A 57,671-nucleotide genomic window follows, 5' to 3' on the forward strand; every position below is an offset into this window, starting at 1 on the left:
CTTCTTTTTACACTAATGTGTTTTATAAGCATTAGTGCCCAAACAACTATAATTCCAAATCCAAACGATTCCAGAGTAATAACAACTGGTATGCCGTTTACCTTAATTGCTCCCGATGCACGTGCTGCAGGTATGGGGGACATGGGGGTGGCAACTTCGGTAGATGCATTTTCTCAACAATGGAACTCGTCTAAATATGTGTTTTCAGAAACAAAATCGGGACTTTCATTAAGTTACACACCTTATTTGAAGAAATTAGTAAACGATATGGGAATAGCCTATTTAACTTATTTTAATCGTTTGGATGAGCGTAGTGCTTTTGCGGCTAGTTTTAAGTATTTTGGGTTAGGGGAGATTGAATTTGTGAATAATGAATTTGATCAGCCGGTTATTCAAAAACCCAACGAATTGGCTTTTGATGTGTCTTATGCGTTACGTTTAAGCGATCAGTATGCTATGTCGGTTGCGATGCGTTATTTATTATCTGATTTAAGATTGAATTATGATAATAATGATGCCAGTGCGGCAAGTTCGTTCGGTGTTGATATTTCTGGGTATTATCAAAGTGAAGAAGAAGTTTACGCTGATTTCAATGGACGTTGGAGAGCGGGATGGGCGATTCAAAATATCGGACCAAAATTTAAGTATGATGATGGCGGGGCAGACAACTTTCAGCCAACAAACTTACGTTTAGGTGGTGGTTTCGATTTTATTTTCGATCAGTATAACAAGTTAGGAGTGACTTTAGAAGTTGCTAAATTATTGGTGCCAACGCCTCCAGTTTTAGGAGATGTTTACAATTACACTGACAATAATGGTAACGGAATGTACGATGAAGGTATTGATGATAGAGAGGATACACCAATAGAAGAGAATGTTATTTATAAAGGAAAATCACAAGATGTTAATTTCTTATCAGGAATTTTCCAGTCCTTTGGAGATGCTCCGGGTGGTTTTAGTGAGGAATTAAAGGAGTTTACTTGGGCGTTAGGTGCCGAGTATATGTATCAGGATTCTTTTGCTTTAAGAGCGGGGTATTTCAACGAAAGTGAAGAAAAAGGAGCGAGAAAGTTTATGGCTTTAGGTGCAGGTTTCAAAGCTAACGTGGTGAATATCGATTTATCATATTTGTTTTCAACAGCAAAAGTTCAAAGTCCTTTAGAAGGTACTTTACGTTTCTCTCTTACATTTAATATTGGTTCAGGAGAGTATATGGAATATTAAGACAGTAATAAGATTTTTAATAAAGAAAAACTATTGCATAACGCAATAGTTTTTTTGTTTGCGATAGTTTACTAACTTTATAGAGACAGGTTTTCGTTTAAGCCTATTGGAAGATGAAATAAAACTTATGAAGGAAATTAAAATTGAAACGGTACTACAGGTTTATGACACGGTTGATGAACTACCTAGAGATGTACAAGATTTAATGCTGAAGGCTGTTGAATCAAGAAGAAACGCCTATGCACCGTATTCGAAGTTTAATGTCGGAGCTGCGTTATTACTTGATAATGGTGTCATTGTTTCAGGAAGTAATCAGGAGAATGCATCGTATCCTTCAGGGCTTTGTGCAGAACGAACTGCCATTTATTATGCAGGTGCTAATTATCCGGAGACAGCTTTGCTTAAAATGGCTATATCGGCAACATCTCAAAACAAACCTACATTGAGTCCAATTCCACCCTGCGGGGCTTGCAGGCAGGCTATTGCTGAGTATGAAGTCAAACAAAACAAACCCATAGAAATTTACTTTATGGGCGAAACCGGTAAAGTCGCAATGTCTAAATCGCTTGAAAATTTATTGCCTTTTATTTTTGATAAATCAGCACTTTAATATTCTAAAAAGTGTAAATAATCTGTTTGGTTAAACGTTTGAAATTTTAAAAAACATAGCATTTTTTGTAAAATCTTGAAAAAATGACAAAGTTGAGGATCAAGCGTTTTTTTTTTGACATTTTTTTTACTTTAATTAGTTTCTGTTTTTGCAATAGCTGTCAATGTATTACTTTTGTATCTCGCTTAAGTAAAACCTAGAAATTAGTCGATGCAAAAAATCACAAAAGAGGTTTACCTCAAATGGTATGAAGACATGTTGTTTTGGAGAAAGTTTGAAGACAAACTAGCTGCAGTTTACATACAACAAAAAGTAAGAGGATTTCTTCACTTATACAATGGTCAAGAAGCAGTGTTAGCAGGAGCTTTACACGCCATGGACTTGACAAAAGATAAAATGATTACTGCTTATAGAAATCACGTGCAACCAATTGGTATGGGGGTAGACCCAAAGCGTGTTATGGCAGAGTTATATGGTAAAGGAACCGGAACATCTCAAGGTTTAGGAGGTTCTATGCACATATTTTCTAAAGAACACCGTTTTTATGGTGGTCATGGTATCGTAGGGGGGCAAATTCCATTAGGAGCAGGTATCGCTTTTGGAGATAAGTATCACGGAAGTGACGCTGTAACTCTTTGTTGTTTTGGTGATGGTGCTGCTCGTCAGGGATCACTTCACGAAACCTTCAACTTAGCTATGCTTTGGAACCTACCGGTAGTATTCGTTTGTGAAAACAATGGATATGCTATGGGGACTTCTGTTGAGCGTACAGCTAACCACACAGACGTATGGAAATTAGGTTTAGGTTACGAAATGCCAAGCGCACCAGTTGATGGGATGAATCCAGTAAAAGTAGCCGAAGCATTTGATGAGGCTATTCAACGTGCACGTAAAGGTGGTGGACCAACATTCTTAGAGCTTAAAACCTATCGTTACAGAGGACACTCGATGAGTGATGCTCAGCATTACAGAACTAAGGAAGAAGTAGAAGAGTACAAGAAAATTGACCCAATTACTCAGGTTTTAGATGTTATCCTTGCTGAAGGATACGCTACCGAAGAAGAAATCAAGGTTATTGATAAGCGTGTTAAAGAGCGTGTTTCAGAATGTGAGAAATTCGCAGAAGAGTCTCCATGGCCAGAAAAGAACGTAATGTACGACGTAGTTTACGAACAAGAAGATTATCCATTTATTCAACATAAATTATAAGATATGGCTATAGTAGTAAATATGCCGCGTTTAAGCGATACAATGGAAGAAGGAACTGTCGCAACTTGGTTAAAGAAAGTTGGAGACAAGGTTGAGGAAGGTGATATTTTAGCTGAAATTGAAACAGATAAAGCCACTATGGAATTTGAATCTTTTAATGAAGGTACATTACTTCATATTGGGGTTCAAGAAGGTGAAACTACCAAAGTAGACGAGCTTTTAGCAATTATAGGAGAAGAAGGTGAAGATATTTCTGCGCTTTTAAGTGGTGGTGGTTCTGCTCCAGCAAAACAAGAGGCTCCAGCTGCTCCTACTGAAGTTAAAGAAGAAGCTACTGAAGCTGTTGCTTTGCCAGAAGGTGTTATCGTGGTAACCATGCCACGTTTAAGTGATACAATGGAAGAAGGAACCGTAGCCACTTGGTTAAAGAAAGTAGGTGATGAGGTTTCTGAAGGTGATATTTTAGCTGAAATTGAAACAGATAAGGCGACTATGGAGTTCGAATCGTTTCAGTCAGGTACATTATTACATATAGGGTTACAAGAAGGTGAATCAGCGAAAGTAGATTCATTATTAGCTATTATCGGCCCTGCAGGAACTGATGTTTCTGGTGTTGCTGCTAATTTTACAACGGCTGCGCCTGCAGCAAAGGAGGAAGAGGCTCCCAAAGCTGAAGTTAAAACAGAAGCGCCTAAAGCTGCTCCGGCACCGACTCCTGTAGCAGAGAAACCTGCTAAAAGAGCAGCGACTCCTGTTACCGAAAATGGACGTGTGTTTGTATCTCCATTAGCGAAAAAGATAGCTGAAGAAAAAGGTATCAACCTTACAAAAATACAAGGTACTGGTGAAAACGGACGTATTGTAAAATATGACGTAGAGAATTACGAACCGGCTCAGGGTGCTGCTGCTGTTGGTAAGTTTGTGCCAGCAGGTCAGGAAGATTTTGAAGATGTGCCTAACTCGCAAATGCGTAAAGCAATCGCTAAGGCATTAACAAATTCTAAATTCTCTGCACCACATTATTACCTAAGTGTAGAATTCGATATGGAAAATGCTATGGCGTTCCGTACCCAATTTAACACCATTCCAGATACTAAAATATCATTCAACGATATGGTTGTTAAAGCTTGTGCTTTAGCATTAAAACAACATCCTCAGGTAAACTCTCAGTGGTTTGCAGATAAGATGCGTTTAAATAACCATGTTCATATTGGTGTTGCAGTAGCTGTGCCAGACGGATTAGTTGTACCAGTAGTAAAATTTGCTAACGAGCAAACCTTACCGCAAATTGGTGCTGCGGTTAAAGAATTAGCAGGAAAAGCTAGAAACAAAAAATTAACGCCAGCCGAAATGGAAGGTAGTACGTTTACAGTTTCTAACTTAGGTATGTTTGGTATTGATACGTTTACATCAATCATCAACCAACCAAACTCGGCAATTCTTTCTGTAGGTAATATTGTTGAAAAGCCAGTAGTTAAAAATGGTCAGATAGTTGTTGGGCACACTATGAAATTATCATTAGCGTGTGATCACAGAACTATCGATGGTGCAACAGGTGCTCAATTCCTTCAAACATTAAAAGGTTATATTGAGAACCCTGTGACAATGTTAGTGTAATCCTTATTCTGAATAATTTAATTCGGGATTTAGTTATATAATATTTTAAAAAAAAAGCCTAATTCAAATTGAATTAGGCTTTTTAATTTTAATGAATCTATTGTGAAGGTTGTTCTGAAGTTACAGGATCGATAATGGTTGAAACAGTACTAATCATGTTAGCTGGGAAACCGCCCTGTTTCGCATGTTCTTGAACCAGTTCTTTATTCGGCGCGATGTATACACAGTAAATTTTGTTTTCGGTAACATAGCTTTGAACCCAGTTTATTTCCGGTCCCAGATTTTGAAGTACCTTGCAAGAGGTTTGTGAAATGGATTTTAAGTCTTCTGCAGAAAGTTTACCTGCTCCAGGTATTTCTCTTTCTATTACATATTTTGGCATAATTTAAAATGGTTTAATAGTTTTATTTTGCAATAATCATCCCTTTAAGCGACCATAAAATAGCGAGTACGTCTTTTTTAGTGTCGTCGTCAATGTTATGTTCATTCAAGGATTCAAAAATATCATCAATGGCATACATATACTCGGCAGGACTTATATTCATGCCCTTATGAGCCGTTTCCATGTCTCTGCCTTCATAAATGGCAGGTCCGCCACTTCCTGAATTGAAAAAATTGATGCTGTGCTGCACAACCGTCTCAAAATATTCAGGGCGTTCTTTGTAGGGTAGAAAACGCGCATTAATATTCGGGTTTTCCATATGAATATTAATGGCTCGTCTTACTATAGAAGTAATACCTGTATCTTCTCCCAATCTTTCGTAAAGTGATTTTGACATAATGTTTGTGTATTGGTTATTATTTAAAAGTAGAACACAATTCACGACAGTGTAGGGACAATTGAGTCAAATTGAGGTAGATTTAGGTCTGCTTACAAATTGAAATATAATCAATTGGTGTACCCGGAAGTACTTGGATCTATTACAGTAGCGACTTTGGCTACTGAATTAACAGGAAAACCACCTTTTTCGGCATGTTCCTTAACTAAATCTTCGTTTTGAGCAAGATAAACACAATACATTTTATCTCCTGTAACATAGCTATGAAGCCATTTGATTTTTGGCCCCATTTGTTTAAGTACACCACACGAGGTTTGTGAGGCTGTTTTAAGATCTTTCTCAGACCATGACTCTAAGTTAGGGATTTCTCGTTCAATAACATACATACTTTGACTTTTTAATGTCGTTTTCTCGCGTAAAGCATCCGGAATTGATTTTTCCTGCGCAAATAATTGTAGTGAAGTAAGGGTCAGGGCTAAGACTAAAACTAATTTGAAAGGTTTCATAATGTTTGGTTTTAGGTTCAACAAAATTGGTTACACCTTAAAATTAGAAACAGATTACCAAACTTAGTTACACAAATAATTCAAAAGATATAAATTTTAAATCATTGATTTTTAATATATTGACGGCTTTTGGGCTTGATTGTATTTTGATGGTAGGGTATGGTATTTGGCTTTGAAACATTTGGAGAAGTAGGCCAGACTGTTAAATCCTGTTTCGAAAGCTATTTCAGAAATATTACCGTGTTGATTGTTCATAAGTTTTAAAGCGCGATTTAAACGATAATCTCTTATAAAAGTGTTAGGTGATTTATTGGTTAAGCCTTTAATTTTTCTGTAGAGCTGTGATTTGCTGTAACCTAAATTTTCACTGAAAGTATCGAGGTTGAATTCTGGATTCTGCCAGGAAATTTCAACTTCATCCATTAAATGAATAAGAAATTTTTCTTGGGCCGGATTTAAAACTCGAATATATTTATGTTTAGAAATTGGCAGATGTTGTTCACTTTCATACAATGTTTTCACTTCATAAGAAACAACGATTTCGCCATGAATAATATCACACATGCGATTGATTAAAGAAATGGTTTCCTCAAAAATTTGAGATTTGTTAGTTACAGGTTCTCCCGATGCGATACCAACTTTTAAGGTTTTAAAAAACTCGTTAAGTTTGGGTTTTATCTCTAATTCAATCTTTACAGCACTAGAAATGGCATTAGTTACAGATTTAAACGAGACTAAATAACTGGAATTATCCTTTTTTACAATGTTCCCATTTTGTGCTTTTAAAAGATTGATAATCGCTTCATCTATTTCTTTAGTTTTAAGTGTAATATTGACAAGATTATCTTGGGAATTAGTTATGTTAATAAACATTAATACTCGGTAAGCAGAATCGTTAATAATATTTAGGGGAGTGTTTCTGGTTTTTTCCGGATCAGTAATTCGCCCTAGAAAAGATTCTACAATATTGGATTCTACTTCGATAATAGTGTTCGGTACATCGCCGTGCGCGTGTTTGTGCATACGCGTGATAGCTTCCTTATTGGGAGCTTCAATCAAGCAGAAAGCATTTTTACGTTTACTGTCAAACCAATAAGTGAACCCACGACAACCATACTCGTGTTCAATTTTTAAGTCTTCTTGATGTATCTCTGCCAATAGTTCTGCAGAAACGCTTTCCGATACATCGTGGCGATCCATAAATATAGGCATGATTTAAAATTTTTATTCAAATTAATGATTTTTAATGGTTTATACAATTATAATCGACTTGATGCACGATTAGGAATTAATACGATTTTAATTTTACTACGGTATCGAACTTTTTTATCTTTAGGCTCAAATTACACGGAATGCAAAAAAATATTATTATTACCGGAACGAGTAGAGGAATTGGGTTTGAGTTGGTAAAATTATTTGCTAAAGCTGGTCATCGCGTATTGGCGCTTTCGCGGAATGAAATGCCAATAGCTAGTTTAAATTTAGAAAATGTAACGGCTTTTTCTTTTGATTTAAGCGATGCTGAAGATTATAAACAGGTGGGAAATTTTATAAATACCCATTGGCAACAGGTAGATGTGTTAATTAATAACGCTGGAATGTTGGTTAATAAACCGTTTTCAGAGATTACTATGGATGATTTCGAAGCGGTTTATAAAACGAATGTGTTTGGTGTTGCCGAATTAACCAAAGTGGTTTTACCCTTTATGAAAGCTGGTAGTCATGTCGTAACCATAAGCTCTATGGGTGGTGTTCAAGGTAGTATGAAATTCCCAGGGTTAGCAGCCTATAGTTCCAGTAAAGCTGCTGTTATAACATTAACAGAATTATTAGCTGAAGAGTATAAGGAATCTGGGATTTCATTTAACGTTTTAGCCTTAGGAGCTGTGCAAACCGAAATGTTGGAAGAAGCTTTTCCAGGGTATCAGGCCTCAACATCGGCTTTAGAAATGGCTGAATATATTTTCAGTTTTTCATTAACAGGACAGAAGTATTATAACGGTAAACTACTGCAGGTATCAAATTCTACACCTTAAAAATTCCTATGAAAAAATACAAGTGCATTATTTTTGATTGCGATGGCGTTTTGGTAGATACCGAAGTAATAAGCAATCAGTTACTGGTCGATATGGCCAATGAGTATGGAGCGAACATCGATTTAGATTATGCTATGAAGTACTTTAAAGGCAGTCATTTTGGGCATTGTCTTAATCTTATAAAAACATTGGTGCCTAAACCAGTTCCAGAGTCTTTTGAAAAAGATTACAGAACAGAATTAGACCGACAATTTAGAGAATCAGTTGAGCCTATAAAAGGAATTAAAAAAGTTATTAACCAATTAGATATTCCGTTTTGTGTCGCTTCCAGTGGAACGATTGAAAAAATTCGTTTGAATTTAGGTTTGGTCGGACTGTTGAAGGAGTTTGAAGGGAAAATATTCAGTTGTTATACCATTGGAAAATGGAAGCCAGAGCCCGATGTGTTTTTGTTAGCAGCCAAAACAATGGGGTTCAAACCTGAAGATTGTTTAGTGATTGAAGATAGTAAGTTAGGTGTTCAAGGCGCTAAAAATGGTGGTTTCGATGTTTATGGTTATACAGAACATGATTATTATAAAGATCTGGAAGGTTTGGCAACCAAGACATTTGGTAGTATGGATGAATTACTCGAAATGATTTAATTTCTAATAAAAAGAGGTTTAAAATAAAACCCTTATTTTTGTCTATATGCATGAAAAGCTTCAAGATTATATTCCGATTAATGCTATATCACAAGTTAAAAGTTTTTTAGATCACGATAATTTAGTCGTCAAAGTCAAAAAAGAGCGTAAAACGCGCCATGGTGATTACATAGGATTATCAAACGGAAAGCATCAAATTACAGTCAATTCCAATTTAAATGAATATCGATTTTTAATCACGCTTATTCATGAGATTGCTCATTTTGAAGCTTATCGAACTTACGGAAGAGTAATTAAGCCGCATGGTGTAGAATGGAAACGCACTTTTCAGCATCTAATGCTTCCATTTTTAAATCCGAGTGTTTTTCCAGAGTCACTTTTGCCTTTGTTGGCAAGGCATTTTAAAAATCCGAAGGCATCAAGTGATACCGATGTTAATTTAGCATTAGCATTAAAACAGTTCGATGCACCTAATGACAAAACCTATATATTTGAAGTGCCTTTGGGAAGTGATTTTAAATTATATAACGGTCGTGTTTTTAAAATGGCAGGAAAGCGAATCAAGCGCTTCGAATGCGTTGAGGTTAAAACAGGTAGAATGTATTTGTTTAATCCAAATGCCGAAGTAGAATTAGTAACTAATAATTAGTTTAAAGTTAAAGAATTGCTGAAAGCACATCAACTTTAAGCAAAAAACGACATAAATGAATAAAAATTATTATGCCATTTTAATGGCAGGAGGTGTCGGGTCGAGGTTTTGGCCTGTAAGTACAGAAGAATTTCCGAAGCAGTTTCACGATATGCTTGGAACAGGCGATACTCTTATTCAAAAAACATTTCAACGCCTATCAAGATTAATTCCTAAAGAGAATATTTTCATTTTAACCAACGAGCGCTATAACGATTTGGTGTTGGAACAGTTACCAGAAGTTAATCAACGTCAGGTGGTTTTAGAACCAGCCATGCGAAACACGGCACCTTGTATTTTATACGCGTCGTTAAAGATTCAAAAGGAAAATCCGGATGCGGTGATGATAGTTGCGCCAAGTGACCACTGGATTGAAGATGAAGTTGCTTTTACTAAAAACGTAGAGCAGGCCTTTAGCTATTGTGAAAAGCATGATGCCTTGATGACTTTGGGTATTCAGCCAACGTTTCCGAATACGGGTTATGGATATATTGAATTTGATAAATCGTCAAATGAGGTTATTAAATCGGTAAACCAATTTAGAGAAAAACCAGATTACGAAACAGCAAAAGGCTTTATTGAACAAGGAAATTTCTTGTGGAATGCAGGAATTTTTATGTGGAGCGTAAAGAGTGTTGTCGAAGCGTTTAAAAATAATCAGCCAGGCTTATATGCGCATTTCGAAAAAGGAATTGAAGCTTATAATACCGACGCAGAAAATGCTTTTATTTCCGAGAATTATCCGTTAGCAGAAAATATTTCAGTGGATTATGCGGTAATGGAAACCTCTAAAAATGTATTTGTTATTGCTGCTGAATTTGACTGGAATGATTTAGGAACCTGGGGTAGTTTATACGATAAGTTAGGAAAGGATTCCGATAATAATGCCGTTGTAAATGCGAGAACGCTAACCGAAGATGCTTCAGGGAATATGATTCGAACTAAAAGCAATAAAATTGTTGTTCTTGATGGTTTAGAAGATTATATTATTGTTGATAAAGAAGATGTCTTGTTAATATATCCGAAAGCAAAAGAGCAAGACATTAAGCAAGTGCTGAAAAAGGTGAAGGATACCTTTGGAGAGCAGTACGGATAGCATAAAAAAACACTAGATTTTAATGGTTTGGTTTTTAATTGAAAAGATTAAAACTGAACCATTTATTTTTTATCTTAGTATACAACAAGTAATCTCACACCAATGGAAGAAAATAAGTTCAATTTTGCTGAAGAAGAGAAAAAAAAGGAACAGATTGTTGATGAAACAAAAGAAGCGGTTAAAAAGGATGCTCAGGGGCTACTTTTAAGCATTAAGCGTTTTTTTAGTGAATTGCTCGATTTTCGTGACGATACTGACCGCGAAGCAACCATTCAGGCAATAAAGAATGATATTCCTTTTAAAGGTGCTACTGCTTGGATTTTGGTGTGTTCCATCTTCGTAGCCTCTATCGGACTGAATGCAAATTCTACTGCGGTTGTTATCGGTGCCATGTTAATATCTCCGCTAATGGGGCCAATTTTAGGTATTGGGTTATCGGTGTCTATAAACGATATTGATACACTTAGAAAATCCTTAGTCAATTTTGGAGTAATGATTGTTCTAAGTGTTATTACTGCCTTTTTGTTTTTCTGGTTTTTTCCGTTAAGTGAAGAATCTTCGGAATTATTAGCACGTACTCAGCCCGATATCCGAGATGTGCTTATTGCTTTTTTTGGTGGTTCGGCTTTAATTATTGCCAGAACAAAAAAAGGAACCATAGCTTCAGTAATTTTTGGTGTGGCTATTGCTACAGCCTTAATGCCGCCACTATGTACCGTAGGTTACGGGTTATCTGTGGCTTTCGAACAAGATTTTGCTAAGGGAGGCCGTTATGCTTTGGGAGCACTTTATCTATTCATTATCAATACCATTTTTATTGCTTTAGCAACCTTTTTAGTACTTAAAGTATTAAAATTCCCGATGCTGAAATATGCGAATTCGGCCAGACGCAGACGCATTAGCCGATTTGCGATGACTTTGGCTATTGTTGTTATGATTCCGGCTTTATGGACGTTTGTTAACGTATTAAAACAAAGTCGATTTGAAGTAGATGCTAGTAATTTTGTAAAAAGAGAACTGACTTCATTACCGCATTCCGAGTACATAAAAAAGAATGCATCTTATAAGTTTTCTGAAGACAAAAAAGTGCCTTCAACAATAGAATTAAATACATTTGGTTTAGACGAAGTTCCTGAATCTACTATCGCTTTACTTCAGGATAGAATGCTAAAATATGACGCCTTAAAAAGTGCTGTTTTAATCTTTAATCAGAATAAGAACAAAAATCTGGACAATTTAAAATACATGGAACAAATTCGTTACAGAGATTCTATTGATTTGTTATCTCAATCTCAGAAGATTGTATTCCTTGAAAGTAAACTGAAGAGTTTGGAGAAATTAGAACGCCTTCAAATTCCTTTTGATGACTTAACCAAAGAAGTGAAGATTCTTTACGAAGGCATTAATAAATTATCGTATTCAAGTGTTATTACGTCTAACTTTAATAAAACGGATACCCTATCGGTTATTACGGCGAAGTGGGATACTAAGAAAATAAATGAAAAAGACATTGCCAGCCAGCAAGAGAAACTTGAAAAATGGTTGAGACAAAAGTATAAATTGGATAGCCTTGTGGTAACCCGACAGTAAATTGGAATGTTGGCTATTACTATTTAAGGTTTACTGATTTTCCTCAAGATACATGCGTCTTACTTTTTTGAATAAGTTTGATGAGTAAACGAAGTCAGTTACTGATGCATTGTCGGTTTTAAAGATGGTGTCTTTCGAGCCTTCCCATTCTTTATAACCATTTTTAAGGAAAACAATTTTTTGTCCAATTTCCATAACCGAGTTCATATCATGCGAATTGATAACCGTAATAATTTGATACTCTTCAGTAATTTCCTGAATTAAATTATCGATAACGATAGATGTTTTCGGGTCTAAACCAGAATTAGGTTCGTCACAAAATAAATACTTCGGGTTATTTACAATTGCACGGGCAATAGCCACACGTTTTTGCATACCCCCTGAAGCTTCACTAGGCATTTTATGGTGCGCATTTTCAAGGTTTACACGTTTCAAAACAAAGTTTACACGGTCTTCCATTTCGCTTTTACTTTGCTTTGTAAACATTTTTAAAGGAAACATAACATTTTGAGCGATAGTCATACTATCAAACAATGCACTGCCTTGAAATACCATACCTATTTCGGAGCGTAAATTACGTTTTTCATTTTCAGATAACTTAGAAAATACTTTTCCATCATAAGCTATAGAACCCTGCTCGTAATTGAAAAGGCCAAGTAAACATTTTAAAAACACCGTTTTACCAGAACCACTTTGCCCGATGATAAGATTGGTTTTACCTTTTTCAAAGTTTGTTGTTATTCCTTTGAGAATTTCCGTTCCTCCAAACGATTTATGCAAATCTTTAACTTCAATCATTAACTTAATAGCATTTGGGTTAGTAGATAGTTTAATAAAATAATAACCACACTGGTCCAAACAAACGATGTGGTACTGGCTTTACCTACTTCAAGAGCCCCGCCTTTCATATAGTAACCATAAAATGAAGGCATTGTTGCTAAAACAAAAGCAAAAACAAAGGTTTTTACAAAGGCATAAGTAACGTGAAATGGAGTGAAATCGGTTTGAATACCCAAGATGTAATCTTCAAATGAGGTAAAACCCCCTAAAACACCTGCAGCTATTCCCCCTAAAATACCTAAAAACATACCAATTGCAATAACAAAAGGATAAAGCATTAAGGCAACTGTTTTAGGGAGGATAAGGTAGTTTAAAGAGTTGATTCCCATAACTTCTAAAGCATCTATTTGTTCGGTAACACGCATGGTTCCTATACTTGATGTTATGAACGATCCTACTTTTCCGGCCATAATAATGGAGGTGAACGTAGGGGCAAATTCTAGTATAATTGATTGTCTAGTAGCAAAACCAACCAAGTATTTAGGAATTAAAGGATTGTCTATATTTAAAGCTGTTTGAATGGTAATAACCCCACCAACAAAAAATGAGATAAAGGCAACAATACCTATCGAGCCTATAACTAAATCATCAATATCTTTAAGTATTAATGTTTTCATTACCGACCACTTTGTTGGTTTGCGAAACATATTAACAATCATCAAGGAGTATGCGCCAATATTATGTAGATAAGTCATATGAAAAATTAATAGTGCTAAAGTAAAAAAAAGTAACAGGTAATTAACGTTAAATTTAAATTATGATTTCATATAATAAGTATTTTTGGCATCTTTATAAAAAATTTTAGCATGAAAAAAATTTCCACTCTTTTATCAGTAGCAATATTTGCTTTAGCGTGTAAAGCGCAGGAGCAACCTCGGGTGTCGCAAACTAAAGAAGCATCGTCTTATTATTTTAATCATAAACCTAAATTAGTCGTAGGTATTATAGTAGATCAAATGCGTTATGATTATTTAACGCGCTTTTATACAAAGTATGGTGAAGGTGGATTTAAACGTATGATGAATGAAGGGTTTAACTGTAAAAACAATCACTTTAATTACGTGCCAACCAAAACAGCGCCAGGTCATGCTTCGGTATTTTCTGGAACTACGCCAAAATATCATGGTATTATAGCTAATGATTGGTATGACAAAGATTTGAAAAAATCAGTGTATTGTGCTGGAGATGAAAGTGTGAATCCTGTGGGAACAACTAGTAATGCAGGTAAAATGTCACCGCACCGTATGACCACCACAACGTTTGCAGATGAAAATAGATTATTCACGCAAATGCGTGGAAAATCTATAGGGATTTCTGTAAAAGATCGTGGAGCGATTTTGCCTGCTGGGCATTCAGCAAATGCAGCATATTGGTTCTATGGAAAAGATCAGGGTGATTTTATTACCAGTACATATTACATGAATACTTTACCTCAATGGGTTCAGGATTTTAACGATTCAGATGTTGCCGACTCGTATTTAAAACCTTGGGAAACTTATTACGATATTGAAACGTATACCGAAAGTGGAACCGATTTAAATGATTTTGAAGAAGGTTTTAAAGGAAAGGAAACAGCAACATTTCCATATGATTTAGGCAGTTTAAAAGACAAAAATGGAGGATTCGATATTATAAAAGGAACGGCTTACGGAAATAGTATAGTCGCCGATTTTGCTATTGCGGCTTTAACGGGAGAACAATTAGGACAAGATGAACATACCGATGTGTTAACGGTTAGTTTTTCAAGTACCGATTATGTTGGCCATAATTTCGGTGTAAATTCAAAGGAAATTGAAGATACTTATATTCGTTTAGATATAGATTTAGAGCGTTTCTTTAAAGCTTTAGATGAAAAAGTAGGTAAAGGAAATTACACCGTGTTTTTAACTGCCGATCACGCTGCTGTTGATGTGCCAGCATATTTGCAGAGTGTAAAAATTCCTGCGGGTTACGTAAAAGCCAAAGAAGAAAGAGTGCAAATGGAGACCTTTTTACAGAAAAAATACGGAGCAAATTTTATAGAGAATATCAGTAACAATCAGGTGTTTTTAAATCGTACTAAAATTGCAGAAATGAACTTAGAGTTAGAAGATGTTCAGGGCGCTTTAGTGAACGAAATCATTAGTTACGAGAATATTTATAAAGCGTTTTCGGCAACAACAATGAGTACAACGTCTTTTCCTATAGGTCTCGAGGCTTTACTACAAAAAGGTTATAACCAAAAGCGTTCCGGAGATGTTATTTTTGAATACAATGCCGCCTATATTTCTTATGGAAGAAAAGGATCTACGCATGGATCTGGATTTGATTACGATACACATGTGCCGTTATTATTCTTCGGAAAAGGTATTAAGCACGGACAGACTTTTGAAAAAACAGAAATTACCGATATTGCTCCAACGGTATCAGCGCTTTTAGATATTAGTTTCCCGAATGGAGCCATTATTGGTCAACCTTTAGAATTTGTTTTAGAGTAATTTGAGAAATAAAAAAATATATACACTATTAGCCGTTGTACTTGTTTTAGGGGTTTATGGTTACGAACACTTTTTAAAAGTTGAAGAGAAGACCGAAAGAGTTGAGCAAGGTAAAGCAGAAAAGTCTGAAACTAACGAATATTTTCTGCCAACAAGTACAACGGGGCAAATAGTGCATCACGAAGGTTATTCGTTAAGTTATAATGAAGCTTTTGAACAAGCCGAATGGGTGGCTTACGAATTAAAAAAGTCGCATTTATCGCAAACTAATTTTAAGCGCCCTTATTTTGAAATAGATGAAGCTGTAAAAAGCGGAGCAGCACATTGGCGTAATTATAAAAACTCAGGGTACGATAAAGGACATTTATGCCCGGCAGGTGATAGACGTTATAGTCAGGCAGCTCACGATGAAACGTTTTTAACCAGTAATATTAGTCCGCAGGAACATCAGTTTAATGCAGGTATTTGGAACACCCTGGAACAGAAAGTGCGTTACTGGGCCAGAAAATACGATGGCGTTTTTGTGGTTACCGGGGGCGTACTTCAACAAGGTTTAAAAACTATTGGAAGTGAACACGTAGCTGTGCCAAATCAGTTTTACAAAGTGTTAATCGATATGAATTCTGGACAACCTAAAATGATTGCGTTTTTAATGCCTCATAAAGATTCTAACAGACCTTTATACGATTTTGTGGTTTCGGTAGATTCTATTGAAAAACTAACCAAAATCGATTTCTTTCCGGAGTTAGATGATGCTATTGAAAATAAATTGGAAGCCTCAAGTAGTTATAAAGATTGGAGTTTTTAAGGCTGAAGAGGTTCAGTTTGCTGTCCCAGAATATAAGTCGCTCGTCCAGAGCTGATACAGCAGCCTTTATGTTGATGGGAATCATCAGTTGAGTTATTAGGAGCAACACAGTTTTGTTGACCTTCATTTTTGCCAACTTCAATAATCGCTGGGGTAGAATCCTCTTTTGTAATAAAGAAGATGCCAATGCTGCAAAGTAGTAAAAACACCAGTATTTTCATTGTGTTAGAAGAGGCTTTAAATACGGATTCAAATTACATATTTTTTGAAGAATAACCAAAGAATTTAATTCGAACTGAATTTATTCAGCATGCCTTTCCAACGTAAATTGCGAATAAACTGACCTTCTTCAACGGAAACTAATGGTTCTATCTTATTTCTTTTGGCTTTAAAATAACCCGCCATATAATCTTTGAATAAAGAAACACTTTTCTTTTTATAAGCTAATTTTAACGCCGAAATTAAGGTAATGGTAAAACCGTAACGCATTTTGTACATGGCTTCACCTTGTAAGTATTTCGAGGCTTTATTGTAGCTGATTCCGGTAGGTTTTAAATGTTTAACATGTAGTGATTCGTCGGTTAAAATAGACCAACCATAATATTTAGCCAAAAGTTCATCAACCGTATCCCAACCCATTGAAGGTTTTAATTTGCCGATTTGTAAAAAACAATCTTTAGTATAAGCTTTTAAAGCCCCACGAATATGGTCTTTGTTGGTTAAGTTTTCTAAAACCCAATCGCTATTTTTTTCAATATAACAGAATCCGGCTGCCATACCCAGTTTTGGGTTGTTTTTAAAATGATTGGCAATTTGTTCTAAATAGTTTTCGGGAAAAATCAGGTCGGCATCGAACTTACAAATGATGTCGTAATCATCATCTAAAACCTCATAACCTTTATAAAAAGCACTGATGATTTTAGAACCTGGTAAATGTTTGTCTGAGGATTTTGAATTTACTAGCTGAATCCAATTGTGTTTTGAAATATAAGATTCAACGATAGTCTGGGTATTGTCGGTAGAATTATCATTAACAATTACAAGACGTTTTGGTAGTAAGGTTTGTTTCGTTAACGATTCTAACGTAAGACCAATAGAATCTTCTTCGTTATGAGCCGGTATGATGATGTAGAAATTCAAAATTGAAGTTTTAAGTTTCAAAGTTAAACTCTTTCAGCGTAAACAATATAATATCGAGGGGTAAACCAGCGTAAAATTGGACGGATACCTAATTTTTTAGTTGGATTTGTCCATTTTTTACGGTCTAAAATTTTCCAACCGGCTTTTTCCAGTAACCAGTCGAATTGCCAGTCTTCAAATTCATGGTAATGTCTGTCCAGCATATCGGTTTTACTTCTATATGCTGAAGAAAACCATAATTTAAGCGGAACGCTAGCCACTAATTTATCCGTTTGAATAGATTTTAAAACCGTAAACGGGGATAAGAGATGCTCGAAAATTTCGAAAGCGGTCACGACATCTGCAGAAGAATTTTGAATGGTTGAGGTATCGATATCTAAATCTTCACCTTTAGTGTTTTCAACAGTGTAACCTTGTTGTAACATAATTTCAGAAAACGGATTAACAACCCCTAAATCTAGAATAGTTTCAGAGGGTGATACATGTTTTCTTAGAAATTCAAGTGTATGTTTAAAGCGTTTGTTAGGAAATGTGTTTTCGTACATTTGGGCATTTTCGCTTTAGCGGCGATATTAATATTTGTAAACAATAGCATTAATGTGCATTCCTGCACCAACACTTGCAAATATAATAACATCACCTTTGTTAAGGCTATGGTTTTCCAATTTATTATTCTTAACCAAATCGAAAAGTGTAGGAACCGTAGCCACTGAACTATTACCTAAAGTTTGTATACTCATAGGCATAATATGTTCCGGAATTTCGGTACGATATAATCGATAAAAGCGTTTTAAAATCGCCTCATCCATTTTTTCATTGGCTTGATGGATAAAAATTTTCTTAACGTCTTTAATGTCGACACCACTGGCATCTAGACAGCTTTGCATAGCTTTAGGAACATTAGTCAGGGCGAATTCGTAAATTTTACGACCATCCATTTTAATGTAACGGGTGTCTTTATCTAAGGCTTGATTGTTTGAATTTCCAAAGTAGAGGAAGTAGGCCTCATCATAAGTGAAGCTTGCTGTTTCATGGGCTAAAATACCACCTTCGTCATTGGTTGCTTCAATAATTGTTGCTCCGGCACCATCAGAAAAAATCATGGAATCTCGATCGTGTTTATCCACAACACGCGATAAGGTTTCCGATCCGATCACCAAACAGCGTTTCGCCATACCGGCTTTTATGAACGCTTGCGCTTGAATAACACCTTCTATCCAACCAGGACATCCAAAAAGAATATCGTAAGCGATGCATTTTGGGTTTTTAATTCGTAAACTATGTTTAATACGGGCAGCCAGAGAAGGTAGTACATCACTTTGTATGGTGCTGTGTTTTACATCACCAAAGTTGTGAGCTACTATGATATAATCTAAAGTTTCAGGGTCTATCTTTGCATCAGCAATGGCACATTCGGCAGCAAAAAAACCTAAATCTGAAGAGTTTAAATGAGGTTTGGCATAACGACGTTCAGCAATACCTGTTATGGCTTTAAACTTTTCGATAATCAGTTCATTGGGATGGTTGATAACCGATCCGTCTGTGTTAAGAAATTGATGCTGGTGGAATGCATCGTTTTTTTCTATAGTATCAGGGATGTAGCTGCCTGATCCTGTAATTTTTATATTCATAAAAAGAAATTGCCTTTTATTTTTAGCTGTATACGAATATACTAGCTTTAAATAAAAGGCAATTTTATTATTGAACTATTTTACGATGTTCAACGCCTGTTTTAAGCTTCAATGTAAGCTTCAATAGGCGCACAAGAACACACTAAATTTCTATCTCCAAAGGCATCGTCTACACGTCTAACACTTGGCCAGAATTTATTATCAGCGATATAATCTAGTGGATAAGCTGCGGTTTCTCGAGTGTATGGTAAGTCCCAAGTATCAGCTGTCAACATGGCTAATGTATGAGGAGCATTTTTTAATACGTTGTTTTTATCTTCTGCAGTAGCAGCTTCGATTTCTTTTCTGATTGAAATCATGGCATCACAGAAACGGTCTAACTCCGCTAAATCTTCAGATTCAGTAGGTTCAATCATTAAAGTTCCAGCAACTGGGAAAGATACTGTTGGCGCATGGAAACCGTAGTCCATTAAACGCTTAGCGATATCTCCAACTTCAATGCCTTTTTCTTTGAATGCACGACAGTCAACAATCATTTCGTGTGCAGCTCTTCCACATTCTCCAGTATAAAGAATCGGGTAGTGTCCTTCAAAACGAGCTTTCATATAGTTCGCATTCAAGATAGCGTTTTCAGTAGCACTTTTCAATCCTTTAGCACCCATCATAGTGATATAGCCATAAGAAATTAAGCATACTAAAGCAGATCCATAAGGCGCAGATGAAATAGCAGTAATTGCCTGATCACCACCAACGTTTAAGATTGGGTTAGTTGGTAAGAATGGAACTAATTTTTCGTTCACACAGATTGGTCCAACACCAGGTCCACCACCACCGTGAGGGATGGCGAATGTTTTATGTAAGTTTAAGTGACAAACGTCGGCTCCAATTGTTGCAGGGTTTGTTAAACCTACCTGAGCATTCATGTTAGCACCATCCATATATACTAATCCTCCGTTATCGTGGATTAATTGCGTGATTTCAATGATAGATGATTCGTAAACTCCGTGAGTTGAAGGATACGTTACCATTAAACAAGATAAGTCATCTTTGTGCTCGATAGCTTTTGCTCTCAAATCCTCCACATCGATGTTTCCTTCTGGAGTTGTTTTAGTAACGATAATCTTCATTCCAGCCATAGCAGCAGAAGCAGGATTTGTTCCGTGAGCTGAAGATGGAATTAAACATACGTTACGGTGTCCTTCACCACGTGACATATGGTAAGCACGGATTGCCATTAAACCAGCATACTCTCCTTGAGCTCCTGAGTTTGGTTGTAACGTTGTACCAGCAAATCCAGTGATTACGTTTAATTGTTGCTCTAATTTTTTAAGCATGGTGATGTATCCTTCTGCTTGCTCAACTGGAGCGAATGGGTGAATGCTGTTCCAGTTTGGCATTGATAATGGCAACATTTCAGAAGCAGCATTTAACTTCATTGTACAAGAACCTAAAGAAATCATAGAATGGTTTAATGATAAATCTTTACGCTCTAATTTTTTGATGTAACGCATCAACTGGCTTTCAGAGTGATGGTTATTGAATACATCGTGCGTTAAGAAAGAAGAGGTTCTTTCTAAAGAAGCAGGTAATTGACTAGCCGTTGATAATTCAGCAACTGTGAAAGCCTCTTTACCTATAGCTTCAGCAAAAATCGCGATGATTTGGTTGATATCGTTGATAGAAGTTGTTTCGTTGAATGAGATAGAAATAGTTTCTGCATTTACATAGAAGAAGTTAACTTCGTTTCTTTCAGCAACAGCTTTTACTTTTTGAGCGTCAGCTTTTACTAAAATTGTATCAAAATATGCAGTGTTCGTTTGGAAAACACCTAATTTATTTAAAGCATCAGCAGTTGTTACAGCCGAAGCGTGAACTTTGTTTGCGATGTATTGTAATCCTTTTGGACCGTGGTAAACAGCATACATACCAGCCATAACTGCTAATAATACTTGAGCAGTACAGATGTTTGAAGTTGCTTTTTCACGTTTGATGTGTTGCTCACGAGTTCCTAAAGCCATACGTAATGCACGGTTTCCATTAGCATCGATAGAAACACCGATGATACGACCTGGCATTGAACGTTTGTATTCTTCTTTAGTAGCAAAGTAAGCAGCGTGAGGACCTCCGTAACCCATTGGTACACCAAAACGTTGTGTAGTACCAACAACAACAGCAGCTCCCATTTCTCCTGGAGACGTTAACGTAGCTAACGATAAAATATCAGCCGCAACAGCTACTTTAATGTCGTTTTCTGCAGCTTTAGCCATAAAGGCACTATAGTCGTTTACTTGTCCGTATTTACCAGGATATTGAAGGATAGCTCCAAAGAATTCGTAAGAGAAATCGAAAGTTTCGTGGTTTCCAACAACCAATTCAATTCCAACTGGAGTAGAGCGTGTTTGTAATATAGATAGAGTTTGGGGTAAAATTTCTTCAGAAACGAAGAATTTATTCACGTTATTTTTCTTTTGATCACGTGTTCTAACATCGAACAATAATGACATAGCTTCTGCAGCTGCAGTTCCTTCGTCAAGTAACGAAGCATTTGCAATTTCCATTCCTGAAAGTTCTGTAACTACAGTTTGGAAGTTTAAGATAGCCTCTAAACGTCCTTGAGCAATCTCAGCCTGGTATGGCGTGTAAGCCGTGTACCATCCTGGATTTTCAAAGATGTTTCTTTGAATTGCAGCAGGAACGATAGTAGGGTGGTACCCTAAACCGATATACGATTTGAAAACTTTGTTCTTTTTACCTAATTCCATGATATGAGCAGCATACTCATATTCAGACATTGGTTCATCTAAGTCTAAATCATTTTTTAACTTAATATCATCAGGTAAAGTTTCGTAAATCAACTGGTCTAAAGAGTCTACACCAATAGTTTGTAACATTTGGTTTTGTTCCTCTTCTCTAGGTCCAATGTGACGCAATGCGAAAGCGTTTGTATTCATTAAAATTGAATTTTGTTAAATATTCCGCAAAAGTACATAATATTAAGTGTGTTTTCTTGTCTAAAAGGGGGGGATTTTATTCACAGGCTATTAACTTTAACACTTTGTTTACATTTGTGTTATGAAAATTTTTAAACAGCTCCTGAATTTTTATATCAATAGTAGTTTGCATGTAGCCTTTGCGGTGGTAGCTTTAACATGGATTACGTTGTTGGAATTTCATATATCTTTTGATAAATATCTACTCACATTTGTATTTTTTGCCTCGGTTACGGGCTATAATTTTGTGAAGTATTTTGGTATTGCTAAGTTTCATCATCGTAGTTTATCCAGTTGGTTGAAAGCTATACAAATCCTGTCGTTTTTCTGTTTTGTTTTCATGTGTTATTACCTAATGAAACTGAAGTTGGAAACCCTTTTGTTTATTGTCGGTTGTGGGGTTGTTACGTTCTTTTATGCGATTCCGTTTTTGCCTAAGCGATTTTATCTGGATAGTAAACAAAATTTAAGGAATATAGGAGGTTTGAAGGTCTACTTAATTGCGTTAGTATGGTCTGGGGTTACTGTGTTTTTACCTGTGATTAATAGTCATTATAGCATTGATGCAGATGTGATTTTAACTGCCATTCAACGCTTGATTTTCATTATTGTAATTATGTTGCCTTTTGAAATTCGAGACCTGAGTTATGATAGTCTGAGACTGGCAACCATTCCTCAGAAAATGGGGGTGCAGCAAACCAAAGTTATGGGTATGGTATTATTGGGTATTTTTTACGCTTTAGAATTTTTTAAGGATAATATGGTTTCAGGGAGTTTGCTCGTTATGTTCTTAATAAGTGCTGTAACCTTATATTTCGTGAAGCATGCCGAGGTTAAACAGGGGCAGTATTATTCTTCGTTTTGGGTTGAAGGATTACCGATTTTATGGTTGTTATTATTGTTGATTTTTAACTGATTTCCTGCTCTTTTAAAGCTTTTTCAAATTTAGCTTTCAGTGCTTCTTTACACTGTTTGTCCATACATTTAAGGTTAGAAGATTTTATAGCTTCCGTAAGTTTTTTATTGTTTTTCGTGTAGTCTCTGCAACAGGGGCATAACATTAAGTGAATATTTAATCTTAATTGTTCCCAAAGGGAAGCTTCTTTGTATTGCGCCTTATCGCAAACATGATTTGCTTTATTACAAGGTGTTGTAATGTTATTTTTATCACTCATAATTAAAACCAGTTTTCTTTTAAACATTCAGCCATTGCCGTACGTGCTCTGTGAATAATAACCCAAAGGTTAGACGCAGTGATATTGAGTTCATTACAAATAATTTCAGTGTCTTGTCCCTCAATAGTTTTCATTCTAAACACCTGGGCTTGTTTTTCAGGAAGTTTACCCAAGCAATTATAAATAGCATCTCCAAGTTCGGTGTTTTCCATAGCATCTTCGGCTGTTTTGTCGAACGGATCTGCCACACGTTCTTCCAGCCAGTCGCCTTCGTCTTCATCAGTATTGAAGTTTACACGTACTTCGGCCTGTCCTTTATTAGAATTAATCTTACGGTAATAATCAATGATTTTACGTTTTAAAATAGAAATCAGCCACGTGCGCTCGCTAGATTCACCTTTAAAGTTTTTCATTGATTTTAACCCGGCAAAAAATGTGTCTTGAACTAAGTCCTGAGCTATTTCTCTGTCGTTAACACGAGAAATAGTGTAATTATAGAGATAATCGGAATATAAATCGATCCACCTATTCGGATTAATTTCGTGGTTAGACATTGGTTAGGCTGTTTATAGATACCTTTCAAAAATAGAATAAAAAAGCCGATGTATTACAATCGGCTTTTCATTTGTTCTAATTTTTTATTAATCCTGCACGTCTTAATAAAGCTTCTGGCTGCGGTTCTTTTCCGCGGAAGCGTTTGTATAAGATCATTGGATCTTCGGTACCACCTTGCGACAATACATGGTCTTTAAATTTCTTGGCGACTTCAGGATTAAAAATGCCTTCTTCTTTAAAGTACTCGAAAGCATCGGCATCTAAAACTTCAGCCCATTTGTAACTGTAATATCCCGAGCTGTATCCGCCTTGAAAAATGTGAGAGAACGATGTGCTCATGCAGTTTTCGGGAACATCAGGATATAGTTTGGTGTTTTCGAAAGCTTGAGTTTCGAAATCTTTCACCGAAGTGATGTTTTCTGGAGAATCGCCACCGTGCCAGCTCATATCTAATAAACCAAAACTCAACTGACGTAAGGTTTGCATGCCTTCATGGAAGGTTGCCGATTCTTTAATTTTTTCAACCAATTCCATAGGAATTACTTCACCGGTTTCGTAGTGTGTAGCGAACAGTTCTAAAGCTTCTTTTTCGTAACACCAGTTTTCCATAACCTGACTTGGCAATTCTACAAAATCCCAAAATACGCTGGTTCCGGAAAGGCTAGGGTAGGTGGTGTTAGCCAACATACCATGTAGCGCATGACCGAATTCGTGGAAAAAAGTAGTCACCTCGTTAAAGGTTAATAACGACGGTTTGCTCTTGGTTGGTTTCGTGAAATTACAAACGATAGAAATATGCGGACGGCTGTTTTCGCCATCTTTTACATATTGTGGTTTATAAGAGGTCATCCAGGCACCGTTACGCTTTCCAGGTCTTGGGAAAAAGTCGGCGTAAAGAATGGAAATGTAATCACCGTTGATGTTAGTAACTTTATAAGTTAATACATCGTCGTGATATTTGTCGATGGTATTTATTTCTTCAAATTGTAAACCGAAAAGTTTTTCGGCAACAGTAAATGCTCCGTTAATAACATTTTCTAGTTTGAAATAAGGTTTTAGTTTTTCATCATCTAAATTGAATAATTTCTGTTTCAATTTTTCTGAATAATATGCCGAATCCCACTTTTGAAGCTGATCAATACCGTCTAAATCTTTGGCGAATTGTTCAAGGTTTTTGAACTCTTTTTGAGCAGCAGGTTTAGCTTTTTCAAGAATATCGTTTAAGAAGGTTTGAACAGTTTTCGGATTTTTAGCCATACGTTCTTCGAGAACGAAATCGGCATGAGTTTTATATCCTAAAAGATTCGCGCGCTGGTGACGCAATTTTACGATGTTTAAAACAATTTCCTGATTGTCTAACTCATCATTCTGGAACGATTTTGCACCAAACGCAATCGCTAAAGTTTTGCGTAATTCACGATTATCGACATAGGTCATAAACGGAATATAGCTTGGGTAATCTAAAGTAATTAACCAACCGTCTTTGCCTTTGTTTTCTGCTAATTGGGCAGCAGCTTCTATAGCGCCTTCCGGTAAACCAGCTAAATCATCTTCATTTGTAATGTGAAGTTCGTATTTATTGGTTTCAGCTAAAACGTTCTCACCGAATTTTAATTTCAGCTTACTTAATTCTTTGTCAATCTCACGAAGTTGTTGTTTTTTATCTTCCGCTAGGTTTGCTCCGTTTCTTGAAAAGCTTTTATATTTTTTATCTAAAAGAGTGGCTTGTTCGGTAGTTAAATCTAACGAATCTTTAGCATCGTAAACGGTTTTAACGCGTTTAAAAAGTGCTTCGTTTAAGGTGATATCGTTACTGAATTCAGATAAGAGAGGAGATACCTCTTGTGCTATTTTTTGAATTTCATCGTTAGTCTCAGCTGAATTCAAATTGAAAAATATGCTCGATACGCGATCTAATTGTTCACCAGAAAAATCTAAAGCTTCAATCGTATTTTGAAAAGTTGGAGCTTCCGGATTGTTGGTAATAGCGTCAATTTCAGCTTTAGCGTCTTCAATACCTTGTTTTATAGCAGGCAGAAAATCACTATTATTAATTTGTGAAAATGGCGCAGTATTAAAAGGAGTTTGAAATTTTTTTAATAAGATGTTTATCATTTTGGTAATAAATATGTTAAAACAAAAAATATATTATGCATACATAGTATATTTTTTGTAGATTTGACGCAGTTCAATTGAAAGAGTGACTAACTCAAATGAATTATTCTTAATAGCACTAAACCCCGAATCACTTCGGGGTTTTTTGATTTATAATCCTTTAGCCGACTCGTATACCTTTTGCTTTAAGCTTTCTTTGTAGTCAATTATTTTGTTTAAAACGACTTCGTCTGCAGAGCCAATAATTTGTGCAGCTAAGATTCCCGCATTCTTTGCACCGTTTAAAGCTACAGTTGCTACAGGGACACCTCCAGGCATTTGTAGAATGGATAATACAGAATCCCAACCATCTATAGAGTTGCTGCTTTTTACAGGAACACCAATAACAGGCAGTGGTGATAATGAGGCAATCATACCAGGTAAATGCGCAGCACCACCGGCACCAGCTATAATAACGCCAATACCACGCGTATGTGCATTTTTACCATAATCGAATAATTTTTCAGGAGTTCTGTGAGCAGACACGATATCTACTTCAACTTCAATATTGAAATCTTTTAAAATGTCTATAGCGTCTTGCATTACAGGCAAATCGCTTTTGCTTCCCATGATGATTCCTACTTTATTCATCTATAATTGTTTTTGTGTTTTTTGCTTTTATTGAATCAGCTTTTATTCGCTAATCACTTTTATGGTCGATTTTACTTCTTCGGCAATTTTTCTAGCCATATTGATGTCTTGGTCTACAATGGTAACATGTCCCATTTTTCTAAACGGACGCGTTTGTTTTTTACCATAGATATGAGGTGTAACACCATCAAGACCCATAATGTTTGAGATGTTTTCGTAAACCACATTGCCGCTGTAACCTTCAGAGCCCACTAAGTTTACCATTACGCCACCAACTTTACTGTCGGTACGTCCAAGAGGTAAATTTAAAATAGCTCTTAAGTGCTGTTCGAATTGCGATGTATAACTCGCTTCGATAGATTGGTGACCAGAGTTGTGAGGTCGTGGGGCAACTTCGTTAATTAAAATTTCGTCGTTTTGCGTCTGGAACATTTCAACAGCTAATAAACCAACATGGTTAAAGGCTTCCGAAGTTTTTAAAGCGACGTCAATTGCTTTTTGTGCAACGTCTTCCGGAATTCTAGCCGGGCAAATTACGTATTCAACCTGGTTAGCTTCCGGGTGGAATTCCATTTCAACCACTGGGAAATTTTTGCTCTCACCTGATGGTGTGCGGGCTACGATTACAGCCAACTCATTTTTAAATGGTACTAATTCTTCAGCAATACATTCTACATTTGGTAAACCTTCTAAATCGGAAACGGATTTTACAATTTTAACGCCTTGTCCGTCGTAACCAAACTGTGCCGATTTCCAAACGAAAGGAATTGTTAAACTACCGTGCTCGATAGCTTCTTTAACTTCAGAAGTATAAGCAAAACGGGTGAAAGGAGATGTAGGTAAATTGTTGTCTCGGTAAAACAATTTTTGTCTCGCTTTATTTTGAATGGTACGCAAGGTTTGTGATGCAGGATATACTTTTACTCCTTCTTTTTCAAGCGCTTCTAAAGCATCAACATTTACGTTTTCAATTTCAAAAGTTAATACATCCACCTGTTTACCAAAATTGTAAACAGCATCATAATCCATTAAATCACCTAAATGAAATTCGTTACTTGCAATTTTACAAGGCGCTTCGTTACTTGCGTCTAACACACAAGTGTATATGTCAAACTTTCTGGTATCGTTAAGCAACATTTTACCTAATTGACCGCCACCAAGAATACCTAATTTAAAATTTGAAGAAAAATAGTTCATTGTTTATCTTTAAAAATGAAATTAAATTGTCTAACCGACAAAATATGATGCAAAAATACACTTAAATATTAATTAGTATCTAAATCATAAATCAAAAAATGGTGATTCCTTAATCTATTGATTATCTTTGCACCTTTATTAAAAATAAGTTTCAGTGGTAAAGCTACACGACAAATTTTTTAAACCGTTTATTTCTGCCGAAGAAATAGATCGGGCTATGACGCGAATGGCGAGCGAGATAGCAAAAGATATTGGAGATGAAATTCCTGTGTTTGTAGGTATTTTAAATGGATCGTTTATGGTAGTAAGCGATTTTGTAAAGAAATATCAAAAACCATGTGAAGTAACGTTTATTAAGTTAGCCTCTTATGAAGGTGTAAAGTCTACAGAAGACATTCAAAGACTTATTGGCTTAACACAAGATTTATCTGGACGTACGGTGGTTATTCTGGAAGATATTATCGATACCGGTAATACGCTGGCAGAAGTACACCGCATTTTCAAAAATGAAAATGTAAAATCGTTAAAAATAGCCACGTTATTTTACAAACCTGAAGCTTATAAAAAAGATTTCAAACTTCATTATGTTGGTATAGAGATTCCTAATAAATTTATTGTAGGCTATGGTTTAGATTACGATGGACTGGGAAGAAACTTACCTGAGATATATCAAATAAAACAAACACAATACATGACAAATTTAGTGCTATTTGGCCCTCCAGGTGCAGGTAAAGGAACACAGGCAGAATTTTTAAAAGAGAAATATAAGTTAGTGCATATTTCTACAGGTGACGTTTTTAGATACAATATTAAAAACGAAACGGCTTTAGGAATGTTAGCAAAATCATACATTGACAAAGGCGAGTTAGTTCCAGATCAGGTAACGATTGATATGCTTGAAGCTGAAGTTGAAAAAAATACAGATGCTAACGGATTTATCTTTGATGGGTTCCCTCGCACAAGTGCACAGGCTGATGCCTTAGATAAGTTAATGGAAAGTAAAGATTCTGCGATTAGCGCTATGGTTGCTTTAGAAGTAGATGATGAAATTTTAGTAGAGCGATTAATAAAAAGAGGTGAAACCAGTGGAAGAGCTGATGATGCCGACGAGTCTATTATTAGAAACAGAATTACAGAATACTATAACAAAACAGCGATCTTAAAAGATTACTATTCGGCTCAAAATAAATACTTTGGTGTGGATGGTGTAGGATCTATCGAAGAGATTACTGTGCGTTTAAGCAGCGTTATAGACAATTTATAAAATCTTAATCCGTAAGGAATTAAAGCAATAAAAACCATATCTTTAAAGTATTAAGGATATGGTTTTTTTAAAATAAAAGTAGTATTTAATAGAACATCCACTTTTGTGGAAGACAAAAATAAACAACAATGACAGAAGGAAATTTCGTTGATTACGTGAAAATGTATGTAAGCTCGGGAAATGGGGGGAAAGGATCTGCACACTTACATCGCGAAAAATATATAGCAAAAGGAGGACCCGATGGAGGAGATGGTGGTCGTGGCGGTCACGTTATCGTTCGCGGTCAATCAAACTTATGGACCCTTTTGCATTTAAAGTTTAAAAAACATATTCGTGCCGGTCATGGTGAACACGGTAGTAGCGGTAGAAGTTTTGGTGCCGATGGAGAAGATGTTTATGTAGATGTTCCATTAGGAACAGTTGTTCGCGATACAGAAACGAATGAAATTCTGTTTGAAATTACCGAGGAAGGACAAGAACAAATCTTGGCTCAAGGTGGTAAAGGGGGGTTAGGAAACTGGCATTTTAAAACAGCAACCAACCAGACACCGCGATATGCTCAACCTGGATTACCTTTAGAAGAAAAGTATGTAACTATGGAGCTTAAGGTACTAGCCGATGTAGGCTTGGTAGGATTCCCAAATGCTGGTAAATCAACCTTACTTTCTGTTGTGACTTCAGCAAAACCTAAAATTGCCGATTACGAATTTACCACTTTAAAACCGAATTTAGGAATTGTAAAGTATCGCGATTTTCAAACTTTTGTAATGGCCGATATTCCGGGAATTATTGAAGGTGCAGCCGAAGGTCGTGGATTAGGACATTACTTTTTACGTCACATCGAGCGTAACTCTATTCTACTATTTTTAATCCCTGCCGATGCCGAAGATATTAGAAAACAGTACGATATTCTGTTAGACGAATTACGTCGTTATAATCCTGAAATGCTGGATAAGGAACGCATTATTGCGATATCTAAATGTGATATGCTGGATGACGAACTTAAAGCAGAATTAAAAGAAGAATTAGATAACGAATTGCCAATACCTTACATGTTCATTTCGTCGGTAGCCCAGCAAGGCATTCAGGAGCTAAAAGACAAACTTTGGAAAATGTTGAATCAGTAATGGATAGCCTGTGATGCATCATATAAAAAATATGGTTGAAGTAAATAACACGAAGAGAAGTAAATTCTTCGCGATGTTTATTCAACTGTTAATTTTTATATCGATTATCATTTTTTCTATTGAAACCATTCCCGATTTAGAACCTCACACCAGAGTGCTTTTAAGACGGGTAGATTTGTTCATTGTAATTGTTTTTACTATTGAGTATATCTTAAGAATTTCTCTGTCTAAACGAAAACTGAAATTTATTTTTAGCTTTTTCGGAATTGTCGATTTGCTGGCTATTCTTCCTTTTTATTTATCTATTGGGGTTGATTTAAGATCTTTAAGAGCTTTTCGTTTTTTGAGTGTATTCAGAATATTAAAGTTGATGCGCTACAATAGAGCAATACATCATTTTACACGTGCAATAAGGTCGGCGAAGGAAGAAATCTTATTGTTTATATTCGTTACGCTTATTCTTATGTTTTTTTCTGCTGTCGGAATTTATTATTTCGAGCACGAAGCACAACCAGAATATTTTTCATCTGTATTTGATAGTTTATGGTGGGCAGTCATCACCTTGACTACGGTAGGATATGGTGATGTGTATCCCATAACTATTGGCGGACGTGTGTTTACCTTTTTTATTTTAATGATTGGCCTCGGCATCATTGCAATTCCAACAGCAATTATTTCTTCAGCACTTACAAAATCTATGGATAGAAAAGGCGAAAAGTAATTTTTTGATTAAATTTATAGGTCTAAATCTAGTCTATAATGAAAACGCTACTTTCAGTTTTAATGGCACTTTTTTTGATTTCTTGCTCCTCTGTTCGTGTAACTCACGATTATGATAGAGAAGTTAATTTCAACCAATATAAAACTTACAATTACTACGCCGATATGAATACGGGGTTGAGTGAGTTAGATACTAAGCGTTTTTTGGATGCGCTTGATGCGCAATTATCTCAACAAGGGTATACACTTTCTAAAGAGCCAGACTTTTTTATAGATGTAAGCAGTAAGGAATATGAAGCACCTAGCCGAAGTTCTTTCGGTATAGGTATGGGCGGTACGGGTAGAAACGTAGGTGGTGGAATATCTATTGGTGTCCCAGTTGGTCAGTCTAATATTAACCGACAAATAACTGTTGAGTTTGTCGATGAAAATAAAAAGCAACTATTTTGGCAGGCGGTTAGTGAAACGACGTTTAAAGCTAATGAAACTCCCGAAAGTCGCGAGACGCTTTTAAAAGCTATGGCAATAAAAATTTTATCTGAATTTCCTCCAAAACCATAGTTTTATAATTATCATAACATTTTAAATTCCTGAATTGATTTTTCGTTTTGTAGCTTTACGGAAACAACTTTAGAGAAAGTTTAGGAGTTTGTTTTGAAACAAATATTTGATTTCGAAGCGGCTCTGGAAGTATTTAAATTTCGATTATCGAATAAAATTAAAATAGTTATGAGTTCATTAAAAAATAAAGTGGCCTTTATAACCGGAGGTACCAAAGGCATAGGTTATGGCATCGCACAATCGCTATTAAATGAAGGCGTTAATGTTGCTATTACCGGAAGAGATTTAGCAACAGCTCAAAAAGCTGCTGATGCATTAAATTCTAATTCTAAGCAAGGCGCAAAAGCGATAGGCATTCAAGCCGATGTAAGGAGTTATGAAAGTCAGCAGAAAGCGATTCAATCTGTTTTAGAAGTATTCAACAAAATAGATGTTGTTGTTGCTAATGCCGGTATCGGACATTTTGGAAGTATTGAAGATTTAACCGTTGAGCAGTGGCAGGAAACCATCGATACAAATTTAACAGGGGTATTTTATTCCATCAAGTCAAGTGTAGAAGCCTTAAAGCAATCGCAAGGATATTTTATTACGATTTCCAGTTTAGCCGGAACCAATTTCTTTGCTAAAGGGTCTGCTTACAATGCGAGCAAGTTTGGATTAACCGGATTCACACAATCTGTGATGTTGGATTTAAGGGAATATGGAATCAAAGTGAGCACTATTATGCCAGGATCGGTATCGACCTATTTTAATGGTAATACGCCAGATGACAGTGATGCCTGGAAAATTCAAATTGAAGATTTAGGTGAAATTGTTGTGGATTTACTTAAATTGAATCCGAGAACCTTACCCAGTAAAATTGAGGTGCGCCCAAGTATGCCGCCAAGTAAATAACATAAAATAAAAAAGAGGCTTTTAAAGCCTCTTTTTTATTTCTAATTAATATGTATTCTCACGCCGTTACTATGGCTGCTAAACTCCGGGGCATACATGCTTTGAATGGTAGTAATGCCATTACTCATATTTCCAGCGTTATTTACGCGTAGGTCGTATTCAAAAACGTAAACACCTTTCGGAAGATAGTCGAAAAAGAAATTGGTTAAGGCATCTTTAGTTGCTTCGTAATAGCCTAATCCGTCTTGCCATTTATATTGCGATAATACATTTACGGGTTCTAATCCGGCAGCACGCATATCTTTCATATGAACAAATTCCATGGTGCGGTCACTACGCAATTCAATACGAACGCGCACCAAATCTCCAACCTTTAAATGGGTATGTTCAGTAATTTCAGAAAGTTGTTCGCCAGTGTCGGTATTGGTTTTTAAGAATAATTTTTTCTTCAGTTGAAGAGGTGTTTCAGCCGAAGTAACCTTGTCTAAATCTTCAAAATATTGCCAGTATAGACCACCCCAGGCTATACCGTTTCCTTTTTTTGTAAGAGTAACTTCAGCCATTTCGGGTTTGATTTCAGAGGAATCCCACGAGGTTTCGTAATATCCTGTTCCGGCTTCTAAGGTAAGATTTTCTAATTGAGATGGTTCAATTTTATTGCCACTTACAGTCACATCTACCATATCGGTAACACTCAACCAATCACTTCCTTGAAGAAGAAGCGCATAAACGGCATCGGTGGTAGCTTTGGTTGTTTTCCAACGGTTAGTCTGTTTGTTTTTAAGCAGCCATATTTTTAAATTGTCTATGGTTTTGGTGTCGTTTTCAATTTCGGTAAACGCTTCAATTAATAACGATTGGGTTTCTATGGGCGCCTGATACCAGAACCAAGAATTGGTATTGGTTTTCCAATACATGCCCAGTTCGTCAGTGGTAATACTGTTTTCTTTTAGTGATTTTAAAATTTTATCAGCAGTTGTTTTGTCATTCGAACGGAACGAAATTAGTGCCATTAATCCTTTAGCATATAGGGAGCGATTTAACCAGTACTTTTGAATTTGTGTTTGGTAATAGTCTATAACTTCCTTAACGTTTTTCGATTTTTGAATTTCAGGAAAAAAGCTGCGCATGTACAAATAATGTAGTTGGGTGTAGCTTAAATGGTCATTGTTTAAATCGGCTTTCGAGTCGTATTTTCTAATGTCTTTATATTCCTGAATAAATTGCGCATCTAAATAATCGATGGCCTTTTTTATCATGTGGTCATTATCAGGATTGGTTGTAACACCAAGTTGTTTTAAATGTCCGAATCCGGTAATGATGTGTTGGGTAATATAACGACTGTCTCGACCGCCATTAAACCACGGCCAGGCACCCGAGGGCATTTGGTTTTGTTTCAGTTTGCGAATAGCCGATCCTAATTCGTTATTCATTTTGTTGAGGTCGAACAGTAATCCCAAGCGTTTTTTCTGCTCGGTTTCACTCTGAGCATCGCGCAACCATGGGGTTTCCTGAATTAAAATGGATTTTAATGCTTCATTTTTTTCAAGATTACTCAATAACACATCTTGAGTTTTCCATTGATTAAATACATCTTGTATTCTTGGGTTGCTATTTGCAATATGGCTCGCTAGTGCATTGGCATAAAAGCGGCTAAAGGTTTGCTCGTTACATTCGTAAGGATATTCCATTAAATAAGGAAGGGCCTGAACGGCATACCACGCAGGATTAGAAGTGATTTCTAAAGTTAATTTATGGTTTTTAAGCGTTTTTGAAGTATTTGTTTTTAGTTTATCTAAGGTAAAGGTACGGGTTTCGTTACTGCGTACCCACATAGGTAAGGTTTCTGTAACTAACATACGATTACTTAAAACCGGCAAGGCATTTTGTTCGCCATCGCTAAAGGTTTCTGATTTTGCGATGATTTTATACTGCACGACATCAACTGTGTCCGGAATATGTAATAGCCAGGATACATTGGTATTGCCTTTGGCGTCTACTGTGAAAGATTTCGTGTTTTCAGAATTGCTTAAATAGCTATTGATGTCGTTTCCAGTTATGGCATCGGTAAGTATTAATATGGCCTGACCCGATACGTTCTCATCGGTGATATTGGCAATTTTTGCACTAATTGAAATGGTGTCGCCCTGACGTAAAAAACGAGGTGCATTAGGAATTACCATTAACTCTTTTTGCGTAACGGCTGTTAGTGTTTTAGTGGCATGCTCTAAAGTTTTAGTATGGGCTAGCAGTTGCAGTTTCCATTGGGTTAAAGCTTCGGGTGTGGTAAAGCTAAAGCTAATGTTTCCGTCTTTGTCGGTTTGTAAATCTGGAAAGAAAAAGGCGGTTTCTTGAAGGTTTTTACGGATTTGAATAGCATCAAAGTTTGGGGTTTTCTTAGAGTTTTTAGCAGGACTTTCTGCATTATGTACTTTTGCAAATGCAACTTCTGTAAGGTCCTCTTCAGCATCTAATGCTTCAGCCTGAACCATAGATAAAGCTCCTGTTAAGCTAGCTTTCTTTTGAACACCATATCCAACAACAACGACTTCATCTAAATGTTCGCTGCTTTCAAATAAGTATAATTTTAATTTGTTGTATTTGCCAACCCTAATAGATTGTTCTACAAATCCAATAAAGTTAAATATTAGAGTATTACTAGCTTCAGCTTCTATGCTGAAATTCCCATCGAAGTCAGTAACTGTTCCTCTGGTAGTGCCTTCAATTATAATGTTAACACCAGGTATAGCTAATCCATCTTCATCAAACACGGTTCCTGTGATAATACCCTCTTTTATAGAGTTATCATATTCTAATTTATTTCTTTTAAGAGATTTGATGTAATTATCGTGTTGCCATTTGTTAAAATTAAAGCTAAACCCAAACCAGTTTAATCGATCATAGTACTGTCTTGGGTAAGTGAAATGGTTAATTTCATTATAAATTCTAAAATTTTTGATGCCAAAACTTTGGTGACTTTGGTTGTGCCTTTGCGTGTAATAGTAAGGTTGAAATAAAGGCTTGAAAGTCCATTGATGTGGTTTAAACTGATCTAACGAAGCATCATACATACTCGTTAATAGCTCGGCACTTACTTTATCACCTTTCGGACCTTTAATATTAAAACTCCAGCTTTCATCGGTGCCCGGTTGTAATTTATCTCTAAAGGATGTGGTTTCAATATTTAAATCGCGTTTTGGGTATGGAACACCAATAATTACAGAACTTGCCTGGTAACTATTGAACGCAGCGAAACTATAGTTAATTGAAAAACCACCCAGATCTTTTTCGGTAACTGGAATGCTAATACTTTTTTTGTTGTTTTCAAGGGTTATGATTTCGGTTTTTACAATGTCATGATTTTTTTCAATTTGAAGGGTGACATAAACTGGGCTGACTGCCGATGCTAACGTTATGATGGCTGTTTCTCCGGGTTGATAGCTGGTTTTGTCGGTAGTGATGCTAAACAGTTTGTTATCGGCAATGGTTTTGTCTTTGTCGCTGTAGATAACTGTTTTTAATTCATCTTTAACGGTCTGTCCAAATTTATCTGTAGTTTCCAGAGTTACAAGATATTGTCCGGAAGGCCATTTTTTTATGTTTCCAAGACTTAAACTTTTAGCATCGGCTGTGTTGAACGATTTATCGAATAACAGTTCGTCTTTTTTCCAATGATTAGCATCGTGTTCATTGGCATACGCGTCATTAGGAAACAAGGTTTTAAATTCTTCTTTTGAAATGTCTTGATAATCTGGAGCTTCCCAAGGGCGGTTTCTTAAAACCTTGTCGGGTGCTTTTAATTTGTAAATTTTAATGCTTCCGCTTGCCGGCGTAAATTCACCGTTCAGGTTTCTGGTATCAATGGCAATACTGTAGTCTTTTCGGTTTTTATCGAGTATATTATCTAAAGTCATGTTTGCTAGAAGGGCATGATAGCCAACTTTAACAATAGTGGTTGCGCTTCGGGTTTCTCCGTTAATATCGGTAACATCGGCTGTGATTTCATAATGGAAAACCGGAAGATTGGTTTTGTCTACACTGATGCCCGGGATGGCTTTAAAAGTAATTTCAAACTCTCCCTTATCGTTAGTGAGGCTTTCGCCGTGCGTGATTTCCTGTGATTCGCTGTAAAACATTGGGCGATACCAGAAATACCATCGAGGAAACTGAACTGTGCGATGAACACGATACGCCACTTTAGCATCGGTAATGGTGCTGCCGGCATAAGCCAAAGCAGCCCCTTTTGCTGTAATAGAATCGTTGAGTTTAAATGTTTCGGTAATCGGATTAAATTTTGTTTCAAACTTTGGGCGTTTGTATTCCTCAACCGAAAAATGCTGTTCCACATAAAAGTCCTTATCATTACCCTCAAATTCAATATAGTAGTCACCGGTAAGTCCGTTGTTAGGTAAAATAAATTCACCAGAAACCGAACCAAATTCATTAGTCACTAAATCTAGTTCGCTAAGTTCTTCATGGTTGGTATTGTAAAGCGTAGCATAGACGCTTTCGTTTGCTAAAACACCTGGCTTATTTGTATTTGTATTTGTATTTATGGCAATGGCTTTAAAAAATACGGTTTGCCCAGGACGATAAATGCTGCGATCGGTAAATACAAAGGCTTTGTAATCTTCGTCCTGATTGGTATTGTTTTTGTAGTATCTATTAATGTGATAATCTCCAAAATAGGCAATGTCGTTGTTGTAGTTAGCTTTAGCCTCAATAGTGTAATAAGTTTCCTTATCTTTTTTCAAAAATACCTCACCAAAAGTATTTGTAGTTTGTTGTTTTTTTATGTTTTTATTGCTTCCATGTTTGTCAAATTGAAAATCGATAGTTGTATTATTAATCGGTTGCCCATTGTTTCTGTTAATAAGTTGAAAGATTTTATAATCGTTATTTTCAGATTCAACCAAAGCCAGATTGGTTACTTGAAATTCGCTGTAGGCGAATAAATCGTCTTTTTTAGCAGTGGTTGCATAAATCACATAGCGGCCGTTGTCTAATTCAGGAACAATAATTTCGGTGCTATGAGCTTGGTAGTCCTGGTCATTTCTTAAGATGCTTTTCCAGCTTTTGGTTGTTTTTATTTTTTTTATGTAGGCCTGTTTTTCATCTTTATCAAATAACACATTAATGGTTCTGAAATCGTGTTCGCTTACTTTTATAATGTTAAAAGTTAGATTATCTATGTTTTTATAATTAATCAACAAACGGCTAGCTTTTTTTATCGGAACAAACCGTTCGCAGGTAATTTGTAAAGTCGGTTGTAAGATGTTGTTTTTTAAAATTTCGGCTTGTTCGGCGGCTTTACTATTTGGGAATTTAGACAAGATGTCGTTGCAAATACCCATGGCGTCTTTCGCTTTCCAGCGGTTGTCTTCATTTGTTTTTGGTTGATATTGCTGACTTTGCTCGTAATAAATAGAAGCGATTTGAAATTGATATAATCCGGAAGCGTCGAGATGTTTTAAGCGTTCACTTTCGTACTGTAAAGAATGTAATAAAGTCGATGTTTTATTGGGAAACGTAGCATGTTGTTCTACAAATTTTAAACGTTCAATATCTACAACGGCTAAAGCTTGAGGTGTTTTATCTTTTAAGTGAAACTGAATAAGATCCTGATAAATTTTTAAAGTCTGTAACTGAAGTGAGGTGGAATCTTTGGACGTGATGTTCAACTGGGAAAACGTCGTGACATTTGCTAAATATTCAGGGTTATCGATTTCAAACTGATAAGCAGGTTTGGTGATATGAGTTTCATTGGTTTTATAAAAGTCAAGTGCCAGATGATTTAAAAAATCGAATAGCGTGGGACGGAATAGTTTCGAATCTTTCTGCTGTGTTAATAGAGCGTTGTATTTGTTTAAATCTTCCAGTTGTAGCATCAATCCGTTTTCCAATGACTTCTGAAAATGTACATGAATTTCATAAAACAAGGTTTGTAAATCCCAGGTTCTAAAATCGGTAGTATCGACCTTGTCTTCGGTTTTGGTGCGTCTGTAAAGCTGATAGCGATTTTGCTTAAAATATTGCCAGTACATATTCGCTAATAGGCTTTCCAGTATATTTTTAGTTGGAAATTCACGCTGAGTAATTTCAGCTTTAAAATCGTTTATAATATTAAGTTGAGCATCTTCCTCTAAAATCAAAGCAAACTTGCTTTTAAATAGCATGGTTTTTATAAACTGAGCATCGTTATTGTCTTTTTCTGCTTTCAGTTTTATAGTTTCAATAATTTTTAAAGCCGATTTAGGTAATCCCTCGGCTTCTAAAAGGTCAACCTTAGTCCATAAGTCGTCATAACTTGGTGTCTGGGCGTAATTAAAACTTGTAAAGATCATAATAAGCAAAACAGGAAAAGCATTTTTCATAGTGTGATATTTGATAAGAAATGACTTTCAAAAGTCATTCCAAAAACAATAAATGGGCTAAAATTTTGTTTAATCAAGTTAAGTAATTTTATGAAGTTCAAAAAGTTTAACTTTGTCTTTTAATATAAATGTAATGGTGCGATTTTTGTTTTTACTATGCTTTCCTTTATTAACAATGGCTCAGGTTGAAGCAAAGGCGATTCAAGAACTTTTCAACCAAGAAAAATTTATAAAAGCTGAAGCTTATTTAAAGCAATACTTAAAAAGTCACCCTAACGATATACAAGCCTTAGAGTTGTTAGGTGATACTTATGGTCATCAAAAAAAATGGGATGAAGCTATTATTAGTTACCAATCGTTAATTCATTATGATGATAAGAATGCTAATTATCATTATAAATATGGTGGCGTTTTAGGTATGAAGGCTTTGTCAGTTAGCAAAATTAGAGCCTTAACGATTATTGATGATGTCGAAGCAGCTTTTATTAAAGCAACCGAGTTGGATGCTAATCATATTGATGCGCGCTGGGCTTTGGTGGAATATTATATGAAATTGCCAAGTTTTTTAGGTGGCGGAATTTCAAGTGCGCTGCCATATGCAAATACTTTGGAAAATCTTTCAAAAGTTGATGGGTATCTGGCGAAGGGGTTTATTTATGAAACAGACAAGGAACCAGAGTTGGCTGAGAAATATTATAAATTGGCAATAATAGAAGGTGGTTCTTTAGTGTGTTACGATAAATTAACGAAGTTTTATATTGCACAGGACGAACCTGAAAAAGCTATTAGAAATCTTAAAGCCGCTTATAAAAAACATCAGGACGCCGATTTGTTACTCCAAATAGAAGCCATTAAAAAAGACAATTTGTAAAATTTATCGAACTTGAATTACGGCAGAAAAATATGCAATCCGTATCTTTACCATCTACAAAAATAACTTATGAACGTACATTTTATAGCCATTGGAGGTGCGGCAATGCACAACCTAGCTTTAGCTTTACATAACAAAGGATATCAGGTAACAGGAAGTGACGATGAGATTTTCGAACCGTCAAAATCACGATTAAATGCAAAAGGATTATTACCAGATACATTTGGTTGGTTTCCTGAAAAAATTACTGATAATTTAGATGCTGTTGTTTTAGGCATGCATGCGAAAGCTGATAATCCCGAGTTATTAAAAGCACAGGAGTTAGGACTTAAAATATACAGTTATCCGGAGTTTTTGTTCGAGCAATCAAAAAACAAAACCCGTGTGGTTATTGGAGGAAGTCATGGTAAAACAACAATTACGTCTATGATTCTTCACGTTATGCATTATCACGATCGCGATGTGGATTATATGGTTGGTGCACAGCTGGAAGGCTTTGATGTTATGGTAAAGTTAACCGAAGCGAATGACTTTATTGTTTTAGAAGGTGATGAATATTTAAGTTCGCCAATAGACAGACGCCCGAAATTTCATTTATATAAACCTAATATAGCCTTGTTAAGCGGTATTGCCTGGGATCATATCAATGTGTTTCCAACTTATGAAAACTATGTAGAGCAATTCAAGATTTTTGTAGATTCGATTGTAAAAGGCGGAAGTATCAATTATAATGAAGAAGATGCCGAGGTAAAACGTGTTGTAGGAGCATCAGAAAATCCAATCCGTAAAATAGCTTATCATACACCAGAATATACAGTTGAAGACGGTGAAACCTATTTAGAAACTCCCGAAGGCCCAATGCCAATAGAAGTCTTCGGAAAGCACAACCTGAATAATCTGGCAGGTGCCAAGTGGATTTGTCAGCACATGGGGATTGACGAAGATGATTTTTATGAGGCCATTTCAACCTTTAAAGGTGCAAGTAAGCGTCTGGAAAAAATTGCTGAAGGTAAAACCAGTGTGGCTTATAAAGATTTTGCCCACTCGCCTAGTAAAGTAGAGGCAACGACTAAGGCTGTTAAAGAACAATATAGCGATAGGACATTAGTCGCCTGTTTAGAACTTCATACCTACAGTAGTTTAAACGCAGATTTTTTAAAAGAATATAAAGGTGCTTTAGATGCTGCCGATACAGCTGTTGTGTTTTATTCGCCTCATGCGGTTGAAATTAAAAAGTTGGATGCCGTTTCTCACGAACAAATAGCCCAGGCTTTTGAACGTGACGATTTAATTATTTATACCAATCCAGACGATTTTAAAAACTTTTTACTTGCTCAAAATTTAGAAAACAAAGCTTTGTTACTAATGAGTTCTGGTAATTATGGTGGACTTAATTTTGATGAGGTGAAAACTTTAATAAAATAAATTATTTCACTTTTCCTTTAAGAGTCACTTCCATTTGGTATACTGTTTGGCATGTTTTTAATATAAATATCTCTTTGGGGAAAAGGTATTTCTATACCCGCTTCCTTGAAAGCATTATACACGGCTACCGAAACCTCGCTTTTAGTTACTAAACTAACTTCGTAATGCACCCAGCATTGTAAAACGAAATTAAGGGAGTTATCACCAAATTCAAGGAATAGCGCTCGCGGAGGAGGTGTTTTTAAAATTAATGGGTGTGATGTGCCTGCTTTAGTAAGGATTTCTAAAACTTCATTAGGGTCAGCATCGTAGCTTGCACCTATAAAAATATCAATTCGTTTTGTGTTATCGGATAAAGTCCAATTGATCAAGTTGTTCGACATCAGGTTGTAATTGGGTACAATTACTTCAGCTCCATCAAACGTTCTGATTTTGGAAGAACGCACACCAATTTTATGAACCCGACCTAAAAGATTATCTACTTCAACGGTATCCCCTTGTAAGATAGGTCTTTCAAACACTAAAATTAACCCCGATACAAAGTTGGATATTATGGTTTGCAAACCAAAACCAATACCAATGCCCAGTGCACCGGCAAGCAGATTAAATTTACTTAAATCCATTCCTAAAGACGATAGAGCAAAAACAAATCCGAAGGCCACAATAAAATAGCGAATAACAAGTGAAATCGCTGCAGGTATACCTTTTGGTAAACGCAGGTTTTTTAAAATACCTTCGCCATCGCCATCATCAATCACAAAGGAGATTATACTTGTAATAATAAAAGAAGATGCGAGAATAATGATAAATGATAAAATAGAACCAATAGTTATGGATATGGTGCCCAGCTTATAAGGTTCAGAAAGCACATCGGTTAAATAATCTCTTAAAGGTCTGTATAGTTCAATCATATTCAGAAAAAACAGAAACCAAAACATAAGTACAACGACCCTTAAAATTTTTATCAGCTTGATTTCTAAAGCTAATTTTTTAATGAAGTCAACATTTGATTTTGAACTAAAATGCCTATGAATTAAACTGGTCGAAATGCCTTCAAGAATTAATAATAAACTATAGAAAATAACAGTTATCACACCAATATGTGTACATATTTTAAGTGTGATATCGGTTAAATTCGTATATCCTAAAATATTAGACATTATGGCAATAAACACCAAAACATAAATTGCCGGACTTAACTGAATTAAGAATTTACTCAGTGGATTAATTGTTGGATTACTGGTTTTGTAGAGTTTTTTAAGTAATAAGTAAACTGCAACACCAATTAGTATAGCTTCCAGTAACAAATAGATTCTATAGATGCCTGGATGAAACCATAAGTAGGTCTTCAGAGAATCAATAATATAGAAGAATGTAATAATGTAGTAGATGTTTTTAAATTGCTCTTTAATTTGAGGTTTAACAACGTAAGAAGACGCTACAATTAATCCCAGAATTAAAATGCTTTCAAATAGTTTTGGTGTACCGGTGAAAAATATATTTCCAATAAGCAGAGACAGGAAAATAAAGGAAGCCAAAGGATGTTTTAGAATGACATCTTTAGAAATATTCAGGTTATGGTCGTCTGATACGAATTCATATTTTTCGAAACCACGTTTCAGGAAATAAACAATTCCAAATAAAAAAAGAATGAGTGTAAAATAAAGGTAAAACGAGCTTTTATTGTTTTTGATAAAACTGATTAATTCTTTGAAACTATCGGAAGCGGCTTCCCATACCGAGGTGTTGCTGGATTTTTTAGATTTAGAAAATGAAATCTTCCACAACGGATCATGGCGCAAATGAAAAATATCATAGGTTTCAGAATTTTTAAGCGTTAAAATTTCCTCCATAATTTCGTTAATCAATTCCACTTTAAAATTGATTTTCGATTCGAGTTTTAAAGCTGTGTTGTTTTCTTCAACAATGGCTTTGTCAATACCTTCAATATCTTTAATTAATTCGGTAATTCGCGTTAGAATTTCTTTAGGAGCCTCTTCGTTTTTTGCTTTTTCCAGCGTTAAATCCCACGTCCTGTGATGCAAATCTACAGATTCAAGTAAGCGGGTATTGCGAGATACAAAGTTGTTCACGTCATCTTCAATACCGGTTAAATAAATCCGGTTTCCATTCCACTTGGTATAAAGGTTTTCAATTTTTTGTCGGTTAGGATTAGCGGCTAAAATCTTATGGGTTTGTTCCTGCTGTTTTTCAATATGGGAGGCGTAGGTTGGGTATAGCGAATCGATTTTATGAACAGCTTTATTCGCTTCCAACTTTCGTTCAATCAGTTTTAAATCCTCATTTGTTTTTTGAATATTTTGAATGATGGCCGTTAATGGAATAGCCTTAGGCGCCGCGACAACAGATGAGTCTATTCCGGTTTCAGATTCTTGAGCCTGTGTGAAACTCATACTGAAACAGACTAAAACAGTTGAGAGTATAAAGGTTTTAAGCGAAACCGAATATGAAGTAAAATGCATAAATTTATAGTTAACCTTTGCTATAAATTTATGCATAAAAAATTAATAAATGATATGATTTTGAACTTATAAACAGGTTAAGTACAGATGAATTACTTTAATTTATCATTAAAGAAGTCTATAGTTCTTTTCCAAGCAAGGGTAGCTGCCGCTTCATCGTATCTTGGAGTGGTGTTGTTATGAAACCCATGATTGACTTCAGGATAAATGTAAGTGGTGTATTCTATATTATTGGCTTTTAATGCTGTTTCGTAAGCTTCCCATCCGGCATTCACCCGAGTATCTAATCCGGCATACTGAATAAGTAGAGGCGCTTTAATTTGCGCCGTGTCCTCTGCCGATGGTTGTCCGCCATAAAAAGGAACCGCAGCCGAAAGTGTTGGCAGTTTTACGGCCATCATATTGGCAATCCAGCCACCAAAACAGAATCCTACAACGCCTATTTTTCCACTACAGTCTTTATGGTTTTTTAAATAGTTGTAACCAGCAATAAAATCCTCCAGCATGTCATTACGGTCGCGTTGACGTTGCAATTCACGACCCTCATCGTCATTACCAGGATAACCACCAAGCGGTGTTAAAGCATCGGGGGCTAAAGATATAAAACCTTCCATGGCCGCACGTCTCCCCACATCTTCAATATAAGGATTTAGCCCTCGATTTTCGTGAACCACGATAATGCCCGGTAATTTACCTTTAGATTTTTTAGGTTTTGATAATAAGCCTTTAATAGAACCACCTCCCTTAGGAGAGTCGTAAGTAATATATTTAGAATCGAGTTTAGGGTCTTTAGGGTCGACCATTAAGGTATCAACATAATTAGGACTTATGAAACTGAGTAATGATGATACGGTGATACCTCCAACCGCAAATACCGATAGTTTTTCAACAAACTGGCGACGGTTTATTTTATTATGAGCGTACTCATCGTATAAGTCGAATACTTCTTGATTAATATCTTCTTTCTTTAGTGGTTTCATTTTGATGAGGTATTAGGTGTTGATATTCAGTGTATTTTAATCTTTTAAATGTTGAAATATAAAATTACAATATTTATATTTACTGTATGCAAGAAAAATCAACATCGTTTTCAATTAAGAACTGGAGTCAGGACGATCAGCCTCGTGAGAAGTTGTTATACAAAGGAAAGTCGACTTTAAGTGATGCCGAATTGGTAGCGATTTTAATTGGTTCGGGTAATCGGGAAGAAAGTGCCGTAGCCTTATGCAAACGCATATTGGCAAGTGTTGATAATAATTTAAGTGCTTTAGGAAAGCTATCGGTTAAACAGTTGATGCAATTTAAAGGCATTGGAGAAGCTAAAGCCATTACCATCGCAGCAGCTCTGGAATTAGGTCGACGTCGACGAGGCGAAGAAGCTCTGGAGAAAAAGCAAATTACTTCCAGTCGGTCAGTTTTCGAAGTGATGCAGCCCGTTATTGGTGAATTGCAACATGAAGAATTCTGGATTATCTATCTAAATAATTCAAATAAGGTCATTCAGAAGAATCAATTGAGTAAAGGTGGTATTACCGGAACTTTAGTCGACGTGCGTTTGGTGTTAAAAACCGCTTTGGAGGTTGGTGCTACCGGACTTATTTTATCACACAATCATCCTTCAGGAACTCTAAAGCCCAGTGAAGCCGATAAACAAATCACAGAAAAGTTAAAAACGGCTGCACAAAGTTTAGATATTAAAGTGCTTGATCATTTGATTATAACAGAAAATGCATACTTTAGTTTCGCAGACGAAGGAATTCTATAATTTAGCAAAAGTACTGCACAAATAACATATGCTGTTAGTTTACACACATAAAATATCTCCGCGTTTAAAATATGTTTTTAAGCATATATGCACCAGAATTTTGGGGGTTGAGGTCGATTTTACGACTCAGATAGAAAGCTTTATTGCGCATGATAGTTTAAAAATGTCGTATACCAAGCAGCAATTAGGTAATGAATTTTTTGTTCGTAGTCATGATATTTTATTTGAACAGGGATTGAGTGATATCGAAATCAATGTGCAGTCTTGGGAAGATACCAAGGGTTTGTTTTCTGCGGGAGAGAAAAGTGCTATGCCCTTTGATGTTTTTGCAGCTTCCTTTTATTTATTATCACGTTACGAGGAGTATTTACCACACGTAAAGGATCAATACGGTCGCTTTTTAGCCACCGAAAGTATAGCCTACAAAAACGGATTTTTAGAACAACCTGTTGTAGACATCTGGGCTTATAAATTTCGGGATGCCCTTCAGCAACAGTATGAAGAGTTTCAGTTTCCAGAACGTAAGTATAGCATTAAACCCATTATTGACGTGCCAACAGCGTACCATTTTAAGCTTAAGGGAGTCATGCGTGGTATCGGAGGGACTTTAAAAGAATTGTTTCAGCTGAAGTTCAAAACACTTTATAACAGGTTTATGGTGATTTTTGGGTTGCAGCATGATCCGTATGATACTTTCAAGTACATCATTAACAAGCAAAAGCAAAGTCAGTATAAGTTTTTATTTTTCTTTTTGTTGGGCGATTTTTCAACTTACGATAAAGGCACCAATCCTAACAGTAAACATTTCGTGTCGCTCATAAAACACGTTGCTGATTACTGTTACGTAGGATTAAAAGCCTCTTATTTTGCTTTGGAAAGCTCAGAAGTGTTGAAGAAAGAAAAAATGCGTTTGGAAGATATTATAAACGCCCCCTTAAAAGCATCGCGTCAGTCCTTTTCCAAATTAAACCTTCCAGAATCTTACCGAAATTTAATAGAGCATGAAATTCTGGAAGACTACACGATGGGTTATGTGAATTATATGGGCTTTCGCGCCGGAACCTGTACGCCATTTTTGTTCTACGACCTAGATTACGAAGTGCAGACACCTTTGAAAATTAATTCATATCATATGATGGATTATACCTTATTGAAAGTACATTCGTTATTAGATAAAAAGAAAGCTTTAAACGAAATTATAAAGCAGGTGAAGCAGGTTAATGGCGAATTTATACCAGTATTTCACAATTATACTTTTAGCGATGTCGAGCGGTGGAAAGGCTTTAAAGAATTATTTAATATTGTTTTAGATTCACCAAATGAAAATTAACGGAATTACAGATATATTTTTTGATTTAGATCATACCTTATGGGATTTCGACAGAAATTCGGAGTTAGCATTCGACAAAATTTTGAAGTTGAACAATGTAGAGGTCGATTTACAAGAGTTTTTAACACATTATAAAGCCATCAATTTACAATACTGGAAATGGTATCGTGATGAGAAAGTAGATAAAGCCTTGATGCGATTCGGGCGATTAAAGGACACTTTTACGGCATTGAATAAAACGGTGGCCGAGTCGATTATTCATCAGTTGGCAGAAGATTATATTACTTATCTGACCGATCATAATTATTTATTCAATCATACTATTGAGGTTTTGGAATATTTGTCGGACAATTATAATTTGCATATCCTGTCTAATGGTTTTGAAGAAGTTCAGACTAAGAAGTTAATCAAATCGAATATCAATCATTATTTTAAAACGGTTACGAATGGTGAGAGTGTAGGAGTGAAGAAACCGAACCCTAGAATATTCCATCATGCTATCGAGAAGGCAAATACGTCCATAGAAAAAAGCATCATGATTGGAGATGGTTTTGAAGCCGATATCCTTGGTGCCATGAGTATTGGCATGGATGTCATTTATTTCAATGAATTTAATCAGGATGTTGAAGCCAGCATAAAACATGTTAATAACCTTTTGGACTTGAAAAAGTATTTGTAAATTTCAACACATGCGATTTCAATATTTTTTATGTTTCAGAAATTAGAAATAAATAACAAAACGTATATTTACTATTCAATACTCACAGAATTTAAAATTTCAATATAATTACATATTACAACAATGAAAACTAAATTTTTATCATTTTTAATAACATTCTTAGTTGCCAGTAGTGTATTTGCTCAAACCAATTTAAATGCCTACAAGTATGTTATTGTTCCTAATAAATATGACTTTCTAAAAGAAAAAGATCAGTACCAATTAAATTCCTTAACCAAGTTCTTATTTGAAAAATATGGATTTACAGCTTTAAAAGAAGGAGAAGCTTACCCAGATGATTTGGTAAAAAATCGTTGTTTGGCGTTAAAATCTGATGCATTAAAAGATTCAGGATTATTTAAAACAAGGTTATCTGTAGAATTAAAGGATTGCAATGATGCTGTGGTGTTTACAACAAAGTTAGGAGAGAGTCGTGAAAAGGATTTTTATAGAGCCTATAATGAAGCCTTAAGAGATGCTTTTACTGATATTGAAGCATTGAATTATAAATATGAACCAAGAGAAGCTGTTATAGCATCAACTACTGTGGCAGCAACAAATACAGAACAGGAAATCCAACAGTTAAAACAAGAGCTTGAGGCTTTAAAAGCTAAGGAAGCAGAACAAACAGCAGCAGCTACTGTAGTTCCTGTGGTTACTACTGAAAAAGTAGCAGTAGTTAAAGACGAAGCGGTTGTTGAGGCTGAAGTAAAAGAGGTTATGAATAGTGTGTTATATGCACAGGAAATAGAAAATGGTTATCAGTTGGTTGATGCAACACCTAAAGTCGTTTACAGAATTACAAAAACAGCACAGCCTAATTTATATATGGTAAATGGCGAAAACGCTATCATTTATAAAAAGGGAGATACTTGGCTGATTGAATACAACACATCAGAAGGCACTAAACAAAAAGAGCTAAACATCAAGTTTTAAATAATAAAAAAGGGAACCAACAGGTTCCCTTTTTTATTTCTATTAATATCCATATTTGTCTTTCCAGCGTTGTTTTAAAAAGTCGCGATGAGCATTTTCTCGAGCATTATTACCAGGCTCGTAAAGTTTTGTGTTTTTTATTTCATCAGGTAAAAACTCCTGAGGAGCAAAGTTATTTTCATAATTATGAGCGTACATATAGTTATCGCCGTAACCTAACTCTTTCATCAGTTTGGTAGGTGCATTTCTAATATCTAATGGTACCGATAAATCACCAGTTTGTTTCACCAGTTGCTGGGCCTTACCAATGGCTGTATAAGCCGCATTACTTTTTGGAGAACAGGCTAAATACGTTGCACACTGACTTAAAACGATGCGCGATTCCGGATAGCCAATGGTCGATACCGCCTGAAAGGTATTATTCGCAATGACTAAAGCCGTAGGGTTGGCATTACCGATATCTTCACTTGCGGAAATTAATAACCTACGAGCAATAAATTTCACATCTTCACCCCCTTCAATCATTCGCGCTAACCAATACACAGCACCGTTAGGGTCACTGCCGCGAATCGATTTAATAAATGCAGAAATAATATCATAGTGCTGATCGCCGGTTTTATCATAACGAACCGTATTGTTTTGAATTTTTTGTAATACGTCATCATCGGTAATCACAACATTGTTAGATTCTTCCGAGTTGACAATCAGTTCAAAAATATTAAGCAGTTTTCTAGCATCGCCACCAGATAACTTTAAAAGGGCATTCGTCTCTTTAAGGGTAATGTTTTTTTCTGATAGATATACATCCTCCCTAATGGCACGTTGCAAAAGCATTTCTAAATCGGCTTTTTCAAAAGGTTTTAAAATATATACCTGACAACGTGAAAGCAGTGCTGAAATCACCTCGAAACTCGGATTTTCGGTTGTAGCACCAATTAAAGTTACCCAGCCTTTTTCAACAGCCTGGAGTAAAGAATCCTGTTGCGATTTACTAAAACGATGAATCTCATCAATAAACAAAATGGGGTTTTTCGTAGTAAATAAACCACCACTTTGTTTCGCTTTATCAATTACCTCGCGAACGTCTTTTACTCCTGAACTAATGGCACTAAGTGTATAAAACGGTCGACCCGATTCCGTTGCAATAATGTTAGCGAGTGTCGTTTTACCAATACCCGGAGGTCCCCAAAAAATCATAGAAGGAATCAGCCCTTGTTTAATTTGGTTGGTTAACACGCCGCTTTCGCCAACCAGATGGGTCTGGCTAATATAGTCCTCTAAAGTTTTCGGTCTTAAACGCTCTGCTAATGGTTCATTCATGTTTGTAAAATTACGTGAATTTTTTAAGTTTTAGGTGTGCCATTGCAAAAAAGCAAGGTCGGTCTTTCAGCTGTATCTTTTTAATAAAATTAAAAAGGATGTCGCTTTAATACCTCACCCAAATTGTCTGCCAATTTAGCATTTAAGATGACATTGGTTAGTTATTTGCTATATTTAGGCTTATGAAGACACACAAGCATTTTCATTTTTCAACAGGCGTCATTGCGTACCCCATTTTTTTTGTGCTTCTCATTTGGGTGGTATTTTGGGCTGATGTGCGTTTTGGCTTGCGCTTGAGTAAATTTGGAATTTATCCGCAGACTTTAAAAGGGTTACGAGGTATTGTGTTGAGTCCGTTTATTCATGCAAGCCTCAAACATTTGGCTAGTAATTCGGTGCCTTTGCTTGTGCTTAGTACGGCATTGTTTTATTTTTATCGACCTATTGCTTGGAAAGTTTTAGGGTATGGCATTCTGTTATCCGGATTGTTAACCTGGTGTATCGGGCGACCATCTTATCATATTGGGGCCAGCGGGCTCATTTATGTTTTAGTAAGTTTTATTTTCTTTAAAGGTGTTTTTGCTAAACATTACCGATTAATCGCCTTATCGCTTTTAGTCGTTTTTCTTTACGGAAGTATGATTTGGTATACCATGCCAATAGAAAAGGGTATTTCGTGGGAAGGACATCTTTCCGGTTTAATCACAGGATTGTTGTTTGCTTTCATCTTTAAAAAGTCTATAGCTAAACCTAAAAAATATGTTTGGGAACAACCCGATTATAATGAAGATGACGACCCGTTTCTAAAACACTTCGATGAGAATGGAAACTTTATAGAACACCTTGAACCAGAAGTCGAGGAGGAGCAAGAACCAATCATTATCCGATACTCATACAAAGAGCGTAAAAAAGAAGAAGATTAGCTTATTTTAAACGCTGTCTAACGGCTTCGTACAAAAACGCTCCACAAGCCACAGAAACATTTAAAGACCCTATTTCTCCAAGTAAAGGAAGTTTAGCTTTGGCATCAACCACTTTTAAAGTCGAAGGGTTAATACCACGGTCTTCCGATCCCATAATAATGGCACAGGGTTCTGTGAAATCTATATCGTAAAGTGTATCATCTGTTTTCTCGGTAGCTGCAACGACTTTAACACCTGAAGCCTGCATGTAAAATACGGCGTCCTTAATGTGGTCGACTTTACAGATTGGAATTTTAAATACGGCACCAGCACTTGTTTTAATGGTATCTCCATTTACAGGAGCACCACCTTTTTTCTGAATGATAATACCATCAACGCCGGTACATTCAGCCGTACGAATGATAGCACCGAAATTACGAACATCGCTTAACTGATCAAGTAAAAGGAATAAAGGGGTTTTACCAGATTCCATTACTTGAGATACTAAATCTTCCAAATCATAAAATGCAATAGGGGAGATTTGAGCAACTGCACCTTGGTGATTTCCTCTAGTTAAACGGTTAAGTTTTTCAACAGGAACATACGATGAATTAATAGAATGTTGACGTAGGGCGAATTCTAACTCGGAAAATAAGTCTCCTTTTAAACCCTTTTGAAGAAATACTTTATCGATAGTTTCTCCTGCGTTAATAGCCTCTAAAATGGCTCTAATTCCAAAAATTTGTGTTTGTTCTTGCATGAGGCAAAGGTATAAAAAAACCACTTCAAATTTGAAGTGGTTTTAAATTTACTTTAATTGAAATAAAGTTAGTTTTTGGTTAAAATCATAGATCTGTCTGTAAAATAACCATCCACAGTGTATGATAGAGTAATAGTGTTTTTGTCTTCAGAAACAGTTCCAGTTCCACTGACAGGAATATCAAATTCATCTTCTAGATAACCGCCTGTAACGATTAAATTACTACAAGAGTCAGTTATGTTAAAAGAATAACTTGTAGTGAAAGCATTGTCTGCGCTAACGGTATATGTTCCGTCTCCTGTTTCAGTGATAGTTACTGTTTTTCCATTTCCAGAGGTATAAGTCCAGCTTCCAGCTAAATCAGAAGGACATAATACGCTAATGTTTAAATCTACTTTAGAAGTACCTGTGTAATAACCTTCTGGCGCGTCAAAAGCGATAGACATTGTTTCTCCAGATCTGCTTAAACTGTTATCGGCAATTGTTAAAGGAATTGTAGCTTCATTTGAGTTAGCCGGAATGGTTACAGATGTAGGAACCGTATAATTTTCAGACGCCATAGTTGTAGTAATATTTAATTCTACTGTGGTGTCTGACTTCATATTAGTTGAAGTATAGATTTTTAGTTCTGTACCAAGTGACGAGTTTTCATTTACGACTATATTCATAGATGATTCGTCTAAAGTGATATAATTCAACTCAGGTGGTAAATATGTGTCTTCACAATTTTGTAATGATGCCATGGTTACCAGCATCAATAATATATGTGCTATTTTTTTCATAAAATATGATTTTTAATTATTATTGATGATAATTAGTCGTTTTGAGTACTGATGAACGGATTGTATAAAATCTCAGCTTCCGGGATTTCAAAGGTCATACGCTCATCATCATAAGAGATTTCTTCACCAACAAAAGATAGGTGATTATCTCCTCTTTTAATAGTGCGTTTATTTCTTTTCATAGCTAAGTATGTTTTTCCTTCACCCCATAACTCAATACGTGATTGTAAGTAAATTTCATTTAGTAATGCTTGTCCTGTTAAAGCATCAATATATGAAGCGTCTGGTACACGTTTAGACACAAGAGCTTTTAAACTAGATTTCGCTGTTGCTTCATCTGAAGTTTTAGCAGCAGCTTCAGCATTTAAAATATACATTTCAGCAATTCTCATATAAATTAAATCTGAAGTAATTGTAGTACTGGAACCTCTAGGAACTCTAGCTGCTTCATAGAACTTATTTAAAGGCTGTAAATATTGATTTCCAGCAGCTGGATCTGATTCGAATTGTTCTTTTCTTACGTCATCGGCTGGGATTAAAGCATAAAGATCAGAATCGATAGCTTTAGAATCACCATAGCCAGCATAACTGTAAGAGAAATAATCCATTTGTCCCCACCATGAATGTAAACTAATTTCATTATCAGAAGTTAAATCAACTCCCCACATCCATCCAGGTGTATTAACGTCATTAAATCCACCCAAAACTTCTTCTTCATTCATAATTGGATATGCACCTGTACTTATAACTTGCGAGGTTAATGTTTTAACATCCGAGTCTCTTCCCATGGCACCATAAACGTAAGCCAAAATACCTTTAGCAACATCCTGGTTAATCTGGCTTTTAGCAGATCTTGTAAAACCATTTAATAAAGAAATGGCAGCAGTTAAATCACTTTCAATTAAAGCGTAAATCTCAGAGGCAGGAACTTTTGGCCCGTTTTGATCTAATAAATCATCATATAAAGGTAATATCTCTTCAGTAGGGTTATATGTTTTTTGGAAATACTGAGCTAAATAAAAATAGGAGTGGGCACGGATTGCTTTAGCCTGACCCATTATGTATTTATTTTCGTCTAATTCAGGAGTAACATCATTTCCTCCTAGAGCATCTATAACTGTATTAGCAGATCTGATAATACGATAGTAATATCTCCATACTTGGTAGTTATCAGTAAATGTAAAATCTTCTGTACACTGAAATTCAGTTATACTGGCTCTATACCAGCCATAAGTACTAACTGATAAAGCAACATCACTGGAAAGCATATCAGCAAATATATCGTAACCTTTGTGACCGAAATCGTCAGCACCTGTAGTACCACCTGTTTCTACTTCAAACATTAATGCATAAATTCCATTCATTGTACCTGCTATAACTGCAGGGTTTCTAGAGGCCGCATCTCCAATTTGAGCAGTTGTTAAAACTTCAGAAGGAGTCTTTTCTAGATAATCTTCACCGCAGCTAAACGTAAATATTGTGCTTGCTGCAATAATTGTATATTTTAAAATATTTTTCATTTTCAATTTTTTTAAAATTTAACTCTAACACCTAAAGTGAACGTTGTTAATGGCGCATAAATTCTACGAGTAGAACTTCCATCTTCGGTAACCGTTGGGTTAAATCCGTCGCGAGCAGTTTTGATGAATAAATTGTCTCCAGAAGCCCATAAGTTTACATAGCTAATAGGAGTGTTCTCTAAAAATTTAGAAGGTAATGTATAACCAATCATAGCATTGTTTAGAGCTAAATAATCTGTTTTTGTTAAGAAACGAGTTGAAGTAGATGTGCTATTTTGGTCGATACCATCGGCTAATCTAGGAATATTTGTAATGTCTCCGGGCATTGTCCATCTTCCCGCTATGTCTCTATGGTAGTTGTTACCAACAGCACCAAATCGATCACTCATCAATTCTCCGTACTGGTAATCAATGGCATAACCACCAATGCTGTATGTGAATTGAGTAGAGAAATTGAAGTTACCTAACTCACCACCAATTCTGAATGCACCTCTAACATCAGGAATACCTGATTTACCTACATATTTATCAGTAGCTTGAGAATACGTTCTAGTTACTCGTTTAGCAATATTAGCATCAGGGTTTTCACTTAAATAAGGAGTAAGTGTTGTGATTGATTCTTCACCACTGTCTAATATACCGTTATCGTTAGAATCGTTAAAGTATTGATACCACATTGGAGCTCCATCTGCAGGATCTACACCAGCCCATTCACGTAAGTAAAAGTCGTAAATAGAGCTTCCTTTTGAATACGCATAATCTCCAGGAGATGTATCAAGAATTCTAGGTAAACCAGTTGAAGGCTCGATAGGCATCATTGCTATTTCGTTTTTAATGATTTCTCCATTAACACCAACATCTAATTTAAAGTTGTTTTTATTGAAGATATGACCAGTGAAATCGAACTCTATACCCTGGTTTTTAAGCTCACCATCATTAACCGTAATGATTGCAATACCTTGTGAAGGACCAACACGTCTTTCAAAGATTAAGTTGTCTGTTAATTTGTTGTAGTAATCAATGGATCCATCTAAGAAAGTTCCCAAGGTAAATTCAACGCCTGTTTGGAACATTTTTGATGTTTCCCAGGTAAGATCAGGGTTACCGTTGTCGGCAGCTGAAATAGAGATCTCTCCACCTAATATACCACTGTTAAACGTGTCGTAACCAGAATAGTAATCAACTCCAGCTTGGTCTCCAGTAATACCATAAGAGGCTTTAAGTTTTAAGAACGTGAATAAATTACTATCAAGGAAATCTTCGTTAGAGATAACCCAGGCAGCTCCTACAGAACCAAAAGTACCCCATTTATCGTTAACGAATCTAGATGAACCGTCACGACGGATAGAACCTGTTAAATAATATTTATCATTATAGTCGTAGTTTACCTGACCAAAATAAGATTCTATAGTAGCACCTTCATTAAAGCCTGTTGGAGGTGACAGGTTAGAAATAAAATTATCTAATTCTAATAAACCGTCTAAAACAACCTTTCCTTTGTATTGAGTAGATTCTCTGAATGTATATTCATTATTTTCGTGAGCAGCTAGCACTTCTAAAGAGTGATTTCCAAAATCATTTTTGTAACGTAATAATTGTAGGAAGTTAGAACTTAAACGCTCACGGTCCCTTGTAAATAAGTTACCACCGTCTCCTGTAGCTGTTCCGTAAAACGGATTGCTATAGTTTTTGTAGCGCTCCATAGAGTATTGTGTTCCGTAGCGAGTTTCAAGCGTCAAGTGGTCTGTGAATTTAATATTCATATTCACGTTTCCATTAAAATCATGTCTTTTAAAACCTACATAGTCGTAAATAGATGAAGCAATAGGGTTTAAGTTGTTGGCGTTAGGGCGATCTCTAAAACCAGATACTGTACCATAATCAAATTGGTTACCACCAAAAATAGGATCAGGAACAAGATTACCATTGTCATCTCTTAGATACACAGGGAAAATAGGAGCCATTTTATCAGCGAATTCAAAAACGTTTTCAGAGCCTACTGTTTGTCCATTGTTTAAACTTTCAGAATATGAATATCCCATGTTCGCCCCAACTTCTAACCATTCTTTTACGTCTGAAGTCAAGTTTAATCTTGAAGTGTAACGGTCGTAACTTGTGTTTTTAGCATATCCATCATCATTTAAGAAACCTAGAGAGAAGAAGTATTTAGATTTATCGTTTCCACCTCCCATACGTAAGCTTCCTTCATTTCTAAACGCAGAATCGAAAGCTTCATCTGCGTATAATCTAGGCGTGTATTTTCTTGTAACACCGTCTCTAACCATATGTGTAGCAGGGTCGATTAATTCACCTCCATTGGCAACATTCCACATGTTATAACCAGGAGCTACATAGTTATTAGTGAATAATCTGCTGTTAGCATAAGCTACAGGGTCTGCAGATCCTGTAATGTCACCTCTGTTGTAAATACCCTCCCAAACATAACCAATATACTCTTCAGGGGATTTAATAACATCGTATCTAGGTATAATTTGCGTGTTAATTCCTGACTTTACATCTAATTCAATATAAGAATCGTTTGCCGATCCTGTTTTTGTAGTAATAAGAATTACACCGTTAGCTCCACGAGAACCGTAGATGGCTGTAGCGGTTGCATCTTTTAAAACCGTTGTGCTTTTAATATCAGCTGGATTAATGGAGTTTAAACCTCCATTGTAAGGCACACCATCTACTACATAAAGAGGATCTCTGTTTCCGTTAACAGATCCATAACCTCTAATTCGTATTGTGGAAGTTGTACCTGGTTGCCCCGAGGTATTAATAACGGTAACACCGGCAACCTCACCCGCAAGTGCCTGACTTACGTTTGATACGTTTTTTATTTCAAGGTTCTCACTTTTTACAGTCTGCGCTGTACCCGCAAAAGACTGCTTGGTAGAAGTACCATAACCAACAATTACTACTTCTTCTAATTTTGCAGCATCTTCTAACATAGTAACATTAACTGTGTTTGAAGTGCCTACAATAACTTCCTGAGTTGTGTAACCAACAAAGCTAAACACTAAGGTAGCGCCTTGGCTTGCTTTAATACTGTAATTACCATCAAAATCGGAAGAAACTCCAGAAGAAGTACCTTTAACTAAGACTGTAGTTCCAGGTAAAGGTAGACCAGTTTCGTCTGATACCGTTCCTGAAATTGTCTTTTCTTGTGCGTAAGTTAACTGCACAATAAGCACTAGTAGTAGTGCCAAAATTCCACTAAACTTTGTTTTCATTTTTAAATTATTTGAATTAGTCAACGCCAAAAATCAAAATAAAAAGTTAATTAAACAATAATTTTAGGTTAAAATTTTAATTTACAATGAGGAATTTAAAAGTTTGTTGTATCAATTATTCTATGAAGTGATGGTTTTTACTAAAGTATTTTTTTGAACAGTTTTTTTTATTTTTTTCTAAAAAATAAAAGACCAAGAATTATATGCTTCTTGGTCTTTTAATTTTCGTATTTAAGTTATAGAAATCTTAAATAGATTGCTTAATTGACATCCCAATATAGTTTCGAGTTAATAGCGTCTCCATTGCTGAGACGAGAAACAGCTTCTGATCTGTTTTCGCCATTAAGGGTTCTTTCAAAATCTGGATATTGTAACCTATATGGTAAATCTGTTACTCCCTCAACTAGAGATGTGAAGGTATAGTCTAAGGTTGTACCTTGAATGGGAGTTACACTAAATTCAGTTCCTGGCTTCAGAATTGTCATCGGGTAACCTGTCCTTCTGTATTCTTGCCATGCAGTTTGGGCGTCCATGTACAATGCAATATATTTTTGGGTCAATACTGATGCTTCGCTTGCCGCGGGTAAACTAGACATATAATTATTTATATCTGTTTCAGATATTCCCCACTTAAGCATTGAGGCTTTGATTCCATTCTCGTAATGTATTTGATCCCAGTTGTTTATTTCGCTTAGTATAAATGATACTTCGGCAAACTCCATTAGGTATTGTGTGTAGTCAGGAGTGTCTATTATTGCTGCTCCAGGAGGGCTTTCGTAGCTGTAAACTCCTGCATCTGCAGAATTATCAGAAATGGGCATTCCTACATAATCTCCATTGTTGTTGGTTTTTGCAAATATTTTTAATCTTGGGTCTTGCATGCCATAAAAAGGATTGTCGGTGATGTCGTTCCCGGAATGGTCAACTAGATTATTGCCAAGTAATAGTTGTGTGAAAGGGTGAGACATTGCAAAATCAGAACGGTTACTAACATTAAATGCTATGTAGAATGGTGCTGCATTTACATCGGTTGCTTCGTATTGAAAACCAGCATTGTCTGAATTTGAAGTGAAAACTCCTTTGTTTACTGCATCATTTATATGGTTGTTAGCGGTTGATGGATCAA

49 protein-coding genes (2 of these 49 running past the window's edge) are annotated in these 57,671 nt (G+C 35.9%); 24 read left to right on the top strand and 25 right to left on the bottom strand.

Annotated features, from left to right (window positions below; genetic code table 11):
• From porV to ICJ84_RS02345, 4 genes are all read left to right on the top strand, one after another.
• Positions 1–1,224: the 3' portion of a type IX secretion system outer membrane channel protein PorV gene (gene porV / locus ICJ84_RS02330; protein ID WP_188214747.1), read on the top strand. 18 nt of this gene lie to the left of the window's left edge; only the last 1,224 of its 1,242 coding nucleotides appear in the window; its start codon lies beyond the left edge, outside the window; its stop codon occupies positions 1,222–1,224.
• A 106-nt stretch (positions 1,225–1,330) separates the two neighbouring features.
• A complete protein-coding gene (gene cdd, locus ICJ84_RS02335; RefSeq protein ID WP_345014132.1) occupies positions 1,331–1,834 on the top strand; it encodes a cytidine deaminase in 504 nt (167 codons plus the stop codon).
• Positions 1,835–2,044: 210 nt separating this feature from the next.
• The gene (pdhA, locus tag ICJ84_RS02340; protein WP_188214749.1) at positions 2,045–3,043 is read left to right on the top strand and encodes a pyruvate dehydrogenase (acetyl-transferring) E1 component subunit alpha; all 999 of its coding nucleotides are present in this window, start codon (positions 2,045–2,047) and stop codon (positions 3,041–3,043) included.
• Positions 3,044–3,046: 3 nt separating this feature from the next.
• Positions 3,047–4,660 (top strand): pyruvate dehydrogenase complex dihydrolipoamide acetyltransferase, encoded by a 1,614-nt coding sequence (locus ICJ84_RS02345; RefSeq protein WP_188214750.1) that lies wholly within the window; start codon positions 3,047–3,049, stop codon positions 4,658–4,660.
• A gap of 97 nt (positions 4,661–4,757) precedes the next feature.
• On the opposite strand, the gene ICJ84_RS02350 is transcribed toward ICJ84_RS02345, so the two are convergent.
• The 4 genes from ICJ84_RS02350 to ICJ84_RS02365 all read right to left on the bottom strand — a co-directional run bounded on the left by ICJ84_RS02350 (position 4,758) and on the right by ICJ84_RS02365 (position 7,157).
• Positions 4,758–5,042: a DUF4242 domain-containing protein gene (locus tag ICJ84_RS02350; protein WP_188214751.1), complete on the bottom strand. Its 285-nt coding sequence runs from the start codon at positions 5,040–5,042 to the stop codon at positions 4,758–4,760.
• 22 nt (positions 5,043–5,064) lie between these two features.
• Entirely contained in the window at positions 5,065–5,439 is a 375-nt protein-coding gene (locus ICJ84_RS02355; RefSeq protein ID WP_188214752.1) for a group I truncated hemoglobin, read from the bottom strand.
• Between the two features lie 110 nt (positions 5,440–5,549).
• Positions 5,550–5,945: a DUF4242 domain-containing protein gene (locus ICJ84_RS02360; RefSeq protein ID WP_241748667.1), complete on the bottom strand. Its 396-nt coding sequence runs from the start codon at positions 5,943–5,945 to the stop codon at positions 5,550–5,552.
• Positions 5,946–6,056: 111 nt separating this feature from the next.
• A complete protein-coding gene (locus tag ICJ84_RS02365; protein WP_188214753.1) occupies positions 6,057–7,157 on the bottom strand; it encodes a nickel-binding protein in 1,101 nt (366 codons plus the stop codon).
• A gap of 140 nt (positions 7,158–7,297) precedes the next feature.
• Here ICJ84_RS02365 and ICJ84_RS02370 point away from each other — a divergent pair, with 140 nt between their 5' ends.
• The 5 genes from ICJ84_RS02370 (at position 7,298) to ICJ84_RS02390 (ending at position 11,999) form a co-directional block, all read left to right on the top strand.
• Complete coding sequence (locus ICJ84_RS02370) at positions 7,298–7,981, top strand: SDR family NAD(P)-dependent oxidoreductase (protein WP_188214754.1); 684 nt, start codon at positions 7,298–7,300, stop codon at positions 7,979–7,981.
• Between the two features lie 8 nt (positions 7,982–7,989).
• A complete protein-coding gene (locus tag ICJ84_RS02375) occupies positions 7,990–8,625 on the top strand; it encodes an HAD family hydrolase (protein WP_188214755.1) in 636 nt (211 codons plus the stop codon).
• Positions 8,626–8,671: 46 nt separating this feature from the next.
• Positions 8,672–9,274 (top strand): SprT-like domain-containing protein, encoded by a 603-nt coding sequence (locus ICJ84_RS02380; protein ID WP_188214756.1) that lies wholly within the window; start codon positions 8,672–8,674, stop codon positions 9,272–9,274.
• Positions 9,275–9,329: 55 nt separating this feature from the next.
• Positions 9,330–10,409 carry a mannose-1-phosphate guanylyltransferase gene (locus tag ICJ84_RS02385; protein WP_188214757.1) on the top strand — a complete coding sequence of 360 codons (1,080 nt, stop codon included), beginning with the start codon at positions 9,330–9,332 and terminating at the stop codon, positions 10,407–10,409.
• Between the two features lie 102 nt (positions 10,410–10,511).
• Positions 10,512–11,999 (top strand): DUF389 domain-containing protein, encoded by a 1,488-nt coding sequence (locus tag ICJ84_RS02390; protein WP_188214758.1) that lies wholly within the window; start codon positions 10,512–10,514, stop codon positions 11,997–11,999.
• Between the two features lie 30 nt (positions 12,000–12,029).
• Here the strand turns inward: ICJ84_RS02390 and ICJ84_RS02395 are convergent, their stop codons facing one another.
• Positions 12,030–12,797 carry an ABC transporter ATP-binding protein gene (locus tag ICJ84_RS02395; RefSeq protein WP_188214759.1) on the bottom strand — a complete coding sequence of 256 codons (768 nt, stop codon included), beginning with the start codon at positions 12,795–12,797 and terminating at the stop codon, positions 12,030–12,032.
• The gene (locus ICJ84_RS02400) at positions 12,797–13,534 is read right to left on the bottom strand and encodes an MlaE family ABC transporter permease (RefSeq protein WP_188214760.1); all 738 of its coding nucleotides are present in this window, start codon (positions 13,532–13,534) and stop codon (positions 12,797–12,799) included. The genes ICJ84_RS02395 and ICJ84_RS02400 overlap by 1 nt, the downstream gene beginning before the upstream one ends.
• A 111-nt stretch (positions 13,535–13,645) precedes the next feature.
• On the opposite strand from ICJ84_RS02400, the gene pafA reads away from it, so the two are divergent.
• Positions 13,646–15,316, top strand: coding sequence for an alkaline phosphatase PafA (pafA, locus tag ICJ84_RS02405; RefSeq protein ID WP_188214761.1), 1,671 nt, complete (start codon positions 13,646–13,648; stop codon positions 15,314–15,316).
• A 1-nt stretch (position 15,317) separates the two neighbouring features.
• On the top strand, positions 15,318–16,124 hold the full coding sequence (locus ICJ84_RS02410; protein ID WP_188214762.1) for a DNA/RNA non-specific endonuclease: 807 nt from the start codon (positions 15,318–15,320) through the stop codon (positions 16,122–16,124).
• Here the strand turns inward: ICJ84_RS02410 and ICJ84_RS02415 are convergent.
• The 5 genes from ICJ84_RS02415 to gcvP form a co-directional block, all read right to left on the bottom strand.
• The gene (locus tag ICJ84_RS02415) at positions 16,121–16,345 is read right to left on the bottom strand and encodes a hypothetical protein (protein WP_188214763.1); all 225 of its coding nucleotides are present in this window, start codon (positions 16,343–16,345) and stop codon (positions 16,121–16,123) included. The genes ICJ84_RS02410 and ICJ84_RS02415 overlap by 4 nt on opposite strands.
• 64 nt (positions 16,346–16,409) lie before the next feature.
• A complete protein-coding gene (locus ICJ84_RS02420; protein ID WP_188214764.1) occupies positions 16,410–17,264 on the bottom strand; it encodes a glycosyltransferase family 2 protein in 855 nt (284 codons plus the stop codon).
• 23 nt (positions 17,265–17,287) lie between these two features.
• Positions 17,288–17,809: a methyltransferase domain-containing protein gene (locus ICJ84_RS02425; RefSeq protein WP_188214765.1), complete on the bottom strand. Its 522-nt coding sequence runs from the start codon at positions 17,807–17,809 to the stop codon at positions 17,288–17,290.
• 27 nt (positions 17,810–17,836) lie between these two features.
• The gene (locus ICJ84_RS02430) at positions 17,837–18,895 is read right to left on the bottom strand and encodes a 3-oxoacyl-ACP synthase III family protein (protein ID WP_188214766.1); all 1,059 of its coding nucleotides are present in this window, start codon (positions 18,893–18,895) and stop codon (positions 17,837–17,839) included.
• Positions 18,896–18,996: 101 nt separating this feature from the next.
• A complete protein-coding gene (gene gcvP / locus ICJ84_RS02435; protein WP_188214767.1) occupies positions 18,997–21,846 on the bottom strand; it encodes an aminomethyl-transferring glycine dehydrogenase in 2,850 nt (949 codons plus the stop codon).
• 121 nt (positions 21,847–21,967) lie between these two features.
• On the opposite strand from gcvP, the gene ICJ84_RS02440 reads away from it, so the two are divergent.
• Positions 21,968–22,801: a UbiA prenyltransferase family protein gene (locus ICJ84_RS02440; RefSeq protein WP_188214768.1), complete on the top strand. Its 834-nt coding sequence runs from the start codon at positions 21,968–21,970 to the stop codon at positions 22,799–22,801.
• Here ICJ84_RS02440 and ICJ84_RS02445 read toward each other — a convergent pair.
• The 5 genes from ICJ84_RS02445 to ICJ84_RS02465 form a co-directional block, all read right to left on the bottom strand.
• Complete coding sequence (locus ICJ84_RS02445) at positions 22,794–23,060, bottom strand: hypothetical protein (RefSeq protein WP_241748668.1); 267 nt, start codon at positions 23,058–23,060, stop codon at positions 22,794–22,796. The two genes, ICJ84_RS02440 and ICJ84_RS02445, sit on opposite strands and share 8 nt — an antisense overlap.
• Positions 23,061–23,062: 2 nt before the next feature.
• Entirely contained in the window at positions 23,063–23,614 is a 552-nt protein-coding gene (locus ICJ84_RS02450; RefSeq protein WP_188214770.1) for a sigma-70 family RNA polymerase sigma factor, read from the bottom strand.
• 76 nt (positions 23,615–23,690) lie between these two features.
• Positions 23,691–25,730 carry a M3 family metallopeptidase gene (locus ICJ84_RS02455; RefSeq protein WP_194408525.1) on the bottom strand — a complete coding sequence of 680 codons (2,040 nt, stop codon included), beginning with the start codon at positions 25,728–25,730 and terminating at the stop codon, positions 23,691–23,693.
• A gap of 150 nt (positions 25,731–25,880) precedes the next feature.
• Positions 25,881–26,360 carry a 5-(carboxyamino)imidazole ribonucleotide mutase gene (purE, locus tag ICJ84_RS02460; RefSeq protein WP_188214771.1) on the bottom strand — a complete coding sequence of 160 codons (480 nt, stop codon included), beginning with the start codon at positions 26,358–26,360 and terminating at the stop codon, positions 25,881–25,883.
• Between the two features lie 42 nt (positions 26,361–26,402).
• Positions 26,403–27,557 (bottom strand): 5-(carboxyamino)imidazole ribonucleotide synthase, encoded by a 1,155-nt coding sequence (locus tag ICJ84_RS02465; protein ID WP_188214772.1) that lies wholly within the window; start codon positions 27,555–27,557, stop codon positions 26,403–26,405.
• Positions 27,558–27,711: 154 nt separating this feature from the next.
• On the opposite strand from ICJ84_RS02465, the gene ICJ84_RS02470 reads away from it, so the two are divergent.
• The 5 genes from ICJ84_RS02470 to ICJ84_RS02490 all read left to right on the top strand — a co-directional run bounded on the left by ICJ84_RS02470 (position 27,712) and on the right by ICJ84_RS02490 (position 32,123).
• Positions 27,712–28,821 (top strand): adenylate kinase, encoded by a 1,110-nt coding sequence (locus ICJ84_RS02470; RefSeq protein ID WP_188214773.1) that lies wholly within the window; start codon positions 27,712–27,714, stop codon positions 28,819–28,821.
• 128 nt (positions 28,822–28,949) lie between these two features.
• Complete coding sequence (gene obgE, locus ICJ84_RS02475; protein WP_188214774.1) at positions 28,950–29,948, top strand: GTPase ObgE; 999 nt, start codon at positions 28,950–28,952, stop codon at positions 29,946–29,948.
• 73 nt (positions 29,949–30,021) lie between these two features.
• On the top strand, positions 30,022–30,669 hold the full coding sequence (locus ICJ84_RS02480) for an ion transporter (protein WP_241748669.1): 648 nt from the start codon (positions 30,022–30,024) through the stop codon (positions 30,667–30,669).
• A 38-nt stretch (positions 30,670–30,707) separates the two neighbouring features.
• The gene (locus ICJ84_RS02485) at positions 30,708–31,229 is read left to right on the top strand and encodes a DUF4136 domain-containing protein (protein ID WP_188214776.1); all 522 of its coding nucleotides are present in this window, start codon (positions 30,708–30,710) and stop codon (positions 31,227–31,229) included.
• A 168-nt stretch (positions 31,230–31,397) separates the two neighbouring features.
• On the top strand, positions 31,398–32,123 hold the full coding sequence (locus ICJ84_RS02490) for an SDR family oxidoreductase (RefSeq protein ID WP_188214777.1): 726 nt from the start codon (positions 31,398–31,400) through the stop codon (positions 32,121–32,123).
• Between the two features lie 41 nt (positions 32,124–32,164).
• Here the strand turns inward: ICJ84_RS02490 and ICJ84_RS02495 are convergent, their stop codons facing one another.
• The gene (locus ICJ84_RS02495) at positions 32,165–38,497 is read right to left on the bottom strand and encodes an alpha-2-macroglobulin family protein (RefSeq protein WP_188214778.1); all 6,333 of its coding nucleotides are present in this window, start codon (positions 38,495–38,497) and stop codon (positions 32,165–32,167) included.
• 112 nt (positions 38,498–38,609) lie between these two features.
• Here ICJ84_RS02495 and ICJ84_RS02500 point away from each other — a divergent pair, with 112 nt between their 5' ends.
• Both ICJ84_RS02500 and ICJ84_RS02505 read left to right on the top strand, forming a co-directional pair.
• Positions 38,610–39,368, top strand: a complete 759-nt coding sequence (locus tag ICJ84_RS02500; RefSeq protein ID WP_241748670.1) for a tetratricopeptide repeat protein — start codon at positions 38,610–38,612, stop codon at positions 39,366–39,368.
• 69 nt (positions 39,369–39,437) lie between these two features.
• On the top strand, positions 39,438–40,793 hold the full coding sequence (locus ICJ84_RS02505) for a UDP-N-acetylmuramate--L-alanine ligase (RefSeq protein ID WP_188214779.1): 1,356 nt from the start codon (positions 39,438–39,440) through the stop codon (positions 40,791–40,793).
• Positions 40,794–40,810: 17 nt separating this feature from the next.
• Here ICJ84_RS02505 and ICJ84_RS02510 read toward each other — a convergent pair whose 3' ends face one another.
• On the bottom strand, positions 40,811–43,207 hold the full coding sequence (locus ICJ84_RS02510) for a mechanosensitive ion channel family protein (RefSeq protein ID WP_188214780.1): 2,397 nt from the start codon (positions 43,205–43,207) through the stop codon (positions 40,811–40,813).
• A gap of 161 nt (positions 43,208–43,368) precedes the next feature.
• A complete protein-coding gene (locus ICJ84_RS02515; RefSeq protein WP_188214781.1) occupies positions 43,369–44,256 on the bottom strand; it encodes a dienelactone hydrolase family protein in 888 nt (295 codons plus the stop codon).
• Positions 44,257–44,342: 86 nt separating this feature from the next.
• Between ICJ84_RS02515 and radC the strand changes: the two genes are divergently transcribed.
• The 4 genes from radC to ICJ84_RS02535 all read left to right on the top strand — a co-directional run bounded on the left by radC (position 44,343) and on the right by ICJ84_RS02535 (position 48,025).
• The gene (radC, locus tag ICJ84_RS02520) at positions 44,343–45,041 is read left to right on the top strand and encodes a RadC family protein (protein WP_188214782.1); all 699 of its coding nucleotides are present in this window, start codon (positions 44,343–44,345) and stop codon (positions 45,039–45,041) included.
• A gap of 28 nt (positions 45,042–45,069) precedes the next feature.
• Complete coding sequence (locus tag ICJ84_RS02525; protein ID WP_188214783.1) at positions 45,070–46,371, top strand: polysaccharide deacetylase family protein; 1,302 nt, start codon at positions 45,070–45,072, stop codon at positions 46,369–46,371.
• Positions 46,361–47,050 (top strand): YjjG family noncanonical pyrimidine nucleotidase, encoded by a 690-nt coding sequence (locus ICJ84_RS02530; RefSeq protein WP_188214784.1) that lies wholly within the window; start codon positions 46,361–46,363, stop codon positions 47,048–47,050. Before ICJ84_RS02525 ends, ICJ84_RS02530 begins: the two co-directional genes overlap by 11 nt.
• Before the next feature lie 123 nt (positions 47,051–47,173).
• Entirely contained in the window at positions 47,174–48,025 is an 852-nt protein-coding gene (locus ICJ84_RS02535; protein WP_188214785.1) for a hypothetical protein, read from the top strand.
• Between the two features lie 42 nt (positions 48,026–48,067).
• On the opposite strand, the gene ICJ84_RS02540 is transcribed toward ICJ84_RS02535, so the two are convergent.
• Complete coding sequence (locus tag ICJ84_RS02540; protein ID WP_188214786.1) at positions 48,068–49,345, bottom strand: replication-associated recombination protein A; 1,278 nt, start codon at positions 49,343–49,345, stop codon at positions 48,068–48,070.
• Between the two features lie 182 nt (positions 49,346–49,527).
• Here ICJ84_RS02540 and ICJ84_RS02545 point away from each other — a divergent pair, with 182 nt between their 5' ends.
• On the top strand, positions 49,528–50,268 hold the full coding sequence (locus ICJ84_RS02545) for a rhomboid family intramembrane serine protease (RefSeq protein ID WP_188214787.1): 741 nt from the start codon (positions 49,528–49,530) through the stop codon (positions 50,266–50,268).
• A gap of 1 nt (position 50,269) precedes the next feature.
• Here ICJ84_RS02545 and rlmB read toward each other — a convergent pair whose 3' ends face one another.
• From rlmB to ICJ84_RS02570, 5 genes are all read right to left on the bottom strand, one after another.
• Positions 50,270–51,007, bottom strand: coding sequence for a 23S rRNA (guanosine(2251)-2'-O)-methyltransferase RlmB (rlmB, locus tag ICJ84_RS02550; RefSeq protein ID WP_188214788.1), 738 nt, complete (start codon positions 51,005–51,007; stop codon positions 50,270–50,272).
• A gap of 68 nt (positions 51,008–51,075) precedes the next feature.
• Positions 51,076–51,789 carry a hypothetical protein gene (locus ICJ84_RS02555; RefSeq protein WP_188214789.1) on the bottom strand — a complete coding sequence of 238 codons (714 nt, stop codon included), beginning with the start codon at positions 51,787–51,789 and terminating at the stop codon, positions 51,076–51,078.
• Between the two features lie 32 nt (positions 51,790–51,821).
• A complete protein-coding gene (locus tag ICJ84_RS02560) occupies positions 51,822–53,309 on the bottom strand; it encodes a RagB/SusD family nutrient uptake outer membrane protein (RefSeq protein ID WP_188214790.1) in 1,488 nt (495 codons plus the stop codon).
• A gap of 11 nt (positions 53,310–53,320) precedes the next feature.
• Entirely contained in the window at positions 53,321–56,545 is a 3,225-nt protein-coding gene (locus tag ICJ84_RS02565) for a SusC/RagA family TonB-linked outer membrane protein (protein ID WP_188214791.1), read from the bottom strand.
• Positions 56,546–56,805: 260 nt separating this feature from the next.
• On the bottom strand, positions 56,806–57,671 hold the 3' portion of the coding sequence (locus ICJ84_RS02570; protein ID WP_188214792.1) for a SusD/RagB family nutrient-binding outer membrane lipoprotein. 703 nt of this gene lie beyond the right edge of the window; the window shows 866 of its 1,569 coding nt (coding positions 704–1,569); its start codon lies off the right edge, out of view — the gene reads right to left on this strand; the stop codon is at positions 56,806–56,808.

Source organism: Aestuariibaculum suncheonense (assembly GCF_014596935.1).
Classification (GTDB): Bacteria; Bacteroidota; Bacteroidia; order Flavobacteriales; family Flavobacteriaceae; genus Aestuariibaculum; species Aestuariibaculum suncheonense.

Excerpts from the sequence above, each read along its gene's own strand:
- purE (WP_188214771.1), bottom strand. The coding sequence starts at position 26,360 with ATGAATAAAGTAGGAATCATCATGGGAAGCAAAAGCGATTTGCCTGTA.
- ICJ84_RS02515 (WP_188214781.1), bottom strand. The coding sequence starts at position 44,256 with ATGAAACCACTAAAGAAAGAAGATATTAATCAAGAAGTATTCGACTTA.
- pdhA (WP_188214749.1), top strand. The coding sequence starts at position 2,045 with ATGCAAAAAATCACAAAAGAGGTTTACCTCAAATGGTATGAAGACATG.
- ICJ84_RS02345 (WP_188214750.1), top strand. The coding sequence starts at position 3,047 with ATGGCTATAGTAGTAAATATGCCGCGTTTAAGCGATACAATGGAAGAA.
- ICJ84_RS02545 (WP_188214787.1), top strand. The coding sequence starts at position 49,528 with ATGAAGACACACAAGCATTTTCATTTTTCAACAGGCGTCATTGCGTAC.
- rlmB (WP_188214788.1), bottom strand. The coding sequence starts at position 51,007 with ATGCAAGAACAAACACAAATTTTTGGAATTAGAGCCATTTTAGAGGCT.
- ICJ84_RS02535 (WP_188214785.1), top strand. The coding sequence starts at position 47,174 with ATGAAAACTAAATTTTTATCATTTTTAATAACATTCTTAGTTGCCAGT.
- ICJ84_RS02370 (WP_188214754.1), top strand. The coding sequence starts at position 7,298 with ATGCAAAAAAATATTATTATTACCGGAACGAGTAGAGGAATTGGGTTT.
- radC (WP_188214782.1), top strand. The coding sequence starts at position 44,343 with ATGCAAGAAAAATCAACATCGTTTTCAATTAAGAACTGGAGTCAGGAC.
- ICJ84_RS02365 (WP_188214753.1), bottom strand. The coding sequence starts at position 7,157 with ATGCCTATATTTATGGATCGCCACGATGTATCGGAAAGCGTTTCTGCA.
- ICJ84_RS02430 (WP_188214766.1), bottom strand. The coding sequence starts at position 18,895 with ATGAATATAAAAATTACAGGATCAGGCAGCTACATCCCTGATACTATA.
- ICJ84_RS02440 (WP_188214768.1), top strand. The coding sequence starts at position 21,968 with ATGAAAATTTTTAAACAGCTCCTGAATTTTTATATCAATAGTAGTTTG.
- ICJ84_RS02505 (WP_188214779.1), top strand. The coding sequence starts at position 39,438 with ATGAACGTACATTTTATAGCCATTGGAGGTGCGGCAATGCACAACCTA.
- ICJ84_RS02485 (WP_188214776.1), top strand. The coding sequence starts at position 30,708 with ATGAAAACGCTACTTTCAGTTTTAATGGCACTTTTTTTGATTTCTTGC.
- ICJ84_RS02480 (WP_241748669.1), top strand. The coding sequence starts at position 30,022 with ATGTTTATTCAACTGTTAATTTTTATATCGATTATCATTTTTTCTATT.
- ICJ84_RS02350 (WP_188214751.1), bottom strand. The coding sequence starts at position 5,042 with ATGCCAAAATATGTAATAGAAAGAGAAATACCTGGAGCAGGTAAACTT.
- ICJ84_RS02450 (WP_188214770.1), bottom strand. The coding sequence starts at position 23,614 with ATGTCTAACCACGAAATTAATCCGAATAGGTGGATCGATTTATATTCC.
- ICJ84_RS02415 (WP_188214763.1), bottom strand. The coding sequence starts at position 16,345 with ATGAAAATACTGGTGTTTTTACTACTTTGCAGCATTGGCATCTTCTTT.
- ICJ84_RS02385 (WP_188214757.1), top strand. The coding sequence starts at position 9,330 with ATGAATAAAAATTATTATGCCATTTTAATGGCAGGAGGTGTCGGGTCG.
- ICJ84_RS02400 (WP_188214760.1), bottom strand. The coding sequence starts at position 13,534 with ATGACTTATCTACATAATATTGGCGCATACTCCTTGATGATTGTTAAT.
- obgE (WP_188214774.1), top strand. The coding sequence starts at position 28,950 with ATGACAGAAGGAAATTTCGTTGATTACGTGAAAATGTATGTAAGCTCG.
- ICJ84_RS02355 (WP_188214752.1), bottom strand. The coding sequence starts at position 5,439 with ATGTCAAAATCACTTTACGAAAGATTGGGAGAAGATACAGGTATTACT.
- ICJ84_RS02395 (WP_188214759.1), bottom strand. The coding sequence starts at position 12,797 with ATGATTGAAGTTAAAGATTTGCATAAATCGTTTGGAGGAACGGAAATT.
- ICJ84_RS02490 (WP_188214777.1), top strand. The coding sequence starts at position 31,398 with ATGAGTTCATTAAAAAATAAAGTGGCCTTTATAACCGGAGGTACCAAA.
- ICJ84_RS02560 (WP_188214790.1), bottom strand. The coding sequence starts at position 53,309 with ATGAAAAATATTTTAAAATATACAATTATTGCAGCAAGCACAATATTT.
- ICJ84_RS02525 (WP_188214783.1), top strand. The coding sequence starts at position 45,070 with ATGCTGTTAGTTTACACACATAAAATATCTCCGCGTTTAAAATATGTT.
- ICJ84_RS02380 (WP_188214756.1), top strand. The coding sequence starts at position 8,672 with ATGCATGAAAAGCTTCAAGATTATATTCCGATTAATGCTATATCACAA.
- ICJ84_RS02530 (WP_188214784.1), top strand. The coding sequence starts at position 46,361 with ATGAAAATTAACGGAATTACAGATATATTTTTTGATTTAGATCATACC.
- ICJ84_RS02565 (WP_188214791.1), bottom strand. The coding sequence starts at position 56,545 with ATGAAAACAAAGTTTAGTGGAATTTTGGCACTACTACTAGTGCTTATT.
- pafA (WP_188214761.1), top strand. The coding sequence starts at position 13,646 with ATGAAAAAAATTTCCACTCTTTTATCAGTAGCAATATTTGCTTTAGCG.
- ICJ84_RS02445 (WP_241748668.1), bottom strand. The coding sequence starts at position 23,060 with ATGAGTGATAAAAATAACATTACAACACCTTGTAATAAAGCAAATCAT.
- ICJ84_RS02540 (WP_188214786.1), bottom strand. The coding sequence starts at position 49,345 with ATGAATGAACCATTAGCAGAGCGTTTAAGACCGAAAACTTTAGAGGAC.
- ICJ84_RS02360 (WP_241748667.1), bottom strand. The coding sequence starts at position 5,945 with ATGAAACCTTTCAAATTAGTTTTAGTCTTAGCCCTGACCCTTACTTCA.
- ICJ84_RS02555 (WP_188214789.1), bottom strand. The coding sequence starts at position 51,789 with ATGAAAAAAATAGCACATATATTATTGATGCTGGTAACCATGGCATCA.
- ICJ84_RS02375 (WP_188214755.1), top strand. The coding sequence starts at position 7,990 with ATGAAAAAATACAAGTGCATTATTTTTGATTGCGATGGCGTTTTGGTA.
- ICJ84_RS02495 (WP_188214778.1), bottom strand. The coding sequence starts at position 38,497 with ATGAAAAATGCTTTTCCTGTTTTGCTTATTATGATCTTTACAAGTTTT.
- gcvP (WP_188214767.1), bottom strand. The coding sequence starts at position 21,846 with ATGAATACAAACGCTTTCGCATTGCGTCACATTGGACCTAGAGAAGAG.
- ICJ84_RS02425 (WP_188214765.1), bottom strand. The coding sequence starts at position 17,809 with ATGTACGAAAACACATTTCCTAACAAACGCTTTAAACATACACTTGAA.
- ICJ84_RS02465 (WP_188214772.1), bottom strand. The coding sequence starts at position 27,557 with ATGAACTATTTTTCTTCAAATTTTAAATTAGGTATTCTTGGTGGCGGT.
- ICJ84_RS02390 (WP_188214758.1), top strand. The coding sequence starts at position 10,512 with ATGGAAGAAAATAAGTTCAATTTTGCTGAAGAAGAGAAAAAAAAGGAA.
- ICJ84_RS02510 (WP_188214780.1), bottom strand. The coding sequence starts at position 43,207 with ATGAGTTTCACACAGGCTCAAGAATCTGAAACCGGAATAGACTCATCT.
- ICJ84_RS02455 (WP_194408525.1), bottom strand. The coding sequence starts at position 25,730 with ATGATAAACATCTTATTAAAAAAATTTCAAACTCCTTTTAATACTGCG.